Consider the following 57,671-nt stretch of genomic DNA (forward strand, 5'->3'; position numbering starts at 1 on the left):
GTTCTGTTTCATCAAAATCAGAATAATTATTATCATCAAAGTAATTATTAACTGGTTCAGTTTGACTATCATAATTTACTAAATTAGCATTATTATTACTATTCTCAATAGTATCATATTCGTTTATATCAGATATAGACGATTGATTAATATTGTCAAAAACTTCTTTTTCCGGTGTAGTATGATTAAAAATATTCATTAACATATTACCTAAAATCATACCTCCTGCTACACCTGTTGCTGTTTGTAATGCATTTTTAAGAAACCCACTATTTCTTGTAGTTACTGTTGAAGATGTCGGGATATTTGTATTACAGGATTCTAAAGTATTCTGATCTTTTTTCCATATCTTATTATCATAAGATTCAGATTGAGAAGCTGGATCTTTTTTTAAAAAATTTGATAAAAAACTTGGCTTTTTCTTCATTTGATCTGAATTTAAAAGTGATATTTGGTTTTTTAATTCTTCAATTTTTAAACTCATTTTTTTTATAGCTGTTTCTTGAATTAATATCGTTTGTACCATGTAGTAAGAAGAATACGGCTGTTTTTTTACCAAATTTTGAATCAAAGCATCCGCTGTATCATCGCGCTCAGAAGAATTCAGCTCAGTCTTTTTCAAACGATGAAATAAATTTTCTATTAAATTTTTTTCTTCATCTTTCATAAAGTATCTCGTTTTTAATTAAATTGAGAAAAATTATTATTTCTATAATTGAATACTTATTTGTATAAATTATTCTGATAAACCATTATTTTAATACTTTAATTTGAAATAAACAACATAAAAAATATTTTTTAATCATTTACAACATATTATTGTAAATAATTGTTTCATCATTTAGAATCGCTTCTTTCCATGCATCTAATACTTTAACTATGTTATAATTTTAAACTTAATATAATTCTATTAATAAACAAAAAAAAGAGAAAATAGATAATATGAAAGACCTCTCTCGAAAAATTGTACAAGTTGATATTGAAAAAGAATTAAAAAGTTCTTATTTAGACTATGCTATGTCTGTAATAGTAGGGCGAGCTTTACCAGATGTTCGAGATGGTTTAAAACCTGTCCATAGAAGAATACTTTTTGCAATGTATGTGTTAAATAATTATTGGAATAAAGCATATAAAAAATCTGCTAGAGTCGTAGGAGACGTTATAGGTAAATACCATCCACATGGAGATTCTGCTGTATATGATTCAATCGTGCGCATGGCACAAAATTTTTCATTACGCTATATGTTAATAGACGGTCAAGGAAATTTCGGTTCAATTGATGGAGATGCAGCAGCAGCGATGCGATATACAGAAGTTCGTATGTCTAAAATTTCTCATGAACTCTTAACTGACTTAGAAAAAAATACTGTAGAATTTATTCCAAATTATGATGGAACAGAATATATTCCAGAAATACTTCCATCTAAAATACCCAATCTTTTAATTAATGGATCGTCAGGCATAGCTGTAGGTATGGCAACAAACATTCCACCTCACAATTTAAATGAAGTAATTGATGGATGTTTGGCCTATATAAAAGATAATAATATTACATTACAAGAATTAATTAAGTATATTCCAGGACCAGATTTTCCAACTGCAGGAATTATTAATGGAAAAAAAGGAATTGAAGAAGCATATCGAACAGGAAAAGGAAAGATTTATATTCGTGCTCGTAATAAAATTGAAAAAAACAAAAAAAACAAAAAAGAATCTATTATTTTTTATGAAATTCCTTATCAAGTTAACAAATCACGTTTAATTGAAAAAATAGCAGAACTAGTAAAAGATAAAAGAATTGATGGAATAACGGCTTTACGTGATGAATCTGACAAAGATGGAATGAGAATTGTAGTTGAAATTAAAAAAGAGTCTATATCAGAAATAATTCTGAATCAATTATATTCTCTTACTCAACTACAAATTTCTTTTGGTATAAACATGGTTGCGTTATGCCAAGGACAACCAAAAACCTTATCTCTAAAAGAGATATTAAAATATTTTTTATCACATCGAGAAGAAATAGTTACGCGGCGAAGTATTTTTGAATTAGATAAAACATGTAAAAGAACTCATATCCTTGAAGGATTAAGTGTAGCTTTAATTAATATTAATTATATTATTGATTTAATAAAAAAATCTAAAAGTTTATTAGAAGCAAAAGAACTAATAATCAAACAAAAATGGATTTATAAAAATATTAAAAATATAAATCAAAATTTAGAAAAAAAAATACAAGAAACAAAAAAAACAAATCAAAATAATAATAATTATTATTATTTTACTGAAGAACAAGTACAAGCTATTTTAGATTTACGATTACATAAATTAACAGGTTTAGAACAAAATAAAATTATTTTAGAATACAGTTATTTAACCCAAAGAATTAAAGAATTAAAAGAAATTTTAAAAAATCCTGATCGTATGAGAGAAGTAATTAGAGATGAATTGATATCAATAAAAAATAATTTTGGAGATCAAAGACGAACAGAAATTACAGAAAATAATGCTGATATTAATATTGAAGATTTAATTAATCAAGAAGATGTAGTAGTAACATTATCTCATTCTGGATACGTTAAATATCAACCTCTTTCTGATTACAATGCTCAAAAAAGAGGAGGAAAAGGAAAATCAGCAGCCAAAATTAAAGAAGAAGATTTCATAGAAAGTTTAGTTGTAGCTAATACACACGATACAATACTCTGTTTTTCTAGTCGAGGTATATTATATTGGATGAAAGTTTATCAATTACCCGAATCTAGCAGACATGCAAGAGGTAGACCTATAGTAAATCTGTTACCACTAAGTAAAAAAGAACGAATTACTGCAATACTCCCTGTTCATGAATTTAGAGACAATCTAAATATTTTTATGGCCACTGCACAAGGTATAGTTAAAAAAAGTTCTCTAAAAGAATTTAAAAAACCTAGAATTGCAGGAATTATAGCAATTAATTTACGAGCTAATGATGAATTAATCGGAGTTGCGTTAACGAATGGAAACAATAACATTATGTTATTTACACAAAACGGGAAAGTAGTACAATTTTTAGAAAATAGTGTTAGAACAATGGGAAGAACAGCTTCTGGAGTAAGAGGAATTAAAGTTTCAAAAACTGATAGAGTAGTATCTCTAATTGTTCCGCATAAAAAAGAGAGTATTTTGATCGCAACAAATAACGGTTATGGAAAACGTACAAAAATAACTGATTTTCCAATTAAATCACGTGCAACACAAGGTGTAATTTCAATAAAAATTACCAAAAAAAACGGAAAAATTATTGGTGCTATACAAGTAGTAGAAAAAGATCAAATTATGATGATTACCAATGCAGGAACACTAGTTAGAATTAGAGCTTCAGAAATAGGTGTTTTAAAAAGAAACACACAAGGTGTCATATTAATAAGGACATCAAAAAATGAAAAAGTTGTTGCTTTACAAAGAATAGTAGAACCTATATAAAAATATTTTAATAAAAAACTATTTATACTAAAAAAATCATTATACTAAATTTCAAAAAAAATATTTATAATATATTTTTTAAAATAGGTTAATTTAATATGGAAAATAGCTTGTTTGTCACGAAACGAAATGGAAAAAGAGAAAAAATAAATTTAGATAAAATTCATAAAGTTTTGAATTGGGCGGCAAAAGGATTAGAAAATGTATCTGTTTCTCAAGTTGAATTACGTTCACGTATTCAGTTTTATAATAACATAAAAACTGTGAATATACATGAGACAATTATTAAAGCTGCAGCAGACTTAATTTCTGAAGATACACCTGATTATCAATATATGGCTGCGAGACTTGCAATTTTTCATCTTAGGAAAAAAGCTTACGGTCAATTTGAACCACCTATTCTTTATCATCATGTAAAAAAAATGGTCAGTTTAGGAAAATATGACGAAAAATTATTAAAAAATTATTCTTTTAAAGAATATGCGGAAATGAATTCATTTATCGATCATTGGCGTGACATGAACTTTTCTTATGCAGCAGTAAAACAATTAGAAGGAAAGTATTTATTACAAAATCGTGTTACTGGGAAAATATATGAAAGTGCACAATTTTTATATATTTTAATATCTGCATGCTTATTTTCTAAATACGAAAAAAATGTTCGTATGAATTATATTCAGCGTTTTTATAATGCAATTTCTACTTTCAAAATATCTCTACCTACACCGATCATGTCAGGAGTAAGAACACCAACTCGTCAATTTAGTTCTTGTGTATTAATTGAATGTGCAGATAATTTAAATTCTATTAATGCTACAACTAGTGCCATTGTAAAATATGTTTCTCAACGAGCAGGAATAGGTATTAACGCCGGTCAAATTCGAGCTTTAGGAAGTCCTATCAGAAATGGAGAAGCATTTCATACCGGATGCATTCCTTTCTACAAACACTTCCAAAGCGCAGTAAAATCTTGTTCTCAAGGTGGAGTTAGAGGGGGGGCAGCAACTGTTTTTTATCCAATATGGCATCTAGAAATTGAAAATTTATTAGTTTTAAAAAATAATAGAGGAATTGAAGAAAATAGAGTACGTCATCTTGATTATGCTGTACAAATTAACAAATTAATGTATCAAAGAATGCTATTAGGAAAAAAAATCACATTATTTAGTCCTTCTGATGTTCCTAACTTATATAAGTTTTTTTTCTCTGATCAAAAAAAATTTAAGGAAAATTATATTAAATATGAAAAAAATAGCAATATAAGAAAAAAAAGTATTAATGCAATTGATTTGTTCTGTTTAATTATGCGGGAAAGAGCATCAACTGGACGTATCTATATACAACATGTAGATCATTGTAATTCACATAGTCCATTTAATTCTAAATTAGCAACAATAAGACAATCTAACTTGTGTTTAGAAGTTACATTACCTACAAAACCACTAAATAACATTGATGACAAAAACGGAGAAATTGCACTTTGTACTCTATCAGCCCTGAATCTAGGTTTAATTAATAATTTAAATGATCTGAAGGAATTGTCTATACTGTCTGTACGAGCTTTAGATGAAATATTAGAATATCAAAACTATCCAGTATTATGTGCAAAAAAATCTGCTGTTTCAAGACGTTCTTTAGGAATTGGTGTAATTAATTTTGCATATTATTTGGCTAAAAACAAAGTACGCTATTCAGATGGCAGTGCAAAAAATTTAACACATAAAACCTTTGAAGCAATACAGTATTATTTACTAAGAGCTTCTTGTGAATTAGCTAAGGAAAAGGGATCTTGTTCATTGTTTAATCAAACTAACTATTATTTAGGTAAGCTTCCAATTGATACATATAAAAAAGATGTAGATTCAATATGTAATGAACCATTACATTTAAATTGGAATTCATTACGAAAAAAAATTAAAAAATATGGATTAAGAAATTCCACTTTATCCGCTTTAATGCCTTCAGAAACTTCTTCTCAAATATCTAATGCTACTAATGGTATTGAACCTCCAAGAGGTTTTATTAGTATAAAAGCTTCAAAAGATGGAATGCTGCGACAAGTGGTTCCAGAATATAAAAAATTGAAATATGAATATGAATTACTTTGGGACATACCAAATAATACAGGATACTTAGAACTTGTAGCAATTATGCAGAAGTTTATTGATCAATCTATTTCAGTTAACACTAATTATGATCCAAAACGATTTTTGAATGAAAAAATACCTATAAAACAACTTATATATGATTTACTTACAGCATATAAACTGGGAATAAAAACTCTTTATTATCAAAATACTCGTGATGGTGCTGAAGATAATCAAAATTTTAATAAATCTACTGAAAACACAAGAGAAGATAATTGTACAAGTGGTGCTTGTGCGATATAATAAAACAAGTTAAACATTTTCAGGTGTAATGTAAGTGTCTTATACAACTTTTTCAAAAAAGAAAAACAATCAACTTAAAGAACCTATGTTTTTTGGACAATCTGTAAACATAGCTCGATATGACCAACAAAAATATAATATTTTTGAAAAACTAATTGAAAAACAACTTTCATTTTTTTGGAGACCAGAGGAAATAGATTTATCTAAAGATAGAATAGATTTTCAAAATTTACCTTCTAACGAAAAACACATTTTTATAAGTAATTTAAAATATCAAACTTTACTTGATTCTATTCAAGGAAGAAGTCCTAATATTGCTTTTTTACCTATAGTTTCTATCCCTGAATTAGAAACATGGATTGAAACATGGTCTTTTTCAGAAACAATTCATTCACGTTCATATACACACATAATTAGAAATATTATTAATCATCCATCTATCGTATTTGATGATATCATTTCTAATAAAAATATTAATGATCGCGCAGAAGACATTTCTGTTCATTATGATAAATTAATTAAAATAACAGCTTATTGGCATTTACTTGGAGAAGGATATCACAAAATTAATGGGAAAAAAATTGAAATCAATTTAAACTTATTAAAAAAAAGACTATATCTTTGTTTAATTAGTGTAAATGTACTAGAAGCTATTAGATTTTACGTTAGTTTTGCTTGCTCATTTGCATTTGCTGAAAGAGAAATAATGGAAGGAAATGCTAAAATTATCCGATTAATAGCACGAGATGAAGCATTACACTTAACTGGAACTCAACATATTTTAAATATTTTAAATAACGAAAAAAATAACGAAAATATGAAAAATACTATTTTAGAATGCAGAGAAGAGGCAATTAAAATATTTATATCTGCTTCAGAACAAGAAAAAAAATGGGCTAAATATTTATTTCAAGATGGTTCGATGTTAGGATTAAATCAAGACATATTATGTCAATATATAGAATATATTACTAACATTCGTATGCATGCAATAGGTTTTAAAATGCCTTTTGAAAAAAAATCAAACCCAATTCCTTGGATTAATTCTTGGTTAAATTCTGATTGTATACAAACGGCTCCTCAAGAAACAGAAATCAGTTCATATTTAATAGGCCAAATCGAATCAGAAGTATCTACTCAAGAATTCAAAAAATTTAAACTATAAAATGAATAATTTTACTATTAAAATACTAAATAAAAAAACAATAATTTATAAAAAAAAACTTCTTTATTATCAATTTTAGAAAAAAACAATGTAAGAATTGAATATCAATGCAAATCTGGCTACTGTGGATCATGTCGTATTCAGATATTAAAAGGTAGTGTATCCTATTCAATAAAACAGCCTATGGCTGCTCTATTTAAAAAGAGAGAGATTTTTCCATGCTGTTGTGAACCTAATGGGAATATTATAATAAAAATATAAAAAAAATTTATAAAGATTGAATTGATGTCAATGCAATTGTATAAATGATATCTTCAATTGACGCACCTCTTGATAAGTCATTTACTGGTTTTTTTAATCCTTGTAGCATTGGTCCAATACAAATCAGATCTGTTGAACGTTGAACAGCCTTATAAGTTATGTTACCAGAATTTAAATCTGGAAAAATAAAAATATTAGCCGATCCTAAAATAGATGAATAAGGAGTTTTTAACTTAGCAACTTCTTTTGAAATCGCCGCATCATACTGAATTGGACCATCAATAATTAAATTAGGTCTTTTTCTCTTTACGATAGAAGTAGCATCCCTAACTTTTTCTACTTGCCATCCAGATCCAGAAAAACCAGTAGAATAAGATAACATTGCTACACGTGGTTCTATACCGAATATTTTTGCTGAATCAGCAGATTGAATTGCAATTTCAGCTAATTCTTCTGCATTTGGTTCTATATTAATGGCACAATCGCCATAAATTAAAACCTCATTTGGTAACAACATAAAAAATATAGATGAAACTAAAGAATAAATAGAATCAGTTTTAATGATTTGCAATGCTGGACGTATAGTATTAGCAGTTGTATTAACTGCTCCAGAAACTAATCCGTCAACTTCACCAGATTCTAATATCAATGTTGCTAAAACAACGTTATCTTTTAATTGTTTTTTTGCAAAAACTTCATCTATGTTTTTATTTTTACGAATTTCTAATAAACGTGAAATATATTTATCTCTTATTAAAAAAGGATTTATTATTTCAATGTTTTTATTTAAAAAAATTCCATTTTGATTTGCAATACTATGTATTTTTTTTGGGTCACCTAATAATATACATTCTGCTATACCTAAACGATGACATATCTCAGTTGCTTTTAAAATACGTATTTCATATGATTCAGGAAGTATAATACGTTTAGATTTTATTTTAGATAATTTTTTTAATCGATAACAAAAATTTTTAGGTGAATACATTTTTTTATAATCAATAGTAGTTTTATTCTTTCCACTGATTAAATAGATTTTATCAAAAAAACTAGAAATATATTCTAATAAATTTTTAATAAAAACTTTGTTTTTAAAATTAATATTAAAATCAAACTTTTGTAATTGAGATAATATTTCTATTGTATTTTGTTTCGTAAAAAATACAGGAACACCTTGATTTATCAAAAATTTTAATGATTTAATAAAATTTTCATTTAGTTTTAATACTCCTGTTAATAAAATTGCACCTATTTCTTTTGGTTTTAATAATAAACGCAATGTTTTAAAAAATGTTTCTATTCGACTCGAAGCAACTAATACCAATGTATTAGTATATTTTTTTTTCAAAATTATTGAACAATCTTCATCAAATATTTCTATTTTTTTTATAAAAGTATTTTTTATGCTTATTGTATTTACAAGATTTGCATTTAAAAATTTAAAAATATTTGTTACAGATGATTGAAGTAAATTTTTATTCCAAGGAATAAAGGCTATAACAGTAAAAAAACCATTAAAAGAAAATTTTTTTTGAATTTCATTAATGCATATACTTTGTTTTATATTTTGCAAAATTATTAATTTATCAATAAAATTATATTTCATTTCAATAAAAGGAGAATTAATTTCATTAAAAATTACACCTAAAAAATTTTTATATTTTTTTTGCTGTAAAAAAAAACGGATTTTTTCTTCTTTTTTTCGAAAATATTTTAAGGATAATTCTTTTAAATTGTCTATTAATATTACTTCTGCATCTATATTTTGTGCAATATCAAAATTGATTTGATCCGCATCATAATGCTCTCTTTTATTAATCCCCTTGATTAAAATTAATTCATTCGTCTTCTCTCTATTAAAACATTCTTTAATAATTTTATTTACAAGAGAAGAATATTTGCAAGAATTAAAAATTTCTTTAGAAAAATTTATATCATCTATTATATTTATACTTTTTAAAAAATATTTTCTGATAAAGTTTGTATTATCTGATTTTATAAGAGAAAAATAAGAAAAAGATTTAAAATAATTTTTTTGTTCTTCTTTGTTAAAAAAATAAAGTAAACTTAAACTAATTGTAGTTAAACTAACGTTTTTATCTAAAGGTACTAACATTATAATGCGTGACATAATTTTTTTTTATTTTAATTTAATATAAAAAATACTATAAAATAATTATGATTTTTAACTAATTATCTTCATAGTCTCCTGAGCTATTGCTAATTCTTCATCTGTTGGAATAACAAATGCTGGACGCGATTTATCTGTAGTAATTAATCCATGTTTTCCATTTTTCATGATAAAATTGCGTTTTATATCAACTTCAAAACCTATTAAAAATAACTTTGATAAAGTGATTTCTCTAATTAATGGAACATTTTCACCAATGCCTCCAGTAAATACTATAGCATCCAAACGATTTTCCATTAAAGCCATATAAGAAGCAATGTACTTAGATAAACGATGACAGAATATATCTACAGATAATTTTGCATTTTTTTCAAATTTATAATTTTTTTCAAAATAACGAAAATCACTACTTATTCCACTTAAACCTAATAAACCAGACTTTTTTGTGAGTATTGTATGAATTTTATCAATACTCATACCAAGTTTTTGGTGCATAAAAAAAATAATTGAAGGATCTATATCACCACTACGAGTACCCATTACTAATCCTTCTAAAGGTGTTAGTCCCATAGAAGTATCTACACATATTCCATTACAAATTGCAGAAACAGAAGCTCCATTACCTAAATGACATGTAATAATATTAAGTGAATTGAAACTTTTATTCAAAATAATAGCAGCTTCAGAAGCAACATAGTGATGGCTTGTACCATGAGCTCCATATCGTCGAATACGGTGTTTCTTATAAAGAAAATAGGGGATGGCATATAAAAAAGAAGTTTCTGGCATACTTTGATAAAAGGATGTATCGAAAACAGCTACATTTTTTTTTGAAAAAGTAGGAAATTTTTCTATAGCTATTTTAATACCTACTAAATTTACTGGATTATGTAATGGAGCAAATGGAATGGCATTTTGAATCAATTGAATAATATTATCATCTACTAAAACAGATGATTTTATTTTATTTCCTCCATGAACTACTCTATGACCTATACCTACAATATTATTAAATATATTTTTTTTTTCCAAAAGAAATTCATCAAAAATAAAGTTTAAAGCATCTTTATGAGATAAATTAGAGCCTATACATTTTTTGTGTTCTATTCCTAAATATTTCCATTTAATATAAGTTTCTGATAAAAATAAACATTCTACTAAACCAGACAAATATTTTTTTTTATTATTAGGATTTAATATTGCAAATTTTATAGAAGAACTACCACAATTCAATACAAAAATTAAATTATTCAACATTTTTTACCATTTTTTATTTGTGAAAATAATTATATTTTAATGTAAACTTTCGAAATTATTATTTTTAATATATAATAATTAGCTTTATTAACAAAGTTAATATTTAAAAAAAACGATAATAAAAAAAATGACATTACAAAAAAAAATTATCAAATTATTAGGTGTTAAACCTCTAATTATACCAAAGAAAGAAATAGAAAATCGTATTCAAATATTAAAAACGTATTTAATTAAAAACACTCATTTAAAATCGTTAATAGTAGCTATTAGCGGAGGACAAGATTCAACTTTAACTGGAAAGTTATGTCAATTATCAATTCAGGAATTGCGAAAAGAAAGAAAAGAAAAATCTTATCAATTTATTGCATTACGGTTACCATATGGTACACAATTAGACGAAAAAGATTGCAGAGATGCAATTGATTTTATAAATCCAGATCAACTTTTTACAATTAACATAAAAAACGCAGTGTTAAACAGTGAAACATCGTTAAAAAATCAAGGAATAAAAATATCAGACTATATCAAAGGAAACGAAAAAGCAAGAGAAAGAATGAAAGTACAGTATAGTATTGCAGCTGTAAAAAATGGACTAGTTGTTGGAACAGGAAACGCAGCAGAAACCATTACTGGATTCTTTACAAAACATGGAGATAATGGAACAGATGTTAACTTAATTTCTAAATTAAACAAAAGACAAGGAAAATTATTATTAAAAGAATTAAAATGTCCTGATCATTTATATTTAAAAAAACCAACTGCTGACCTTGAAGATGAACATCCACAAAAAGAAGATGAACTAGCTTTAGGTATAACATATAATGAAATTGATGATTATTTAGAGGGAAAAAAAATAAACACTTTAAACAAAAAAATAATTGAAAAATTATATTTAGCAACAGAACATAAACGTAAAATAATTAACTTAGGATAAAATATTTAAATAATATCCTAATACATCTAATGTAATACCATTTTTTTCTGCTCGATAGCATGAATTTGTACTTTAATTATTTCACTAATAGGATCTTCAGGGCAATTTTCAACAAAATAAATTAAATCTGTTAAAGCAACATGATTACATTCTAAGTTTGCATATATTAATCCTCTATCACGGATTTCATATGGATCATTCGGATTTATTTGTAACAATAAATTGCTCACATTTAATGCTAATTCCATTTTTTTTTCTTCCATTAATGCTGATTTTAATGTATCTAACATTTTACGAACAACAGTAATAGATTCAGATTTGTATAAATCGTTTTCATATAGTTCTGCAGTAGGACTAATATTACCTTTTAACCATACTTCTAAGGTATGCTGATCTAAAATTTCTCCATTAAAGGGATTAATCAACCATTTTTTTTTATTTATCCAGTCTGCTCTTAAAATTAGTTGTGTAGGAAAGACTACAGGATGTAACGGTAATTTTAATTCTTGTGCAATATGTAAAAAAAGAACACCTAGAGAAACAGCAGTACCTCGACGAGTTTTTAAAACATTATCAATCCATAGCATATCTGAAAGTTTATATATCCCGCTTGCAGAACCAAAATTCCAATTTTTATAAAAAAGTGTCAGTAATTTTTTCAATTTTAAATTCGGTTCAATTTCAGATGAAATATAAGATTTTGCTTCTTTTACCTTGTTATATAAATCAGAAACTACAGATTTTGTAGGAAAATCTTCTCTAATAACCTGAGAAGTTGCAATAATAGAATCGAAAAGTGATAATTTAGAAAAATCAATATTGGGAAAAGATTTCATATTATTAGTTATAGCAACGTTTTTTAGATAAAAAAATTTAAAATTTATAAGTAGATATATATTAATATATATTTTATGATAATGTAAAATTATATTTTTGATATTTTCACATATAAACAATACTGAATCATTTCATTAAAAAAAATATTTTAATAAATTTATTATTTTTTTCGACCAATAGTAACTCGATCATTACCTCCATAATCTTTAAAAGATTCTATGTAAAAAAAATTATGTTTTTTAAATAAATATTGTACCTTCAATTTTTGTTTCCATCCGTGTTCGATTAACAACCAACCTTTATCTAACAGATATTGACTGGCTTTTTGTATAATTAATTCAATGTCTAACAATCCATCTTTTTTTGATATTAATGCATTAAATGGTTCATAAAAAATATCTTTTTTAAGTAACTTTATTTCTTTTATGCTAATATATGGAGGATTGCTAACAATAACATGAAATTTTTTATTTATATGTGAAAACCAATCACTATAAAAAAATTTTACATTTTTTAAATTAAATTTTAATGCATTCATATTGGCTATTTTAAGAGCTTCATTTGAATTATCAACACCAGTAATATCCCAATTAGAACAAATACTAGCTAAAGCTAAAGCAATCGCTCCACAACCAGTCCCTAAATCAAGGATATATTTTGAACTTTTGTCAATTTTAGACAATACTTTTTCTACTAAAATTTCAGTGTCTGATCTAGGAATAAGCGTTGTATATGAAACACATAAAGATAAAGACCAAAAATCTTTTTTTCCTATTATATAAGCTATAGGTTCACCTAGAGATCTTCGATAAACAAAATTATTTAATTTTTTATATTGTGCTTTACTTAACGTAATTGTATCATCAATTATAATTGAAATACGTGTACGTTTTAAAATATAACTCAACAAAATCTCAGCTTCGTATCGAGGATTATCAAAATGAGATAATGTTCTAATTGCTTTTTTTAACCAGTAGTTTATATTCATAATTTAAACTGAGATAAAGAAGCAAGCATATCTGCTTGATACTCTCGCATTATTGGATTGATAAGTAAATCTAGTTTTCCTTGCAAAACTTCATCTAGTTTATATATAGTAAGATTAATTCTATGATCTGTAATTCTATTTTGAGCAAAATTATATGTTCTATTTCTATCTGATCTCTCACCGGTTCCCAATAAAATTCGTCTCATAGATGAATTTTCTTTTTGACTTTTTTCTAATTTATCAGCGTACACGCGAGCAGATAAAATAGATAAAGCTTTAGCTTTGTTTTTATGTTGTGATCTTTCATCTTGGCATTCTACTACATGTCCAGTAGGAATATGAGTGATTCGAATAGCAGAATCAGTAGTATTCACATGTTGACCACCAGCACCAGAAGAACGAAAAGTATCAATTTTTAAATCAGAAGACTTAATTTCTTCTTTTTCAGTCTTAGGCCTAACAGGCATAATTGCTACAGTACAGGTTGATGTATGAGTTCTTCCTTGAGATTCTGTTTCAGGAACTCTTTGCACACGATGTCCTCCAGACTCAAATTTTAAACGACCACATGCACCTTTTCCTGTAATTTTGGCTATTATTTCTTTAAATCCTCCTCTCTCGTTCTCACTTAAGCTCATTATTTCTGTTTTCCACATGCAATTTTCAGCATAACGTGTGTACATTCTAAATAATTCTCCGGCGAAAATTGAAGACTCGTCTCCTCCTGTTGCTGCTCTAATTTCAATAAAACAACTATGCTGATCATTAGGATCTATAGGTAATAACAATATTTTGATATCATCTTCTAATTTTTTTTTTTGTTTTTTAACTATAAAAAGTTCTTCTTCAGCCACATCATGCATTTCTATATCATTACATAACAAATTAATATTTTTAATATCATTTTCTAATTTTTCCCATTTAATAAAATTTTTAACAATCTCAGAAATTTTTAAATATTCTTTAGATAAATTCTTAAACTTTTCTTGATTTGATATAGTATCTTTTTGAGAAAGCATAATTTCAATTTCTTCGTAACGATTTCTCAAAGATTTTAATTTATTAAAAATAGATGAATTCATAAAATATTATCCTGTTTATAATCTATCTTATAAATAATTTTATTTATTGAAAACAAAAAAATACGAAATATTAATTATACATATTGAAAATAGAGAAATTATGTACGTTTAACATAATTTTTAATAAATAACTATTTTTTTAAAAAAAATATATCAGAATAATTTTAAATTAAATATCTTAGTAAAAAAGAGATGTTTTTAATATAATTTCAAAGAAAATAAAAATAAAATGTTTTCAATTAAAATGATTATATCATTTTTAACATTTTTCAGTATAATTTTAACTAACATTAATATAAAAATAATTATTTTAAGATATAAATATTAAAATGATATATACATGGCCATCTCCTGCAAAAATTAATTTATTTCTTTACGTAACTGGTATTCGTTCAGATGGATATCATTATATACAAAGTTTGTTTCAATTTCTCAATTATGGTGATACGTTAAAAATTATACCAAATAAAAAAGGTACTATTGAACTATTTACCAGAAACAATTCCCTTTTAAATATAAAAAACAGCATAATTACTGCAGCTGAATTACTAAAAGAAAAAGCGTTATATTATGGAAGAAGAAAAAATTCTAATTTTGGAGCAAAAATTTTTTTGAATAAAAAAATACCCATTGGAAGTGGATTAGGAGGTGGTTCATCTAATGCTGCAACCACATTAATTGTACTAAATAGTTTGTGGAAAATAAAATTTACTTTAAAAGAACTAGCCACATTAAGTTTAAAAATAGGTTCAGATATACCGGCTTTTATCATGGGAAATACAACAATTGTTGAAGGAATAGGCGAAATTTTACATCCTATTAATAGAAAAGAGAAATGGTACTTAATTGTTTATCCTAATATCCCAATATTAACAAAAGATATATTTTCTAGCTATTCTGTTAAAAAAAACACAACAAAAAAACCAATTAATTTTTTATTAAAATCACAGTTCCACAACGATTTTGAAAACATAGTTAAAAAAAATAAGAAAATAAAAAAATTAATTTCTATGTTATCTCTTTATGCACCTTCACGTATTACTGGAACAGGATCCTGTATTTTTGCTGAATTTAACGACGAAAAATCTGCACAAAAAATATATTCTCTACTTCCTTGTAACGTTCAAGGATTTATTACAAAAAGTGTTAATGTTTCACCATTGCATCGTGCTTTTTACAAAAAAAATATGCAGTTTTTTTAATTAAAAAAAACTAGATTATCTTAATATTTAAATAATTCAAAAAATAAACTTTTAAATAAAAAAAACAAGGTTTTTTATGCCAGATATGAAATTATTTGCTGGAAACTCCATTCCAAAATTAGCAAAATTTATTGCACGTCGACTTTATATGAATTTAGGAAATGCAGCTGTAGGTAGATTTAGCGATGGTGAAATTAGTGTTCAAATAAACGAAAATGTTAGAGGCAGTGATGTTTTTATAATTCAATCTACTTGCTCACCTACTAATGATAATATTATGGAATTAGTTGTTATGGTAGATGCATTAAGAAGAGCATCGGCTGGTAGAATTACAGCCGTTATTCCTTATTTTGGATATTCTCGTCAAGATCGTCGTGTAAGATCAGCACGTGTTCCAATTACAGCCAAAGTAGTAGCTGATTTTTTATCTAGCATTGGAGTTGATCGAGTGTTAACAGTAGATCTTCATGCGGAACAAATACAAGGTTTTTTTGATGTACCTGTAGACAATGTTTTTGGTAGTTTGATTCTTTTAGAAGATATGTTGCAAAGAGAACTAAAAAATCCAATTGTTGTTTCACCAGATATCGGCGGAGTAGTAAGAGCTCGAGCTATTGCTAAACTTCTTTATGATACCGATATGGCTATTATAGATAAAAGAAGACCTCGTCCTAACATTTCTCAAATCATGCATATCATTGGCGATGTGGCAAATAGAGATTGTATTTTAGTTGACGATATAATTGACACAGGAGGAACACTTTGCAAAGCAGCTGAAGCACTTAAAGAAAGAGGAGCTAAAAGAGTCTTTGCATATGCGACACATCCTATTTTTTCTGGAAAAGCGTCAGAAAATTTAAAAAAATCTGTTATTGATGAAGTAGTTGTATGTGATACTATTCCTTTACAGGAAAAAATTAGATTATTGCCAAATGTAAGAACTTTAACGTTAGCAGGTATGCTAGCAGAAGCTATAAGACGAATTAGTAATGAAGAATCTATTTCTGCTATGTTTGAACATTAAAATTTTTTTAAAACTAACTCTAATAATTCTAAGCACACTATATTTTTTATTAATGTGCTTAGTATTTTAAAAAATTATAAAAATTAGCAGAAATTCAAAAAAAATAATCTTTTATATGCAATAAAAATTTAATTAATAAAGAATGCTTTAAATAATCTAAAGAAATTAAATCTTTAAAATAAAAAACAAAAAAAAGCATAAAAGAAACTAATATGATTCCCCGAAATAAACCAAATATACCTCCTAAAATAATGTTTAAATATGAAAATCCAATTTTTATAAATACTTTTTTTAAAAAAAAATTTAAAATAATGTTTAAGATATAAAATATAAAAAAAATTATAATAATAAAAAAAAATTGTTTTTAATAAAAAACTTTGATTTTTTTAAATAAAAAGAACTAAAATAATAATAATTACTAAAAAAATAAATACTAAAAAGTAAAATAAAAAAAGAAATTAATTCTTGAACAAAACCACGAAACAGTCCAAAAGAAACAGAAATAAAAATAATAAAAAGAATAATATAGTCTATAAAAATCATGATTTTTTCCAAAATTATATTCTTATATATAATATTAATTTTTATCTTTTCATAGACATAAATTCAGAAACAGTAAAAAAAGAACCAAAAACTAAAACAACATCTTTTTTAGTTACAACCTTTTTGAGAGCTAACCAAGCATCATTAATATTTTTAAAAAAAAATGCATTGTGCAGAGGTAATCTTGTTTTTAAATAATTTATACTAGCACTACGATTTGTTTTTAAATTTAAAGCATACCAATAGTCAATTTTTTTTTGTAAAACTTGAATAACTCCTGTAACATCTTTATCTTTTAAAATTCCAAAAATAGCATATATTTCCCCTTTTATATCTATTTCATCAATTTTTTCTGAAAGATATAAAGCAGCATTAACATTATGAGCAACATCAAGAATAATTCGGGGACAACTAGAAATCGTTTGAAATCTACCAGATAATTGAACTTTAGGAATAGTAGTTCTTAATATGTTTAAATTAACTTTTAATCCAGAATAGAATAAAGACGATAGAGCAATAGCTGTATTAGATAATGGTATCTGAGAAATAGGAAGATTATACAATTTAATATTTGAATGAATAAAATCCCATGAATCAATATTTTTTTTTCTCCAAAACCAATCTACATCAATTTTTTTTAAAATTGTTTTTTTTTCTCTAGCTATCTGATTAACAGAGTTTGGAATATTTTTTTCTCCAATAACTGCGATTTTTCCTTCTCTAAAAATACCAGATTTTTCACGACCAATACTTAAACGATCTGTTCCTAAAAAAGAAGTGTGATCGATTCCTATATTAGTAATAATAGATAAATCTGAATCTATAATATTAGTAGCGTCTAAACGTCCTCCTAAACCTACTTCTAATATTATAACATCTAAAGAATATTGACTAAATAAAAATAAAGCTGAAAGAGTAATAAATTCAAAATAAGTTAAAGAAATATTACCTTTTTTAGAATCTATAACTAAAAAAGAAAAGATATGATCTTTTTCACTGAGATATGATCCATTAACTCTAATTCTCTCAGAATAATTTATAAGATGTGGAGAAGTATATAATCCTACTCTATAACCTGAATCTAAAAGTACTCTTTCTAACATTGAGCAGGTTGTTCCTTTTCCGTTAGTTCCACCAACAGTAAAAAAGAAAGATTTTAAATTCAATAAACCTAATTTTTTTGCAATCAATCTTAATTCAAAAAGATTTTTTCTATTTTTTCTATTAAATTTTTCTAAATATTTAATCCACATAGAAAAAGTATACTTTTTTTTATACATTTTTTTTACTTATTAAAAAAATTTTTGTTTTTTTTCTAAAAACAGCAAAAAATATAAAAATTATATTTTTAACTACTATAAAAAATAAACAAAACTTTATGTTTTTTAAAAAAATTGTCAATATTTTTTAAAATTAAAAATGAGACTTATTAAAAACATAACAATGAATATTACCAGTATAGTAGCTAAGGTTAAAAAAATTGAAATAGGAAAAAATTTTTCAATTAATATTTTTAATCCGATAAACATTAAAATTAGTGATAAAGCATATTTCATTATAGGAAAAACTTTTAAAAAATTTGCTGTAAATAAATACATAGATCTTAAGCTCAAAACAGCAAAAAAATTTGAAGAAAAAATAATAAATAAATCGTTAGTAACAGAAAAAGAAGCAGGAATACTATCTACTGAAAATACAATATCACTCAATTCTATAAAAATAAGAGATATGAATAAAGGTGTTATATATATTTTCTTTTTCACCTTTAAAAAAAACTTTTCTCTATTAATATTTTCAGAAACTCTGAAAAATTTATAAATCCATAATTTTTTTATATTTTTTTCTTTATTATCAAATTCTGTATTAGAAAAAAAAATACATTTAAAACTAGTTAATATAAATAATGTCCCAAACAAATATAAAATCCAATTGCATTGAGAAAATAAAACACTTCCAGAAAAAACAAAAATAGAACGTAAAATTAAAGCACCTAAAGAACCATATAACAAAACTTTTTTTTGATAAATTAGTGGTATTTTAAAAGATTTAAAAATAAGAAACCATGCAAAAACGTTATCAACTGAAAGTAAGATTTCTAAAAAATAACTGGTTAAAAAACAAATAATTTTTTCATTAGCTACTTTAGTTCCTTTATCACTATAAATCATAAACCAAAATGTAAAAATAAATAATAAAAATAGAAAAAAATAAGAAAAAAAGCAATTTTTTAAAAAAAAACTTGTTTTTTTTACATCTTTAAAAATATGTTTACTGAACATTAATATAATTAAAATCAAGAAAAAAAATGGTAAGATAAAAAAGAAAATCATTAAAAATATTCTTATTATATTTTTTAATAAAAATTATCATTTTTATATAAAAAAACTAAATTTTTAAATCATTGAGCTAGATTTATTAAATTAATTAATAGATTAGGATATATTCCTAATACCAACAATATTATTCCAGAAATAAATATTAAAATCCCGGAAGGAGTATATAACCAAAAACGAGATATTTTGATATTGTTAAAAAATAATTCTTCTGACGGATTTAAATACATATTAATAATTAATCTTAAATAACCGTATAAACCTAATACTGTACCAATTAAGAAAGAAAAACTTAGAGCCCAAAAATGATTTTTTATAACAATAGAAAAAATACAAAATTTACCAAAAAAACCTAAAGTTATAGGAATTCCCGCTAAAGAAAGCAATATAATTGTAACTATAGTAGCTAAAAGAGGTTGTGACCAAAATAAACCTTTGTATAAATGAATTGAATCCATATCATGATTATAAGCACTAGAAAATAAGTTAATAACACCAAAGTATGCTATGTTAGCGAACAAATAATTAAATAAAAAAATTCCACTTGTTTGCAAAGAAAAAAAATACTCATTTTTTGATAGAAGTAATGTTATTAATAAATAACCTAATTGTGATATAGATGAATAACCAAAAAATCTTTTAATATTATTTTGAAATATAGCCATTAAATTACCAAATAATATCGAAAAAAAACTAATCAATGACAATATTAAAAATATTATTTTGTGATCCAAAATTGAAAAATATGAAAAAAAATAAAGTAAAAGACTAAAAATTGCAATTTTTCCAGAAACAGAAAAAAAAGATAAAACAGATGCAGGAGTTCCTTGATAAATATCAGCTATCCATAAATGAAAAGGAACCAGAGATAACTTAAAGAAAAAAGACATTAATATCATTATGATACCAAATAAAACCATTATTTTTTCACTATTTGATAAATCAGAAAAAATTTGATTTATACATAAAAGACTAAGATCTCCGGAGATAGCATATACCCATGAAATACCTAATAATAAAAAAGAGGAAGAAACACCAGATAAAATAAGATATTTTAAAGATGCTTCTAAAGAATACTTTTGAATATTAGAATAAGCAATTAAACCAAAGATTGGTAAAGACATTAATTCGATATTAATAAATACAGATGACATATGATTAGAAACAGTTAAAAAAATTGCACCTAATGTTGAAAGAAGAGTTAATAAATAAAATTCTTCTTTATTAAAAGCGTATTTCAACAACCAAGGATAAGCAAAAACACATGTGGCAATACTAGAAATTATAATCATACTTATATATAAAATAGAACGTCTGGTAATATGAAATAAACTAGTTATATTAATAGGTACTATAGAAATTAAAAAATATAATGAAAACAGACTTACTATTAAACTAAATACACTTAAAAAAGCAACAAAAAAATGATTTCGATTATAAGAAATAGATATAATAACTATTACTACAGCTAGTAGTAAAACTAAAAATGGTAAAAGTGCTATTAATTCTTGTAGATTAATTATCATTATTAATCATAACCTTATCTTTAAAATAGAATTAGTACATTCTTTTTGAAAAATTATATATGAAATGTATAGATTCAAATGAAATATTTAATATTTTTTGAGGAATGAAACCTAAAAAAATTAATGCAAAAATTAATACTATTGATATCCAAAATTCTTTTATATTCAAAAAAAACGTTGGAAAACTTTTTTTAGATACACCATAATAAATTTTTCGAATCATATTTAAAGAATAAATAGATGAAAAAACAATACTTATCGTTGCAACTATAGATATCAACGGATGTTTTTTAAATATGCCAAATAATATCAAAAATTCACCAATAAAATTTCCTGTTCCTGGAATACCTAAATTTGATAACGCAAAAAATAAAGAAAAACCTGGAATCCAATAAACATTTGTCCATAATCCCCCCATTTTACTTATGTCTTGTGTCTTTAGATATTTATAAATTTGACCTGACAAAATAAATAAAGCAGAAGTAGATATACTATTAGATAACATTTGAATAATTAAACCTTGAAAAGATATTTCGTTACCACCATAAATAGCAATTAACATTAATCCCATATGAGAAATAGATGAGTAAGCAATTAAACGTTTAATATTAACTTGAGAAAAAGCAATCCAAGCTCCATAAAACATACTAAAAAGACCTAAAAAAATTGCTATAGGTGCAAATTGTTCTGTTGCATGAGGAAAAAACATTTTATTATAACGCAAAAGACCATATGGAGCAGTTTTTAATAAAGTACCAATTATATCTATAGCACCGCAATAAGGGGATTTTTCATGAAAATCCATTAACCATCCATGAAAAGGAACAATTGGCATCTTAATTATAAACGCCAAAAAAAATCCTAACATAATAATATATTCTATATTCTGATCAACTGGTTTCAGAAGTAACAAATCATAATTAAAAGTTAAAATATTATTATTTTTATAATAATTTAGTACTAATAATAAAATTGATGCTAACATTATCAAACCTGACGTTTGAGCATATATAAAAAACTTGTTAGCAATATTTATACAAATTTTTTTATTTTCTTTTTCTTGACCCCATAATGAAATTAAAAAATACATTGGAATAAGTATAATTTCCCAAAAAAAGAAAAATAAAAATAAATCAAAAGCAATAAAAATACCGATTGTACCAGTTAAAACAAGCATAATGTTTAAATAAAAAAATCCTTCATTTTTTTTAATTTCATTCCATGAACACAAAATAGCTATTATCCCTAAAAATGAAGTTAAAAAAAGCATAACAATTGAAAAACCATCAACAGAGATATGAAATTCAATTCCAAGACTTGAGATCCAAGGAAATATTAATTGATAGCTTGAATGAGGATAACTTTGCATTTGATAAGTACAAGAATCTTCAAAAAACCATATTTTAAAAACAGTTAATAATGTTAATCCCATTCCTATTAATGCAATCCAACGAGGAATGTTTTTTTGAAATCTAAAAGAAAAAAATGAAAAAATACCACTAAAAAATGGAATTATAACTAATAGAGAAAGCAACATCAGACGTAGATTCCTATTATTTACTATATCTATATAATCAAAAAAAAGAGGTTTTTAAAATTTATAAAAAAATAATTAAAAGATATTTCATGATAAAAAAGAGCATAAAACTAAGATAAAAAACAAGTTAATACCAATCAACATTGTTGATATATAACATTTCACATTACCATTAACACTTTTTAATAAAATTAAATTAATTTTTTTAATAAACTTAACAAAAAATATAGGAAAAAAATTAAATGATTCATAAGATAAAATTTTAGATATAAACAAATAAGATTTAATAAATAAAATTTTATAAAAAAAATCAAAACACCATCCGTTTAGCAAAAAATTGTGAATTAATCTGATTATTTTCAATTGAAAAAATTGAAAAGTCCAATTTGGGTTTTTAATCCAAATATAATAAGCTATAAATATACCAAAAAATGATATAAAACTAGATATAATTTCATATAAAAATTTACCATTTTCTGAATTTTGAGAAATAGGAAAAACATAAAACAAAGGTAGTTTTATTATAAAAAAACCAAAAAAAGTAGAAAAAAATAATAAAATTAATAATGGTAAATTATGTGCTAATCTTTTATTAGAAAAAATAAAAGAAATATTACTCCTATGAAAAATAACAAAAATCATTCTAAACGTATAAATAGATGTTAATAAAGAACAAAACAAACCAACTAAAAAGAAATTAATATGACCATTTTGTAAAACACTAAATAAAATATTTCCCTTACTGTAAAAACCTGCTGTAATTAAAGGAAAAGAAATTAAAGATGCACCGCCAACTAAAAAAGACATGTATAAAAGAGGACATTTTAAACCCAAATTACTCATCTTAAATATATTTTTTTCATTATTACAAGATAAAATTAAAGAACCTGAAGATAAAAATAATAATGCTTTAAAAATAGCATGAATAATTAAATGTAAAATTGCTGCAGTCCATGCTTGTACACCTAAAGCCAAAAACATATAACCTATTTGACTCATGGTAGAATATGCAAGAATACGTTTTATATCTGTCTGAACTAAAGCGGAAAAACTAGAAATAAATATTGTTATTATACCAATAAAACTTACAAGGTATAATATTTTAGGAGTTAACAAAAATAAAAAATGTGTTCTTGCTATTAAATAAACACCTGCTGTTACCATAGTAGCTGCGTGTATTAGGGCAGAAACAGGAGTAGGACCGACCATAGCATCAGACAACCAAGTATGTAATGGTAATTGCGCGGATTTTCCAATTACTCCTATTAACAAGCATAATGTAAGAAAACTTAAATCAGAACAATCTTGTATATTTAAAAATTTTGATAAAAATTTAATTTCTTGAAAATTAAAGGTACCATATTTCTTATATATTAAAAAAATTGAAACTATTAAAAATACATCTGAAATTCTAGTTAAAATAAATGCTTTAAGAGCACAGGAATTATTGTTAGAAGTTTTATAATAAAAACCAATTAATAAATAAGAACATACACTTACAATTTCCCATCCTAAATACATAAATACAAAATTATCTGCTAAAACTAGTAAAGACATACTTGCTATAAACAAATTAGTATATGCAAAAAATCGTGAATAACCTTCTTTACCTTCCATATACCAACTAGAAAAAATATGTATTAATAATCCTATTCCTATAATCATCGACAACATACTTAAAGACAATCCATCTAAAATTAAACTAAAATCTATACTTAATTCGTTAACAGAAATCCAACTGCATAATTTTTGAGTAAAGATTTGAGATGAATGGTTTACAAAATTTGTCATATAAGAACAAGTAATAACAAATGAAATCAATATTGTAGATATACCTATAATAGCTGTATTTCTTTCAGAAATAGTTCCTTGTATAAGAGATAAAAATAAAAAACCTATTAATGGAAATAAAATTATCAAAAAAATAATATTCATCCACTCATCTCACTTAAAACATTGATGTTTAATGTTTTTTGACGTCTATAAAGTTGCAATAATAGAGCTAATCCTACACTAGCTTCAGATGCAGCTAATGTGATAGCAAGTATATACATTATTTGACCATCAGATTGTTTCCAATAACTTCCTACTACTACTAATGCCAATGCAGCAGCGTTCATCATTATCTCTAAACTAATTAACATAAACAGTACATTTCGACGAACTATAAGAGATGTCAAACCTAAAGTAAATAATATTAATGATAAAAACAAACCATGAAACAAAGAAATCATAAAATATTACCTTTTTAATAATTAAAATGATTGTTTTTAATTCATTTTTTTTCTGTTCCAATATGGAAAACTACAACTAAAGCAGATAATAAAAGTAAAGAAGAAAGTTCTACTAACAACAAATATGGACCAAATAAATTAATACCTACATCTTTTGCATCAATTAAAGTAAAATATATTTGTTTGTTTTCAACGAAAAAAATAGCATATGTCATTGTTAAAAATAATATTAATGATAAAAAACTTGGGCCAATCCAAAAAATAGGATTTAAATATTTTTTTTCCTGAAGATTATATTTTTCACCAAGATTAAGCATCATAATTACAAAAACAAAAAGAACAATAATTGCTCCTGCGTAAACGATAACTTCTAAAGCACCAGCAAAAAAAGCTCCGAATATAAAAAAAATACCAGATATTGATAAAAGTGAAATTATTAAATATAATAAAGAATACACTGCATTTTTTTGAATAATAACCAATAAAGTAGAAACAACTGCTATCAGAGAACACGTGTAAAAAACAAACTCCATTAAACTATTCCTCCTTATGGTAGTAAATCTTTTACATTAACAGGTTTTAATTCACTTGACAATTCACCTACTTTTTTATCTTTAATAACTACGCCAGAAAAATTATAAAAGTCATAATCTGGATATTTTCCTGGTCCTGAAATCAGTAAATCTTCTTTTTCATACACTAAATTTTGTCTTTTAAAATCTGATAATTCAAAATCAGGCATTAATTGAATAGCAGCTGTAGGACACGCTTCTTCGCATAAACCACAAAAAATACAACGAGAAAAATTAATTCTAAAAAATTTTGGATACCAACGACCATTTTTTTTTTCAGATTTTTGAAGAGAAATACAATCAACTGGACAAGCTACAGCACATAGATTACAAGCTACGCAACGTTCTTCTCCATTTATATTACGTGTTAAAATAACTCGACCTCGATATCGAGGAGATAAATATAATTTTTCTTCTGGATACATTTTAGTTTCAGATTTAGAAAATATGTTTTTAAAAACCATCCAAATACTTCTTATTTGTACTAAAAATCCAATAATAATTTCTTTTAAAATCATACAATTTATCTCTTAATACAATTTATATTAATACAAAAAAAGCTGTGATAATTAAATTTAATAACGTTAATGGTAAGCAAATTTTCCATCCAAAAGACATTATTTGATCATATCTAGGTCTTGGTAAAGAAGCTCGAATTAAAATAAAAACTAAAATAAAAAAAACTGTTTTTAAAAATAACCAAATAAAACTCGGTCCCCAAAAACCAAAATATCCTCCAAAGAATACTGTCGATATTAATGCTGAGATTGTAATAATAGAAATATATTCACCAATAAAAAACAAACCAAATTTCATACCAGAATATTCGATATGATAACCATCAGCTAACTCTTGTTCGGATTCAGGCTGATCAAAAGGATGTCTATGACAAACAGCTACACCAGCTATAAAAAAACACAAGAAACCAAAGAATTGAGGTATAAAATTCCAAATTTCTTTTTGACTATTAATAATATCTATTATATTAAAAGATCCTGATCGAGCTACTACACCCATTAATGATAAACCTAAAAAAACTTCATAACTTAAAGTTTGAGCAGAAGCACGAACAGCACCTAATAAAGCATATTTATTATTGCTTGACCAACCAGCAAACAATACTGCATAAACTGATAAAGCCGCCATCATTAAAAAAAATAAAATTCCAATATTTAAATTAATTATCAAAAAATTAGGTGTAAGTGGAATTATGGGAATAACTAATAACAAAGAAATAAAAGCTATAATTGGAGATAAGATAAAAATTGATTTTTCACTAAATAGTGGTACCCAATCTTCTTTAAATAAAATTTTAATCATATCTGCACATAATTGCAGGCTTCCAAACCAACCAACTCGATTAGGACCATGTCTATTTTGAAAAAATGCTAAAAATCTACGTTCAACAATACTTAAAGTTGCTGAAAAAAATATAATAAAAATTAAAATTAATGTTATTTGTAAAATTTTAAATAATATTTCATAAGCATTTATTCCTAAACAGTTCATCTAATAAATTCCCGTAAACATTTAATTTTTTCACCAATAAGAGAGATAGGAAATCCTTTTCTTCCTATAGGTAAACCTATTTGTTTCTGAGTTAAATATTTTGATAGTCGTATTGTTAAACGAAAATCTTGATTTAAACAATTAAATTCCACTATGGAGTTTTTTTTAAAACCTAATTCCAATCCATCTATCTCGCTTATTAATACATATTCTAAAGGTATATTTTTTTTTATAACAGATGAATATTGAGTTAATTCTTCATTTCCAAAAATATGATAATACGGAATAACATACCAGTATTTTTCTTTAATAAAATTTTTAGGAAAAAAATTAAAATAAACATCTAAAACTTTCTTATTATCTTTAAATAAATGAATACCAGAATCACCTGATATTAATTTTCTTCCTATTTCTTTTTGAAATTTATTCAATGCCTGTGGTGAATTCCATCCAGGAAACCAAACGAATGGAATATGTGATATAGATTCATTTGGCTGATTATATCCTTCCATAGAAAATGAAAACATTGTATCAATATCCTTTGGCTGAGAAGGTTCATGTACATTAATATTGGCTCGTAAAGCTGTTCTACCACTTGACCGATGTGGAGAACGAGCAATCTTTTGACCATTGATACGAAATGAAGAACTAGGACCTACTGTTTTTATTTTTTTAAAAATTGGATATTTATTTGAATATTCAGAAATAACATCGTCTAAGTTTAGCCAAGATATTTCTTTTTTGTCAATTTTACTTTTAATAAAATGTAACCATTTCCAACTTACATAAAGACAATTTTTTTTATTGTAAAACATAGGATCATATACTTGAAAAAAACGTTGTGCTCTACCTTCAAAATTTACTATCGTACCTGAACTTTCGGTAAAATTCAAAGAAGGTAAACTTAATCCAGAATTTTTATATGTTTTAGTATATTGATGATCTATAGCGATAATATTATTATTTTTTTTAAAAAAAGAATCACAATCATGTTTAGATATATAACGATATAAATCGTATTCCATAAATATTATGGCATCTGCTTCTTTTTTTTTTAATTTTTTTAATGCAGTTTCTATAGAAAAACCACCAATCAGTGCTAATCCTAAAGTGTTTGAAGAAGAAGTTAAAAAAGTCAATCCAACATGATTAATATTTTTTCGATTAATTGATATAGCTATATTTATAGAAGCTTTAATAATAGACTCACTAAAAGAATGTGAACCGGAAATAATTAATACCTTCTTTGAAAGCATTATTTCTTTTGCAATTATAGATGCTTTTTCAATTAAATTAGAATCTAAACATGAAATATGAGGTAAAGTATTATCTAATTCATGAGCAATAGCAGATGCAAAATTTACTTGTTGATCAATGGAAGAAAAATAACACCAATCAGCAATATCATCTAATTTAGTTTCATGAGTGTTAATAATATAAAGAGAGTTTTTATAATTTTCTGCTATTTGAGATAAAGCAGAAGCATTCCATTGTGGAATTCCATGCAATTGAGCTAAATATTTGGATTTATTCTTCATAGCCTGACGTACTGCTAATGCAACACGAGGAGATGTTTGTGTTAAATCTTCACCTAAAATTAAAATAGTATCGTAACTTTCAATTTCTTTTAAAGAAGGAATATATAATTGATTGTTCTTTAAAGTATTTAAAATTAATTTAACACAAGACTCTTCTTTGTCTAACATTCCACTAGAGAAATTTTCTTTGCCGACTAATTCTTGTAAAGCAAAATTATTTTCTATACTAGAACGAACAGAACCAACTCCAATTACATTTTTATAACGTTGAAAAAAATTTATTCCAAATTCTATTGATTGATTAAAACTTAATATATTTAGATTATTTTTTATCGTAGATAAAACAGGTTTTTTGGGTCTATTTCTCAAATTAGTATGAGAATATCCAAAACGTCCAAGATCACAAATTAGATAATGGTTTATATTTTCATGATATCTATTTTCTATACGGCGTATTTCACCATAACGCTCGCCAATACTAATATTACAACCGACACTACAATTTTGACAGATTCCCGGAGCATACTGCATATCCCATTTACGATTATATTTTTCAGAATGTGTTTTATCTGTAAAAACTCCAGTAGGACATATTTCTATCAAATTACCTGAATGCTCGTTTTCTAATACACCATCTTCCATACGACCAAAATAGATATTATTATTAGAACCATAGACGTCTAAATCAGTACCATCCGCATAATCTTTATAGTATCTAACACAACGATAACATCCAATACATCGATTCATTTCATGTTTAATAAATGATCCTAAATATTGATTTTTATGTGTTCTTTTAGAAAATCTATAATTTCTAAAATTATGACCAGTCATTACAGTCATATCTTGTAAATGACAATTACCACCTTCTTCACATACTGGACAATCGTGAGGATGATTTATTAATAAAAGTTCTATAATACTCCTTCTAAATTGTTTTGATGTATCATCGTTAATAGAAATAATAGTTCCGTCTACTACAGGTGTCATACAGGACATAATTAACCTTCCTTGATTATCTGAAGTACTATTATATTGTGTAACAGCACATTGTCGACATGCTCCCAAACTTCCTAATATAGGATGCCAACAAAAATAAGGAATATTTAAACCAAATGATAAACATGCTTGTAATAAGTTATCTGATTCACTCATACAATATGCTTTTCCATCTACATAAATTCTAGCCATAATAGAATAGTTCCAAAAAAAACTTTTATTTTTATAAATAAATATCTTTATATATGGAGATTATTTATATCAAAAATTAAATTTTTGAAGTAAAATTATTTGATTGAATTCCAAGAATATTTAAATTTAATTCTAATTTTTTCACGCTAATACCATCTTCAAACTCTGAACGAAAATATTTTATAGCACTTTGTAAGGGTTCTATTGCACCTGGTGCATGAGCACAAAACGTTTTTCCTGGACTTAAATTTACACACAACTTTTCTAAGGTTTCTATATCATTTTTCTGACCTTCTTTTTTCTCTAAACTTTCTAATATTTTTACAATCCAAGGTAATCCTTCTCTACATGGTGTACATAAACCACATGACTCACGAGAAAAAAATTTTTCTATATTACAAACTAGAGATACCATATTAGTTTTATTGTCTACAGCCATAGCAATAGCTGTTCCTAAACGACTGCCTGCTTTTGAAATACTGGTAAAATCCATCGGTAAATCTAAATGTTTTTCAATAAGAAAATCGGTTCCTGCTCCACCAGGTTGCCAGGATTTTAAAGATAAATCTGATTTCATTCCACATGCATAATCTTCTAAAATTTCACGTGCGGTAATTCCAAAAGGCAATTCCCAAAGACCAGGATTGTTTACTTTTCCTGAAAATCCCATTAACTTAGTACCAGGAGTATCAATACTTTTAGATAATTTTTTATACCAATTAACACCGTTTAATATAATAGACGGAACATTAGATAATGTTTCAACGTTATTGATACAAGTAGGTTTTCCCCATAATCCAAATACTGCAGGAAACGGTGGTTTAGATCTTGGATTAGCTCTTCGTCCTTCTAATGAATTAATTAAAGCGGTTTCTTCACCACAAATGTAACGACCAGCACCAGTATGTAAAAATAGTTCAAAATTAAAACCACTATTTAAAATATTAGAACCAATAAAACCAAAATTGATTGCTTCTTGTATAGATTTTTTTAAAATATGCTCAGCTGTAATATATTCTCCTCGTAAAAAAATATAACCACGAGAAACATTTAAAGCAAAAGCGGACAAGAGTATTCCTTCAATTAATTGATGAGGTATCTTTTCCATTAAAAACCTATCTTTATAGGTTCCAGGTTCCATTTCATCAGCATTACAAAGTAAATAACGTACTTTAGAACTTTTATTTTTAGACATTAAACTCCATTTTAAACCTGTAGAAAAACCAGCTCCACCTCTTCCTTTTAAACCAGATTCTTTTATTAAATGTATAACATCTTCTGGAGACATAGTCTTTAATGCTTTTTTTAAACTAAAATAACCATTTTTCTTACAATATTCTTTAATCCAAACAGTTTTTTGATCATTTCTCAGTCTCCATGTTAATGGATGTGTCTCCTCAGTACGTATAATATTGTTCATTTATATAATTCCAGTAAGTTTGATATTAAATCTGGATTTAGGTAAGAATGTAAATCTTCGTTAATCATTATGGTAGGACCTTTGTCACAATTTCCTAAACAACAAACTGGTAATAGAGTAAATCTACCATCTAAAGTAGTATTACCTACTTTAATTAGTAAATATTCTTCTAAAGATTTTTTTATTTTTTCATAACCAGTTAAATAACAAACTACACTATCACAATATCGAATAATATGACGTCCTACGGGTTGACGATAAATTTGACTATAAAAAGTAGCTACACTTTCTATTTCACTTGGATTAAGATTAAGTATTTTTGCAATTTCTATAATAGCTAAATCAGAAATCCACCCTCGTTTTTTTTGAACAATTTTTAATGCTTCTATTGAAACTGATCTCGAACTTTCATAATGTTTTTTTTGCTTTTCTATTTCATTAATTTCAAAAGAAGTCAAAGTAAATGTTGTAGAAATTTCTTTTAATTTTCTTTTTTTTTATGCATAATTATCTATCCACGTCTGACATAACGAAATCTATACTGCCCAAATATACAATTAAATCTGATATTAAACTTCCACGAATCACTGAAGGTATTTGCTGTAAATGTGGAAAACTAGGTGTTCGTATTCTTGTTCGATAACTCATCGTACCTCCATCACTTATTAAATAATAACTATTAATACCTTTAGTCGCTTCAATCATTTGAAAGCTTTCATTTGCTGAAATAACAGGACCCCAAGAAACTTGTAAAAAATGAGTAATCATTGTATCTATATCTTTTAGAACACGTTCTTTAGGAGGAGGAGTAGTCAAAGGATGATCTGATTTAAAAGGACCATCTGGCATATTTTTCAAACATTGTTTTAAAATAACCAAACTTTGATATATTTCTTCTACTTTAATCATTACTCTTGAATAACAATCGCTTATACCTGAACCTATAGGGATTTCAAAAGTATAATTTTGATATCCAGAATAAGGACGCCATTTTCTTATATCTAAATCCAATCCTGTAGAACGTAAACCTGCCCCTGTCACACCCCATTGTAATGCTTCTTTCTGATTATACCCAGCAATTCCTTTAGAACGATTTATTAAAATAGGGTTTTTTAAAGCTAATTGTACATAATATTTTAATCTTTTTGGCATCCATTCAAGAAATTCTTTTAATAAAATATTCCATCCCTTAGGAAGATCGTGGGCTACTCCACCAATCCTAAACCAAGCAGGATGCATACGAGCACCAGTAATTGCTTCAATCAAATCATAAATTTTTTGACGATCAGTGAAAGCAAAAAAAACAGGAGTCATACATCCTACATCCTGAATGAACGTAGAAATATATAAAAGATGACTATTTATTCGAAATAATTCAGATAACATTACTCGGATTACTTCTACTTTTTCTGGGACAGAAATATTAGCTAATTTTTCTACTGCTAAAACATAAGGCATTTCATTAACACAACCACCAAGATATTCAATACGATCAGTATATGGAATATAACTATGCCATGACTGTCTTTCTGCCATTTTTTCTGCACCGCGATGGTGATAACCAATATCAGGGACACAATCTACAATATTTTCACCATCTAATTGCAAAACAATTCTGAATGCACCATGAGCAGAAGGATGATTAGGTCCTAAATTTAAGAACATAAAATCTACATTTTCGTTTTTTCTTTTCATACCCCATAACTCAGGTTTAAACCTTAAATTTTCCATTTCTAAATCTTCTTTCTGTTCATCTAAAAAAAAAGACTCGTGCTCAGTTGCCCTAGCTGGATAATCTTTTCTTAAAGGAAATCCTTTCCATTCATTCGGCATAATAATATGAGTTAAATTAGGATGTTGATCAAAAACAATACCAAACATTTCCCATGTTTCGCGTTCATACCAATTGGCATTAGGAAACAAACTAGTAAAAGTTGATACACTTAAATCGTCTTTTAATAAAGGAACCTTAATCAGAATATCACTATTTCGTTCAATAGATATTAAATGATAAAAAACTGAAAAATCTGCTTTAGGTAAATTTACTCGATTTGATCGAAAACGTTCATCTACCCCATGCAAATCAAAAAGCATGTTGTAAGGTTTAGATGAATTAGATAAAAATTCACCAACTTTCAACAATAAAGATTTGTTTATCCATATTATTGGAAAATCTATACAGGTAACCTGAAAAACACAAAAATCTTCACCAAAAAAATGCAATAAGTCTTCAATAATCGATTTTTCTTCATAGTTATTATTAGTTAAAACAGTATTTTTTTTTTTGTTTTCATCTATCATAGATTTCTCATTTTTTTTACTAATCTAAAAAATTTTAACATTAATAATATATTCAAAAAAATTATTGATCTAGTAGTATGAAAAATTTTTACTTCTTATAGTAAAAATTAGATCTTTTCTGATGTTGGAAGATTGACAACAGAAATTTTTCTTTTTCTGTTTTTAACTTTTTCTGATAACATTTTTTTACGATATATACCTTGTTCGCCAATTGTCCAAGATAAAGGTCTTCTTTCTTCATTGATCGTTTTTTGAAGTAATGTCAAAGCATGTATATATGCTTCTGGTCTAGGTGGACAACCGGGAATATAAACATCTACTGGTAAAAATTTATCTACTCCTTGTACAACAGAATAAATATCGTACATACCACCAGAATTAGCGCATGCACCCATAGAAATAACCCATTTCGGTTCCAGCATTTGATCATATAATCTTTGAATAATAGGAGCCATTTTAATAAAAGGTGTACCTGCAATTACCATAACATCTGCCTGTCTTGGAGAAGCTCTTAATACTTCAGAACCAAAACGAGCAATATCATGTACAGAAGTAAACGCTGTAACCATCTCCACATAACAACAAGATAAACCAAAATTATAAGGCCAAAGAGAATTTTTTCGACCCCAATTCACTACTTTATGAAGTAATTCACTGATTTTTCCCATAAAAACATTTTTTTTTAAATATTCTTCTATCGGATCTATAACAGATTGAGTTGTTTGATTTGGATAAGGTCTCTTATTTTTCTCATCTGCTCTAGTTAAGGTATAATTCATTTTTTCTTTCATCTAATTACATCCTAAATATAATCAATGTCAATATTTTTGATATTATCATGATGAAATCCAATTTAAAGCTTTAATTCGGATTAAATAAAATAATGACAAAAGAAGAAATAATATAAATACAGTTGCTTCAAAAAATCCTGTCCATCCTGTTTCAACTATACTAACAGACCATGCATATAGATAAAGTGCTTCAACATCAAAAATCACAAAAAACATTGCAATTAAATAAAATTTTACAGAAAAATGCAGATGTGTATTACCTACTGGAACAATACCTGATTCAAAAGGAGTATTTTTATATCTTGATAATGATCTCCCCCCCAAAAACCAACTTGCAAATAGCATAAAAAAACAAAAAAATAAAGAAAAAAAAATAAAGTAAAAAAAGGATAAATATTCAGTAATTTCTAATTTATTTTGTAGCATTTTATATTCCTATAAAACATCAAAATATTTTTACAATAATTACACTTCAACAGTGTATTGTATATTAATAAAAAAATATAATTTATTTTAAAATAAAATATACATTAAAAATATAAAATAATAAATTGTGTTTATTAAAAGTAATAAAAAATTTTTAATTTAAAAAAAGCATTTTTTTTATACTTAGACCTTGATGACTAGAAAAAAGACCCCATCTAATAATCATTCAACAATATATGTAAAAATGAAAAATACAATCCTATGTAGCTAATTAAAAAGCCAAAAAAATGGCCGCATAAAGGTTGAACACCCAATTTATCAAGAGATTATAAAATAGGAGAATTTCAATGGGCAAAATTATTGGTATTGACTTGGGAACAACCAACTCTTGTGTTGCCATTATGGATGGCAACAAACCGCGTGTTTTAGAAAATTCTGAAGGTGATCGTACAACACCTTCAATTATTGCGTATACTCAAAAAGGAGAAGTTTTAGTAGGACAACCTGCTAAACGTCAAGCAATAACTAATCCCAAGAATACATTATTTGCTATAAAAAGACTCATTGGTAGAAAGTTTAAAGATGATGAAGTTCAGCGTGATATAAAAATTATGCCATATTCTATTATTAATTCTGAAAATGGAGACGCATGGATTGATATTAAAAAACAAAAAATGGCACCTCCTCAAATTTCTGCAGAAGTGTTAAAAAAAATGAAAAAAACTGCAGAAGACTACTTAGGAGAATCAGTAAAAGAAGCAGTTATTACAGTTCCTGCCTATTTTAATGATGCTCAGAGACAAGCAACTAAAGATGCTGGTAGAATTGCAGGATTGGAAGTCAAAAGAATTATTAACGAACCTACAGCTGCAGCACTTGCTTATGGTTTAGATAAAGGAGAAGGAAATAGAACTATAGCAGTATACGATTTAGGTGGAGGTACTTTTGATATATCTATTATTGAAATCGATGATGTTGACAAAGAAAAAACATTTGAAGTTCTTGCTACTAATGGAGACACCCATCTTGGTGGAGAAGACTTCGATAGCAGGCTGATTAATTATTTAGTAAAAGAGTTTAAAAAAGAACAAGGTATTGATTTAAGAAATGATTCATTGGCTATGCAACGCTTAAAAGAATCTGCAGAAAAAGCAAAAATAGAATTATCATCAGCGCAACAAACTGACGTAAATCTACCGTATATTACAGCGGACTCTAATGGACCTAAACATTTAAATATTAAAGTTACCCGTTCAAAATTAGAATCTTTAGTAGAAGATTTGGTACTACGTTCTATTGAACCACTTAAAGTAGCGTTAAAAGATGCAGGACTATCTATTTCAGATATCAATGATGTAATATTAGTAGGCGGTCAAACAAGAATGCCTATGGTACAATCTAAAGTAGCAGATTTCTTTGGTAAGGAACCTAGAAAAGATGTTAATCCAGATGAAGCAGTCGCAGTTGGTGCTGCAGTTCAAGGAGGTGTACTTTCAGGAGATGTTAAAGATGTTTTATTGCTTGATGTAACTCCATTGTCATTAGGGATTGAGACTATGGGTGGTATAATGACTTCACTGATAAATAAAAACACAACTATTCCTACTAAACATAGTCAAGTTTTTTCAACAGCAGAAGATAATCAATCTGCTGTAACAATACATATTCTTCAAGGTGAAAGAAAAAGAGCACTAGATAACAAATCTTTAGGTCAATTTAATCTAGACGGAATTGAACCAGCACCAAGAGGAACAGCACAAATTGAAGTTACATTTGATATTGATTCCGATGGTATATTACATGTATCTGCAAAAGATAAAAAAACTGGAAAAGAACAAAAAATTACTATTAAAGCTTCTTCTGGTCTGAATGAAGACGAAATAAAAAAAATGATTAATGATGCTGAGGCTAATTCTGAAGCAGATCGAAAATTTGAAGAATTAATTCAAATAAGAAATCAAGGTGATCAATTAATACATAGTATTAAAAAACAATTAGATGAAAATAAAAATAAAATAGAAAATACAGAGCTAGAAAAAATCAAATCAGTTTTAGATGAATTAGAAACATCATTGAAGGGAGAAGATAAAACTAAAATTGAAAAAAACATTCAAAATCTCTTAAAAATTTCATCTAAACTAACAGAAATACATCAAAAAAAACCAGAAGAAAATTCAAAAAAAGAAAATAAATCACCTGAATCACAAAAAGACGAAAACGTTGTAGACGCAGAATTTGAAGAAATAAAAGATCCTAAAAAATAATAAACGTTAATCTAAAAAAATAGAAAAAGTTATAACAGTATTTAAACCAGCACGGGCGTAGAAAAAAATCTACGCCCGTGCACTTATTTTAAAAGCAGGAAGAAAGTAATATGGCAAAAAAAGATTACTATCAAATTTTAGGAATTCCAAAATCAGCTGAAGAACGAGAAATTAAAAAAGCTTATAAACGATTAGCAATGAAATACCATCCTGATCGCAATCAAGGAGACAAAAGTGCTGAAAATAAGTTTAAGGAAATAAAAGAAGCATATGAAATTTTAATTAATGAAGAAAAAAGAAGTGCATATGATCAATATGGACATGCTGCTTTTGAAAATGGTTACAATCAAAATAATACTTATAATACCTTTACTAGCTCTACAGATTTTGGAGATATCTTTGGTGATGTTTTTGGTGATATTTTCGGAGGCAGTAGAAATCAAAGAATGAAAAAAGGAGCTGATTTATGCTATAATATGGAAATTTCTTTAGAAGAAGCAGTAAAGGGAGTAACAAAAGAAATTCGTATTCCAACTTTTCAAAAATGTAAAACTTGTTACGGTACGGGAGCAAGTGCTGGCACCAAACCAAACGGATGCTCAACATGTCATGGAAAAGGTCAAATTCATCTTAGAAAAGGATTTTTCACTGTTCAACAATCATGTCCTAAATGTAATGGAAGGGGTACAGTAATTAAAAATCCATGCCACGTATGTCGAGGACAGGGAAGAATAAAAACAAATAAAATACTATCGGTAAAGATTCCATCTGGTATCGATACTAATGATAAAATTCGATTAAGTAATGAAGGCGAAGCCGGAACAAACGGTGCACCATCAGGCGATCTTTATGTACAGATGACAGTTAACAAACATCCTATTTTTGAAAGAGAAGATAATAACCTTTACTGCGAAGTACCAATCAATTTTACTATGGCCGCATTAGGTGGAGAAATAGAAGTACCTACTTTAGATGGTAGAGTTAAGTTAAAGATACCGTCTGAAACTCAATCAGGAAAACTTTTTCGCATTCGAGGAAAAGGCGTAAAATCAGTACAAAGTAGAAGTAAAGGCGATTTATTATGTCGTGTCGTAGTAGAAACTCCAGTCAATCTCAATGAACAACAAAAATATCTTTTAAATGAGCTAGGGAATAGTTTTAATGGATTTCGAGGAGATAAAAACAGTCCACGTTCAAAAAGATTTTTTGATGGTGTAAAAAGATTTTTTGATGATTTAACAAAATAAAAAAAACTATAAAGTATTGCTTCTTAAAAAATTAGAGGCAATACTTTTTTAAAAAATTAATTTGTATAAAAATTAATTTTTATGCAATTTTGCAATTTTTAACGATAAAATAGATTTATATCTTGCAGCTTTGTTTTTATGTATTAAACCTTTAGTTGCAAATTTATCAATAACAGGTTGCATGTTCTTGAAAGCATCATATGATTTTTCTTTATTTCCAGAAACAATGGCTAAACGAACTTTTTTTATAAAAGTACGAATTTTTGAACGTTGACTGGCATTTTTTTTACGACGTTCTTCTGATGTTATAGAATCTTTTTTAGCAGATTTAATATTTGCCAATTTTAACTCCCAAATATAAAAAATGAATTTTAAATAATTTTTTAAAAAATTAAAAATTAGTATATAAATGAAAGTAATATTATATATTATGAAAAATAATACATCAAAATTATTTGTAAAATAAACAAAATTTTTTAATATAAAATCATTTTATTTCATTAGGTTGATTTAATAATGAAGTTCATACGAGACATTTGTAATCTAAAAAAAATAAATTCTAATTCCGCTGTTAGTATTGGAAACTTTGATGGAATACATTTAGGACATCAAAAATTACTTTCTAATTTATATGAAATAGGAAAAAAAAATAATATACCAACTATAATTATTTTATTTGAACCACAACCATTAGAATTTTTAAATAATCAAAATCCTCCAAAAAGAATTACAATATTACAAAATAAAATTAAGTATATTAAATTATGGAAAATCGATATTGTTTTATGTATTAAATTTAATAAATATTTTTCCTCTTTAAGTGCAGAAAAATTTATAAAAAACGTTTTAATAAACAAATTGAATATAAAATTCATAATAATTGGAGATGATTTTAGATTTGGATCAAAAAGAAATGGAAATATATCTCTCTTAAAAAAAATTGGATGTCAATACAATTTTAAAGTGATAGAAATTAATGCCTTATTATATAAAAATAGAATTAAAATAAGCAGCACTAATATAAGAAAATATTTATTAGAAAATAAAATTGAACTAGTAAGAGAATTACTTGGTCGCCCATTTAGTATTTTAGGTCGTGTAATTCATGGAAATAAAATAGGACGAAAATTAGGATATCCAACAGCAAATATATTATTACATAAAAATATACCTATAAATAATGGAGTGTACGCTGTAAAGATTTCATGTTTCTCGAACAAGGATTTTATAGGGATATGCAACATTGGAACCAAACCAAGTTGTTTTCATTTGAAAAAAAATAGACTGCTCGAAGTTTATTTATTCAATTTCGATAAGAATTTATATCAAAAAAAAATAGAGGTTTTTTTATACAAAAAAATAAGAGATGAATGTTTTTTTTCTTCTATGGAAAAATTAAAAAAACAAATTTCTAAAGATGTTAAAATTGTTAAAAAATATTTTAACGTTAATTAAAATTAATATACAAATTAAAGAAAAAATTATGAATGATTATAAAAATACTTTAAATTTACCTAAAACGCAGTTTTCTATGCGTGCGAATCTATCGCAAAAAGAACCAGAAATATTAAAAAATTGGTATGAAAACAATCTTTATAAATTAATAAGACAAAAAAAAGAAGGCAAAAAAATTTTTTTTCTTCATGATGGACCTCCATATGCTAATGGAAATATTCATATTGGACATGCAGTAAACAAAATTTTAAAAGATATAATTGTAAAATCAAAAAATATGTCAGGTTTTGATGCTCCCTATATACCATCTTGGGATTGCCACGGATTACCTATTGAACAAAAAGTTGAAGAACAGATGGGTTTAAAAAGCAAAAATGTAATTACTTCAATATTTCAAAAAAAATGCAGACAATATGCAGAAAAACAAATAAAAAAGCAAAAAAAAGATTTTATTAGATTAGGTGTAATTGGAGATTGGGAAAAACCATATCTTACAATGGATTTTAAAAATGAAGCTAATATAATTAAAACACTGTCTAAAATTATTGAAGAAAAATACTTATATAGAGAATCTAAGCCTATACATTGGTGCTTAAAATGTCATTCATCTTTATCTGATGCAGAAATCGAACATTTTTATAAAGAATCAGATTCAATTTTTGTTGCCATGAAAATTAAAAATAATAAAATTTTTAAAAAAGCACTAAATCTTAACATATCAAATGAAAAAGATATATATCTACCCATTTGGACAACTACACCATGGACTCTTCCATCAAGTCAAGCTATTACAGTAAATCCAACTTTTAAATATCAACTGATAGAAACTAAAAAATACAATTTAATTTTAGCCAAAAAATTAGTTGAAAACGTAATGAAAATTTTAGAAATAAATAATTGGAATATTTTAATTTCTTTTCAAGGTAAAAATTTAGAAGGAACAAAATTTTTACATCCATTTTTAAAAAACATTTCTTTACCTGTAATATTAGGAGAACATGTTACTCTCGATTCAGGTACAGGAGCTGTTCATACAGCACCTGATCATGGACCAGATGATTATATCGTTAGCCAAAAATACAAAATAAAAACAATGAATTTAGTAGATTTTCAAGGTAATTATATAAACAACGTACACCCCAAATTAGATGGGATAAATATTTTTAAAGCTAATAACATAATTATAAGTTTATTAATCAAAGAAAAATGTTTATTGCATCATGAAGTTTTAAAACATAGTTATCCACATTGTTGGAGACATAAAACTCCTGTTATATTTAGAGCAACTGAACAATGGTTTATAAAAATAGATAAGAACAAACTACGTTATAAAACTATTGAAGAAATCAAAAAAGTATCATGGATACCTGAATGGGGAAAATCTAGAATAGAACAAATGATAAAAATAAGACCTGATTGGTGTATTTCAAGACAAAGAAAATGGGGTGTACCAATGTGTCTTTTTATACACAAAAAAACAGGAAATATTCATCCTGAAAATACTTTATTAATGAAAAAAATAATAAAAAAAGTAGAATTAGAAGGAATAGAGGCATGGTGGAAAATTGATTTAAAAGAAATATTAGGTAAAACATATAACATGTATAATCAAATATTTGATATATTAGACGTATGGTTTGAATCAGGAAATACTCATACTTTAATAAAATATAAAAATAAAAAATACAGTAAAAATTACGCAGATATGTTTTTAGAAGGCTCTGATCAACATAGAGGATGGTTTATGTCGTCATTAATTATTTCTATGTTAACAAAAAATCAATCACCATATTCTGAAGTTTTAACTCATGGTTTCGTGGTTGATAAAAATGGTCAAAAAATGTCTAAATCTATAGGAAATACAATTAGTCCTAATGAAATAGTAAAAACATTAGGGGGAGATATTTTAAGACTATGGGTGGCTTCTTCTAATTATTCTAATGATATTTCTATTTCTAATGAAATTCTAAAACGCTCTTCGGATATTTATCGAAGAATAAGAAATACAGCACGTTTTATGTTGGCAAACATAAATGATTTTGATCCTAAAAAAAATACTGTTTTAAAAGAAAATATGGTTCTTTTAGATCGTTGGGCTATAAGTCAAGCAAAAAAAGTACAAGAAGAAATTATTGAATTTTATGAAAAATACAACTTTCATGCAGTAATAAAACGTTTAATGTATTTTTGCTCTATTGAAATGGGTTCTTTCTACCTTGATATTATAAAAGATAGACAATATACTCTAAAAAAAAATAGTCAAGAACGAAGAAGTTGTCAAACAGCTATATACTACATAATTAATGCTCTTGTTCGTTGGATAGCACCAATATTATCATTTACTGCTGATGAAATTTGGAATTACTTACCTGGAAAACATAATAAATATGTATTCACAGAAGAATGGTTTAATAAATTATTTGATTTAGATGAAAATGATTTATTTAACTATGATTTTTGGAATAATCTAATAGAAATAAAAAATGAAATAAATAAATTTCTGGAAGAAGAAATAAAAAATAAAAAAATAAAAAGTTCACTAGAAGCTTCTTTAATATTATACGTAACCCCAGAAATAAAACAAAAATTAAATGTTTTAGGAGAAGAACTAAAATTTATATTTCTAACATCTAAAGTACAAATAAAATCATATAACAAAGCACCAAAAAATTCAAAAAAAAGTGAAAAAATTTCTGATTTTAAAGTGCTTTTAAAAAAAATAAAAGAAAAAAAATGTCCAAGATGTTGGCACTATAACATTGTGATTAAAAAAACTAATGATGAAATTTGTACACGTTGTCTTCTAAATACGAAAGGAAATGGTGAAAAGCGTATTTTTATATGAAGAAAAAAAACTATTTTAAAAAATACTATTGGATTTATATAACTATAATATTTCTTATCGTAATAATAGATTTTTATAGTAAAAAATGGATTTTAAATAATTTAAATATATATGAAAAACAAAAAATTTTTTTAATGTTAAATTTATTTCATGTACACAATTTTGGAGCAGCATTTAGTCTACTGTCAGATCAAAACGGATGGCAAAAATATTTTTTACTAATATTTAGTATAATTGTCATATTAGTAATAATAAAAATGATTATAAAATTTAAAAAAAAAGATAAAAACAAAATTCTTTCTTATTCTTTAATTCTTGCAGGAGCAATAGGAAACTTAATAGATCGTGTTAACTATGGATTTGTAGTAGATTTTATTGATTTACATATTAAAAATTGGCATTTTGCAACATTCAACATAGCTGATTTCAGTATATTTATTGGTATGATTATAATCATGAAAAATAATTATTATAATTCATAATTAATCTCCAATTGATTTTTAATCAAAAAAATTAAATTTTTTTATAATTAAATATATTTTGAGAAAATAGTGAATATTATATTAGCCAATCCAAGAGGTTTTTGCGCAGGCGTTAAAAGAGCTATCTTAATGGTTGAAAATGCTTTAAAAATTTATAAAAAAACTATTTATGTTCACCATGAACTAGTACATAATCAATATGTTATAGAACAACTACGTCAAAAAGGAGTTATCTTTGTTGAAGACATTGCAGATATTCCAAATAGTTCAATAGTAGTTTTTTCAGCACACGGAGTATCAAAAAAAATAAAAAAAAAAGCTATAAAAAAAAATTTAACAATATTAAACGCAACTTGTCCATTAGTTACAAAAGTACATTTAGAAGTTTCAAAATCAAGTAAAAACGGTATAGAAACAATTTTAATTGGCCATAAAGATCATCCTGAAGTTATTGGAACAATTGGTCAATATGATAATAAAAAAGGGAAAATACATCTTGTTGAATCAATAGAAGATGTAAATAGGTTATCGATTAAAATAGATAAAAAATTAAATTTTTTTACACAAACAACTTTATCTATTAAAAATACTCAATCTATCATTTTATCTTTAAAAAAGAAATTTTTAAATATATCTGGTCCTAAAAAAGAGGATATATGTTACGCAACAACAAATCGACAAAATGCAATTCTTAAATTATCAAAAATAACTGATATAATACTTGTAATCGGTTCTAAAAATTCTTCTAATTCTAGCCGTCTTGCAGAATTAGGAAAAGAAACAGGTGTATTTACAAAACAAATTGAATCATTTTCTGATATTAGGGAAGAATGGATTAAAAACAAAAAAAATATTGGTATTACAGCTGGTGCTTCCGCACCTGATATATTAGTAACAGAAGTAATTAAATATTTAAAAAAATTAGGTTTTAAAAATCCACCAAAAGAAATTTTGGGAGATAAAGAAAAAACAACTTTTAAGATACCTAAAAATTTAATATATATAAAAAATTAGAAAAATAAAATTATGAAAAAAAAAATAACTCGTATTGCAATTACTGGCGCTATGGGTCGCATGGGCCAGGTATTGATTAAAGAGATACAAAAGAATAAAAATACTGTTTTAACCACTGCATTAGTCAAAGAAAATCATCCATTAGTTGGTGAAGATATAGGAGAAAAAATAGGAATAGGTAAAATAGGCATACCTATTAATAATACTTTAAATATAGAAAAAAATAACTTTGATGTTTTAATTGATTTTACGACACCAAGCAGTACTTTGTATTTTTTAGAACAATGTCGTAAATTTAAAAAAAACATCATTATCGGTACAACTGGTTTTTCACATGAAGAAATTAAGAAAATACATACATATTCTGACAAAATTGCTTTGATGATCTCATCAAATTTTAGTATTGGAATAAATTTACTTTGTCAATTAGTTCAAAAAACTACTAAAATTTTAGGAAATACTTCAGATATTGATATCATAGAATTTCATCATAGAAATAAAATAGATATTCCTTCAGGAACAGCATTAACTATTGGAGAAACTATCTCACAAGTTATGAACTGGGAATTAAATAAACATTCTTTATATTATAAAAAAGGTATTACACAAAAAATTAGAGAAACAAAAAAAATTGGTTTTTCTAGCATAAGATCAGGAAATGTTATCGGAAAACACAGCGTTGTGTTTTCAAGCTCTGATGAAGAAATTAAAATAACTCACAGTGCTTTTAATCGAGATTGTTTTGCCAAAGGCGCCATTGAATCAGCAATATGGATTCACGAAAAAAATCAAGGATTATTTAACATGAACGATATACTAAAAGACAAATTTTAAATTATATTGATAAAATTTTAAAAATATAAATATTTATTACGATAATAGACAAAAATATTAATTTTAGTTAAAATAAAATACAATTTTTCATTATTTTTTAACAATCCTGCTTACATTCAAAATTTAATTAATATTCAAAATTTTTTTAATGGAGGACGCTTTGGGCCAATTAGCAGTGCTGGTTTTGGAAGATGGAACTAGATTTCATGGACGTTCTATTGGAGCTAAGGGGACAACTGTAGGCGAAGTTGTTTTTAATACATCAATCACTGGGTATCAAGAAATAATCACCGATCCTTCTTATTCACATCAAATTGTAACATTAACTCATCCCCATATTGGAAACATCGGAACTAATTATAACGACGAAGAATCCTCTAAAATTCATATAAGAGGACTGATTATTCGTGATATGTCACCAATATCAAGTAACTATCGTAGCGAAAAAGACTTCTCTTCTTATTTAAAAGAAAATAACATTGTTGCAATATCAGATATTGATACAAGAAAATTAACACGAATTTTACGTACGAAAGGTTCGCAAAATGGATGTATTATAGAAGATAAAAAAGAAAACTATAATATAGCATATAGAAAAGCAAAAAATTTTTTAAGTTTACAAGGATTGGATTTAGCTAAAAAAGTTAGTACTAAATTTATCTATAATTGGGAAAAAGGTAGCATTTTAATTAATGAAAAAAAAACTCATTTTGAAAAGAAAAAAAAATTTTTATTTCACATTGTCGTATATGATTTTGGGGTTAAAAGAAATATATTACGTATGCTTGTAGATAGAGGATGTTATCTAACTGTAGTGCCCGCTAAAACCGATCCTAAAACAGTCTTAAATTTGCGTCCTGATGGAATATTTCTATCTAATGGTCCAGGTGATCCTAGACCATGTGATTATGCTATTCATGCTATTCAATATTTCTTAAAAATGAACATCCCTATTTTTGGAATTTGTTTAGGACATCAGCTTCTTGCATTGGCTAGTGGAGCTAATATTATCAAAATGAAATTTGGTCATCACGGTGGAAATCATCCTGTCAAAGAAATTAAAACAAATCGAGTGATAATTACGTCACAAAATCATAGTTTCACTGTAGATGTAAAAAATATGCCAAATAATATTGCTATAACACACAGCTCACTCTTTGACGGAACATTACAAGGGCTATGTTTAACTGATAAATTAGCTTTTAGTTTTCAAGGACATCCAGAAGCTAGTCCTGGACCACATGATGCTTCATCTTTATTTGATCATTTTATTAAATTACTCAATCAAGCAAAACTCAGTAATTAATTAGAGAAAAAAGATGCCTAAATCTACTGATATAAAATCGATTTTAATTCTTGGTGCAGGTCCAATAGTTATCGGACAAGCATGTGAGTTTGATTATTCAGGTGCACAAGCATGCAAAGCACTAAAAGAAGAAGGTTATAAAATTATCCTGGTAAATTCAAATCCTGCAACTATTATGACTGATCCTTGTATGGCAGACGCTACATATATTGAACCTATTCACTGGAAAATAGTTGAAAAAATTATAAAAAAAGAAAAACCCGATGCCCTATTGCCTACTATGGGCGGTCAAACTGCATTAAATTGTGCTTTAGAATTAGATCGAAGAGGAATACTAAAAAAATTTAATGTAAAAATAATAGGCGCTACTATTAATGCTATTAATAAAGCAGAAGATAGAAAATTATTTGAAGATTCAATGAAAAAACTGAATCTCAAAACTGCAAAATGCGGAATTGCACATAATATTCAAGAAGCATTATCTGTTTTAAAAAATGTAGGTTTTCCATGTATTATTCGCCCTTCATTTACTATGGGTGGACATGGTGGAGGAATTGCTTATAATCAAGAAGAATTTGAAGATATTTGCGAAAGAGGATTAAAATTATCTCCGACTACTGAACTCTTAATTGATGAATCGCTTATTGGTTGGAAAGAATATGAAATGGAAGTTGTAAGAGATAAAAATAATAATTGCATTATTGTATGTTCAATTGAAAATTTAGATCCTATGGGTATTCATACTGGCGATTCAATTACCATAGCACCAGCTCAAACTTTAAGCGATAAAGAATATCAAATTATGAGAAACGCTTCTATGTCTATTTTAAGAGAAATAGGTGTAGAAACAGGAGGTTCCAATGTACAATTTGCAATTAATCCAAAAAACGGTCGTATGATTGTAATTGAAATGAATCCTCGAGTTTCTCGTTCTTCTGCTCTGGCTTCTAAAGCAACAGGTTTCCCAATCGCAAAAATAGCAGCCAAATTAGCTGTAGGATATACATTAGATGAACTTGCTAATGATATAACAGGAATTAACACTACAGCATCTTTTGAACCATCAATAGATTATATAGTGACTAAAATTCCTAGATTTAATTTTGAAAAATTTTTAGGATGTAACGACAGACTTACTACTCAAATGAAATCTGTCGGAGAAGTGATGGCAATAGGACGAACTTTTCAAGAATCTATACAAAAAGCTATTTGTGGATTAGAAATTGGAGCAAGTGGTTTCGATTCTAAAATATCGTTTTCAGATAACAAACAACATCTAATAAAAATAAGACACGAATTAAAAGATGCCGGAGCTGAAAGAATTTGGTATATAGGTGATGCATTTCGTTCCGGAATGTCGGTAAATGACGTATTTGAGTTAACATCTATTGACCCTTGGTTTCTTGTTCAAATTCAAGAAATTATTTTCTTAGAGGAAAAAATTATAAAAAATGGATTTATTGGACTAGATTACAATTTCTTTTATTTTATTAAAAGAAAAGGTTTTTCAGACTTACGGGTAGCAATTTTAACTAATAAAAAAGAAGAAGAAATTCGTCAACTTCGATATGAACTAAATTTACATCCTGTTTATAAACGAATTGATACTTGTTCAGCTGAATTTTCTACTGAAACGGCATATATGTATTCAACATGGGAAGATGAATGTGAATCCTATGCAACAAAAAACACCGAGAAAATTATTGTTATAGGTGGAGGTCCTAATAGAATAGGACAAGGAATAGAATTTGACTATTGCTGTGTACATGCAGCTCAAGCTTTAAGAGAAGATGGTTTCGAGGCAATTATGATAAATTGCAATCCAGAAACTGTTTCTACAGATTATGATATTTCCGATCGACTTTATTTTGAACCGATTACATTAGAAAATGTTTTAGAAATAGTAAGAATTGAAAATCCCAAAGGAGTGATTATTCAATATGGAGGACAAACACCATTAAAATTAGCACGTCAATTTGAAAAAGAAGGCATACCAATTATTGGAACTAGTCCTGATGCAATCGATAAAGCAGAAGATCGTAATCGTTTTCAAAAGATTGTAACTAAATTGAAATTAAAACAACCTTTAAATGCAACTGTCCTAACTCTAGAAGAAGCACATCAAAAAGCTATAGAAATTGGTTATCCTATTATGGTTCGTCCATCTTATGTATTAGGTGGTAGGGCAATGGAAATCGTTTATGAACCATGTGATCTAGATAACTATTTTAAAAAAATTTTAAAAAATAAAGATATTACTCCAATTTTATTGGATCAATATTTAAACTATGCTATAGAAGTAGATGTAGATGCAATATGTGATGGGAAAATGGTATTAATTGGAGGAATAATGGAACACATTGAACAAGCTGGAGTGCATTCTGGAGACTCTGCATGTTCTTTACCAGCATATACATTAACACACAAAATTCAAAATGAGATTAGAGAACAAGTTAAAAAATTAGCTTTTGCATTATCAGTCAAGGGGTTAATGAACGTACAATTTGCTATAAAAAACAATGAAATATATATTATCGAAGTCAATCCTAGAGCAGCTCGAACAGTTCCATTTGTATCAAAAGCAACAGGTCTAGCACTTGCAAAAATCTCTGTTCGTGTAATGTATGGTAAAACGCTATCAGAACAAGGATTTTGTAAAGAAATCATACCATCATACTTTTCAGTAAAAGAAGCAGTTCTTCCTTTTGATAAGTTTCAAGGGGTAGACCCTATATTGGGTCCTGAAATGCGTTCTACAGGTGAAGTTATGGGAATAGGAAAAAATTTCTCAGAAGCGTTTTCTAAAGCCATGCTGGGTGCTCACACAAATATGAAAAAATCTGGTCGAGTTCTTCTTTCAGTAAGAGATGATGATAAAAATAGCATTGTGAATTTAGCAGTTAAACTTCAAAAATTTGGTTTTAAAATAGATGCCACCAAAGGTACTTCTATGGCATTAAAAAAATCTGGTATTATATCTCGATTAGTAAATAAAGTACATGAAGGTAGACCCCATATACAAGATCGTTTAAAAAATGGAGAATATTCGTACATTGTAAATACAACATCTTGTCATCAAGGTATGAAAGATTCTAAATTAATATGTCGTAGTGCTTTACAATATAAAGTCCATTATGACACTACTGTTAACGGCGCCTTTGCAACTGTTATGGCATTAAACGAAGAGCCAACAGAAAATATTATATCTTTACAAGAAATTCACAAAAAAATAAATTTAATTTATTAAAAAAATTAAGTTTATAATTCTTTATAAATATGTTGTAAAACATATTTATAATTTTAAATTTTAAAAAATTGTAAATAAATATGAAAATTAGTTTAATTGCAGCAATTTCAAATAATTTAGTTATTGGAAATAATAATAAAATACCTTGGTATCTTCCAGAAGATCTTAAATGGTTTAAAAAAAATACAATACATAAAAATGTTATTATGGGAAGACTTACATGGGAATCTATTTTAAATAATCCCCTACCAATGCGAAGAAACATTGTTGTTAGTCGTAAAAAAATCGTAAAAAAAGGCATTATATGGGTAAATTCAATCTCTAAAGCATTACTTGTTAGTAAATATGACAAAGAAATTATGGTTATCGGGGGAGCGAAAATCTATAAACAAATGTTGTTCTATGCAAATAAATTATATTTAACGCATGTGGATTTTAATGGAATCGGTGATACTTATTTTCCTCAGTACAAATTGTATAAATCTTGGAAAACAATATTTAAAAAACAATATTTTAAAGATAAAAATAATCCTTATAATTTTTGTTTTGAAATTTTATCAAGATAAAAAATACATGAATTAAATAGTTCAAAAAATTTTTTATTTCATTTCAATTAGTATTTTTTTGAAAAGATTGAGAAAAATATTTTTTATCTTCCCATCGAAACATAATTAATTTTCCTCCCCAACAACAACCATTGTCTAATGGGAAAAATGGTTGAGGTATTTTTATTCCTTTTAAAGAAGACCAGTGTCCAAAAAAAACTGAATATTCTTTTGGAAAATTATATGGCATTTTAAACCATGGTATTAGGGGATACTGAACTAAATTAGGAGATTCTTTACAAAAAAGGTTTAATCTACCATCAGGATAACAATATCGCATACGTGTGAAAACATTAATACTATATCTTAATCGGTCTAATGTATTTAAATTTAAGTTCCAATAATTAATTTTATTATTAAAAACAAATTTTAAAAACGAAGGATAATTTTTACCTGATAAACATTTTTCAATTTCTAATGCGCATTTTTTTGCTGTATCAATATCCCATTTAGGGCTAATACCAGCATGTGACATAATAATTTTTCGTTTTTCATCAATTTTTAAAAAAGATTGACATCGCAACCAATTAATTAATTCTAGACTATCTTTTGCAGATAAAAACTCATCAAAAAAATTTTCTTTTTTGTTTTCTCTAACACCAGAATATACTGCAATTAGATTTAAATCATGATTTCCAAGTATTATTTTCACTCTTTTTTTTAAAGAATACAAATATCTAATTACTTTAAGAGAACTTGGTCCTCTAGATACTAAATCACCTGCAATCCATAAAAAATCTTTTTTATCATCAAAACAAGATTTTTTTAAAAGTAATTTAAATTCTTTATAACAACCATGAATATCACTGATAAAATAAACGCTCATATATTTTTTCACTTTTTGAAAGAAAAATAATTAAGTAAAAATTTTTATTTTTTAAAAATATTATTTTCAATTATATAATTAGATAATTCGCAATACTGCAATATAGAAAGATTTTCTGCTCTTAATTTCGGATTGATATTTAATCTTAAAAAAATTTTTTCAGAAAATATTTCTCCTAAACTATGACGTAACATTTTTCTTCTTTTTTGAAAAGCTAAATTTGTTATATAACTAAGAATTTTAACATCATGAGTAAAATAAGGAGATTTTTTATATGGGATTAAATTAACAAACGTAGAATCAACTTTAGGAATAGGTCGAAAATTTTTAGATGAAACGTTAAATATTATTTTAATATTACAATAATATTGAGCTATAATACTTAAACGACCGTACGATTTACTTCCTGGAGAAGCAACTAAACGTTCAGCAACCTCTTTTTGCAGCATAAAATTCATGTCTTGAATTATTTTGTTTTTTTCAAATAAACAAAGAAGCAAAGAGGTAGCAACGTTATATGGTAAATTTCCAAAAATACGAATTAATCGATTATTTTCATAAAAAACATTATAGTAATCAAAAATTAAAGCATCTTGACAAAACACTATTAGCTTTGAATAAAAAGAACATTTTTTTAAAAAATTTAATAAATTTGAATCAATTTCAACGACGATTAATTCATCTATTATATTGCATACAGGTTTAGTTAATGCACCTAAACCTGGACCAATTTCAATTAGTGTTTGTTGTAATTGAGGGTCTATAAATTTAATTATTTTTTTAATTAAATTTTGATTTATAAGAAAATTTTGACCAAATCTTTTAAGAGGAAAATGTTTTTTTATTGTTTTATTCATTAGAATATACTAATTATTTGTTATAAAATCAAAAATTTTTATTAAAAAATTGATTTTAAATTTAATTAATTTTTAAAAAATCTTAACATAAGATGATTTTTTTAGTTCTCTTATCCAATTAGATCTTTCTTTTTTTATCTTTTTTTCTAATAAAATACGATAAGCTAAATCTTTGTCTATTTTATCGTTTTTATCTACTTGACGAATATCTAATAATTTAATTATATGCCATCCAAAATTAGATTTAATGGGCGTACTAATTTCACTTTTTTTCAAATTCCTTAAAAAATTGTTAAAATCATTGTTAAAAAAATCAGTTGAAATCCATCCTAAATCACCTTTTTTATTAGACGAATAAACATCATGAGATAATTTTTTAACAGCATAATCAAAACTATATTTTTTATTTTTAATATTATTATATATATAAAAAATCTCTTTTTTTGCTTGTTTGTCATTTAAAATAACAGAAGGACGTATTAAACAATGTTGTATATGAAATTCAGTGATAAAGTTTTCTTTACTATTTTTTTTAATTTTGTTAACTTTTAAAATATAAAAACCTTTTAGTCCTAATATAGGACCTAAAATTTGATTTTTTTTTACAATTTCTAGTTTATTGAAGAATATTTTTTTTAAATGTTTCAAAGATTGTAATTGTATTTTTTGTGATAAAAACATATTATTATTTTTTTTAAAATATTCATAATAATAATCAAAAGAAGAATTATTTTTTATTTTTTTCATAAAATGATCTGCTAAACGTTTTGTATTTTTAATTAAAATTTTATTTTTTTCTTTTATAAAAGGTAAAAAAATACAATTAAGATCTATTTTTTTTAATTCGTTTTTATCATTTATTAATTTTTTTAAAAATAAATCTACTTCTTTTTCTGAAATATGAATACGATTATTTAAAACATAATTTTGCATTATTTTAATTTTTAATGATCTTTTAATATTTTCAACATAGTCATTATAATCAAAAGCAGTGTTAATGCTATTCATTACAATATTTTTTTTCAATTGTTCAACAGTAATATTTTGCTTTAAAGCATACTTTATAAGTATATTATTTACTTGATCAGCAGTTACTACAATATCAAATTTTTTTGCTTCTTCTAAAATTAAAGTTTCTATAATTAATTTTTCAATTATTTTATCCCTTAAAAAATTAATTTTTAAAGGTATTTGAACTTTTTGATCTTCTTTTTTAAAAGAAAAAAGAACTTGATTTACATCACTATTTAATATAATTTGATTATTTACAATAGCAACAATTTTATCAATTTCCAATTCTTTAGAAGAAATAATAGAAAAAAAACTCGAAAAAACATATAAAATTAAAAAAAAATATACTTTCATTATTATTCTTCTTTCTTTTAAATTTTCTTGATTTTTTTAAAAAAATATCTAAATTTTTTAAAAATATTAATTTTTAACTATTTTTTTATAATTTTAAGATTAATTCTTTATTTAAATTTTTTTTGGAGGTTGTATTAAAAATACATATAACAAACAATATTCAATATATATCAAAAAAAAATAACTAAAAAAATTAAATAATCTTTAAATATATTTTTATAAATTATTTTATATATTTTATAATAAAAAAAACTTAAAAAATTAATGAGTATTTATGGAATCTTGGTTAACATCTTTAATAACACAATCTTTAACATATTCAATATTTATAGTAGGAATCGTATCTTTTTTAGAATCACTTGCTTTAGTAGGATTACTATTACCTGGAATAGTATTCATGGCAACATTGGGTACATTTATAGGTAATGGCAAACTACTTTTTTATCCTTCTTGGATAGCAGGTATAATAGGATGTTTGCTAGGAGATTGGTGCTCATACTATATTGGTTTATATTTCAAAAATTGGTTGCATAATTTAAAATTCTTAAAAAGAAATTTTTATTTACTTGATAAAACTAAATCTCTATTAGATAAACACAGTGTAGTAACAATACTTATAGGTCGTTTTATAGGACCAACCAGACCTCTTATACCAATGGTTGCTGGAATGCTAAAATTGCCTTTAAAAAAGTTTATTTTTCCTAGTTTATTAGGGTGTATTTTATGGCCTCCAATATATTTTTTCCCAGGAATTATTACGGGAATAGCTATAAATATACCTCCAAATCCACAAAATGACTATTTTAAATGGTTCTTATTAATTATTGCAATTTTAATATGGTTTGGAATATGGTTAATATCGAAATGGTGGAAAATTAAAAAAACAAAAAATAAAAACAACATGCATTTTATTAAGAGAAAAATTGGATGGATAGCATTAATTGTACTATCATCTGGCATTATAGGATTAGTATTAATACAATTTCATCCTACAATGATAATTTTCAGAAAAGTTTTTTCGACTATACTTTAAAAGTATTGGTATCAATATAATTGATATCAATATAATTACTAAAATATTAAATTTTTGCATAAATAAAATCAATATGTAATATCTTCATTTTGAATGAATGACGTTGTATAGCTTGAACTTTAACTATATATTTTTGTTCTTTAATTAATAAACATAAATTTTCTTTATAAAATTCTTCTTTTTTTTGTAAGTTAAAAATTAGATTATGATCCATCATGATGGATATAGAAGAATTATTAGAACCATATAAAATCCCTGGAAATTTATTTTTTATACGTAATTGTCTATTAAAACTTTTACCTTTTTTATCTTTTATTTCTGCTTTAACTATAAACATAGTGTACTCTCTCTAATGAATCTAATAAAAAACATAATTTTATTAAAAAAATTAATTTGATTTCTATTTTAATGATCTCAACCAATTAATTTCTTTTTCCCATATTTTTGGATTAATTGTTTCTAATATCATTGGAATGTTATAAAAATCTTTATTTTTTATAATCCATTGAAAAACTGATGTTCCAATTTCACCTAAACCTAAGCTTTCATGCCTATCTACACGACTATTAAATTTTTTTTTAGAATCATTTAAATGAAAACCTTTTAAATATTTTAATTCTATTAAGTCAAAGAATTTATTAAATGTACTTTCGTAATCTATTTTCGTTCTTAAATCATAGCCTGATGCAAATAAATGACAAGTATCGATACAAACTCCAATTCTAGATTTATCATCAATTTTTTTAATAATTTCATATAAATGTTCAAATCTATAACCCATATTAGTACCTTGTCCCGCAGTATTTTCTATTACAGCAACTACATTCTTTGTTTTTTCTAAAGCAATATTAATAGATTCAGCAATTCTTGATAAACAAGTAATCTCAGAAATTTTATTTAAATGACTACCAGGATGAAAATTTAAAAAACGTAAACCAAGTTGATCACAACGCATTATTTCATCAATAAAAGCAGCACGCGATTTTTCTAAAAAAACATCAATAGGATGACCTAAATTAATCAAATAACTACTATGGGGTAAAATTTTTTCAGGCAAAAAATTGTACTTAATACAAGCCTCTTTAAAATCATCTATATTTTTTTTTTGTAAAGGAAGAGAAATCCATTGACGTTGATTTTTAGTAAAAAATGAAAAAGTTGTTGCTTTTATTTGAAAAGCGCGAAGAACTGCTTTTTCTACACCACCAGAAGAACTAACATGTGCACCAATATAGTTCATATTTTTCTTTTCCATAAAAATTTTTAGGTTTCTCTAGTAAAATAGAAAAAAATGTTTTTTAATACTAAAGTTAGTTTTTTAAAAAAATATTTTAATTAAAAATTATATCATACTGAGAAAATTTGTTTTAATCAATAAAATAGATGTACTTATTTTTTTATTTTTTAAAAAATTCTTCTCGAATACTTTTATCAGATTTAAATAAACCCTCTAAACATGAAGTAACAGTGCTGCTTTTATTATCACGTACTCCACGAGCTTTAACACAAAAGTGATCCATATGAATAACAATTGCAACGTTTTTAGTTTGCAATAAAACTTGAAGAACCAGTAATATTTGTTTTGTTAAACGTTCTTGAATTTGAGGTCTTTTTGCATAAAACTGTGCAATTCTATTTATTTTTGATAAACCAATAATTTTATTCTCAGGGATATACGCAATAGTAGCCTGTCCATTAATAGTTATAAAATGATGTTCACAAGTACTTATTAAGAGGATATCACGTACTATAATCATTTCATTAAATTTTATTTTATTATCCATTAACATAATTTTTGGAAAATTTGTATAATCTAAACCAGAAAAAAGTTCATTAATATACATTTTTGATATTCGAATAGGCGTATCTTTTAAACTTTCATTTTTTAGATCTAAATTTAGTAAAGACATAATTTTATATAAATGTTTGGCAATTAATAATTCTCTTTCTTTTTCTTTTATATCATTGTATTCTTTTAAAATAGGATTTTCTAAACCTTTTAATAATAAAACATCACGTGCCATATTAGCTTCTTTAGTAATTTTTTTGATCATAATTTTTTCCTTAAATTAAACATCATATACTTTTTATTTTCACATATTTAACTTATTTAAGTTAATCTATATAAACTAAAAAATTTACACGCAAAAACATAACTATTAATTATATATAATATATACAATAAAAATATAAAATATATCTACTATTGCTTCTTTTGGATATAAAAAATGAAAAATAATCATAATAATTTTTCTAATCTAATTAAAATTTTACAAGAATATTGGACAGAACAAGAATGTACTATTTTTCAACCATTGGATTTACCAATAGGAGCAGGTACATTTCATAATACAACATTCTTTGGAACCATTGGTCCAGAACCTATCAAAGCAGCTTATATACAATCTTGTCGACGTCCTACTGATGGAAGATATGGAAAAAATCCAAATCGCTTACAACATTATTATCAATTTCAAGTAATCATAAAACCTCCTTTAAAAAACATTCAAAACATTTATTTAAAGTCATTAAATTTATTAAAAATAAATGAAAAAAATAATGATATACGTTTCGTAGAAGATAATTGGGAAAATCCTACATTAGGCGCTTGGGGGATTGGTTGGGAAGTTTGGTTGAATGGAATGGAAATTACTCAATTTACTTATTTTCAACAAGTAGGTGGACTAGAATGCAATCCTGTAACGGTAGAAATAACTTATGGATTAGAAAGAATAGCCATGCATATGCAAAATCAATCGAATGTATATGATCTTGTTTGGAATGAGAATAAATTTAAAAAAATTACTTATGGAGATATTTTCCAACAAAATGAAATAGAACAATCAAAATATAATTTTGAATACTCTAATATTGATTTATTATTTGAATATTTTCAAAAATACATATTTGAAGCAAAAAATTTAATAGAATTACAAAAACCATTATTATTGGTATCTTACGAAAAAATACTTCAAGCAAATCATATTTTCAATTTACTAGATGCTAGAAAAGCAATATCTTCTAGCGAACGCCAAAATTATATTCTAAAAATTAGAAAATTAACTAAAAAAATTGCACAAAAGTATTTATATTCAAGAAAAAAATAAAAATTCTATTGTATCCTTAAAAAGAGAAAAAAAATGATAAAAAAAACATTTTTAATAGAAATAGGAACTGAAGAACTACCTTCTAAAATCCTTAAAAATATAATTTTAATATTTTACAAAAATTTTGTAAATGAATTAAATTCTAACAATATTTTATATAAAAAAATCAATTATTTTTCTACTCCAAGAAGATTAGCTTTACAAATTATAGAACTCGACACTTCAGAAAAAATAAATGAAAAGATAAAAAAAGGTCCAGCAATAAAACATGCTTTTGATAAAAATGGTAATCCAACACAAGCAGCTTATTATTGGGCAAAAAATTGTAAAATTAATTTAAATCAAGCTCATCGATTAAAAACTCAAAAAGGTGAATGGATTATACATCGTATACAAGAAAAACAAGAAAAAATTGAATTATTAATTCCTAAAATAATAGAAAAAACACTTAGAAACATTAGTATAAAAAACACTATGAGATGGGAAACTGATAATCTTAGATTTATTCGTCCTATTCGTAATATTGT

At 25.7% G+C, this 57,671-nt stretch carries 49 protein-coding genes and 1 pseudogene (2 of these 50 cut by a window edge); 20 read left to right on the forward strand and 30 right to left on the reverse strand.

What is annotated here, in order from left to right; genetic code table 11:
- Window positions 1–667, reverse strand: the 5' portion of a protein-coding gene (locus tag QZ401_RS02550) for a DUF2076 domain-containing protein (protein ID WP_295164667.1). The gene continues 41 nt to the left of window position 1, outside the view; the window shows 667 of its 708 coding nt (coding positions 1–667); its start codon is at window positions 665–667; the stop codon falls past the left edge of the window.
- 275 nt (window positions 668–942) lie between these two features.
- On the opposite strand from QZ401_RS02550, the gene gyrA reads away from it, so the two are divergent.
- The 4 genes and pseudogenes from gyrA to yfaE all read left to right on the forward strand — a co-directional run bounded on the left by gyrA (window position 943) and on the right by yfaE (window position 7,281).
- Complete coding sequence (gene gyrA, locus QZ401_RS02555; protein WP_295164670.1) at window positions 943–3,465, forward strand: DNA topoisomerase (ATP-hydrolyzing) subunit A; 2,523 nt, start codon at window positions 943–945, stop codon at window positions 3,463–3,465.
- A gap of 98 nt (window positions 3,466–3,563) precedes the next feature.
- Window positions 3,564–5,855: a class 1a ribonucleoside-diphosphate reductase subunit alpha gene (gene nrdA / locus QZ401_RS02560; protein WP_295164673.1), complete on the forward strand. Its 2,292-nt coding sequence runs from the start codon at window positions 3,564–3,566 to the stop codon at window positions 5,853–5,855.
- 34 nt (window positions 5,856–5,889) lie between these two features.
- Window positions 5,890–7,020 (forward strand): class Ia ribonucleoside-diphosphate reductase subunit beta, encoded by a 1,131-nt coding sequence (gene nrdB, locus QZ401_RS02565; protein ID WP_295164675.1) that lies wholly within the window; start codon window positions 5,890–5,892, stop codon window positions 7,018–7,020.
- A gap of 1 nt (window position 7,021) precedes the next feature.
- Window positions 7,022–7,281: pseudogene (gene yfaE, locus QZ401_RS02570) on the forward strand (class I ribonucleotide reductase maintenance protein YfaE).
- Window positions 7,282–7,288: 7 nt separating this feature from the next.
- Here the strand turns inward: yfaE and pta are convergent.
- Together pta and QZ401_RS02580 are read right to left on the reverse strand one after the other, a co-directional pair.
- Window positions 7,289–9,412, reverse strand: coding sequence for a phosphate acetyltransferase (pta, locus tag QZ401_RS02575; protein ID WP_295164677.1), 2,124 nt, complete (start codon window positions 9,410–9,412; stop codon window positions 7,289–7,291).
- A 54-nt stretch (window positions 9,413–9,466) separates the two neighbouring features.
- Complete coding sequence (locus QZ401_RS02580) at window positions 9,467–10,669, reverse strand: acetate kinase (protein WP_295164679.1); 1,203 nt, start codon at window positions 10,667–10,669, stop codon at window positions 9,467–9,469.
- A 127-nt stretch (window positions 10,670–10,796) separates the two neighbouring features.
- Here QZ401_RS02580 and nadE point away from each other — a divergent pair, with 127 nt between their 5' ends.
- Window positions 10,797–11,603 carry an ammonia-dependent NAD(+) synthetase gene (nadE, locus tag QZ401_RS02585; protein WP_295164682.1) on the forward strand — a complete coding sequence of 269 codons (807 nt, stop codon included), beginning with the start codon at window positions 10,797–10,799 and terminating at the stop codon, window positions 11,601–11,603.
- A gap of 26 nt (window positions 11,604–11,629) precedes the next feature.
- Here nadE and sirB1 read toward each other — a convergent pair whose 3' ends face one another.
- The 3 genes from sirB1 to prfA form a co-directional block, all read right to left on the reverse strand.
- The gene (gene sirB1 / locus QZ401_RS02590; RefSeq protein WP_295164684.1) at window positions 11,630–12,439 is read right to left on the reverse strand and encodes an invasion regulator SirB1; all 810 of its coding nucleotides are present in this window, start codon (window positions 12,437–12,439) and stop codon (window positions 11,630–11,632) included.
- Window positions 12,440–12,600: 161 nt separating this feature from the next.
- Window positions 12,601–13,428, reverse strand: coding sequence for a peptide chain release factor N(5)-glutamine methyltransferase (prmC, locus tag QZ401_RS02595; RefSeq protein ID WP_295164686.1), 828 nt, complete (start codon window positions 13,426–13,428; stop codon window positions 12,601–12,603).
- Window positions 13,425–14,510: a peptide chain release factor 1 gene (prfA, locus tag QZ401_RS02600; RefSeq protein WP_295164688.1), complete on the reverse strand. Its 1,086-nt coding sequence runs from the start codon at window positions 14,508–14,510 to the stop codon at window positions 13,425–13,427. The genes prmC and prfA overlap by 4 nt, the downstream gene beginning before the upstream one ends.
- A 329-nt stretch (window positions 14,511–14,839) precedes the next feature.
- On the opposite strand from prfA, the gene ispE reads away from it, so the two are divergent.
- On the forward strand, window positions 14,840–15,712 hold the full coding sequence (gene ispE, locus QZ401_RS02605) for a 4-(cytidine 5'-diphospho)-2-C-methyl-D-erythritol kinase (RefSeq protein WP_295164690.1): 873 nt from the start codon (window positions 14,840–14,842) through the stop codon (window positions 15,710–15,712).
- 76 nt (window positions 15,713–15,788) lie between these two features.
- On the forward strand, window positions 15,789–16,736 hold the full coding sequence (locus QZ401_RS02610; RefSeq protein WP_295164693.1) for a ribose-phosphate pyrophosphokinase: 948 nt from the start codon (window positions 15,789–15,791) through the stop codon (window positions 16,734–16,736).
- Window positions 16,737–16,830: 94 nt separating this feature from the next.
- On the opposite strand, the gene QZ401_RS02615 is transcribed toward QZ401_RS02610, so the two are convergent.
- The 17 genes from QZ401_RS02615 to ndhC all read right to left on the reverse strand — a co-directional run bounded on the left by QZ401_RS02615 (window position 16,831) and on the right by ndhC (window position 34,657).
- Complete coding sequence (locus tag QZ401_RS02615; protein ID WP_366664894.1) at window positions 16,831–17,085, reverse strand: CvpA family protein; 255 nt, start codon at window positions 17,083–17,085, stop codon at window positions 16,831–16,833.
- Window positions 17,076–17,279, reverse strand: a complete 204-nt coding sequence (locus QZ401_RS03165) for a CvpA family protein (protein ID WP_366664887.1) — start codon at window positions 17,277–17,279, stop codon at window positions 17,076–17,078. The genes QZ401_RS02615 and QZ401_RS03165 overlap by 10 nt, the downstream gene beginning before the upstream one ends.
- Window positions 17,280–17,320: 41 nt before the next feature.
- Window positions 17,321–18,559 (reverse strand): bifunctional tetrahydrofolate synthase/dihydrofolate synthase, encoded by a 1,239-nt coding sequence (gene folC / locus QZ401_RS02620; RefSeq protein ID WP_295164694.1) that lies wholly within the window; start codon window positions 18,557–18,559, stop codon window positions 17,321–17,323.
- Between the two features lie 117 nt (window positions 18,560–18,676).
- Window positions 18,677–19,447 carry a hypothetical protein gene (locus QZ401_RS02625; protein ID WP_295164695.1) on the reverse strand — a complete coding sequence of 257 codons (771 nt, stop codon included), beginning with the start codon at window positions 19,445–19,447 and terminating at the stop codon, window positions 18,677–18,679.
- Window positions 19,448–19,677: 230 nt separating this feature from the next.
- Complete coding sequence (locus tag QZ401_RS02630) at window positions 19,678–21,138, reverse strand: NADH-quinone oxidoreductase subunit N (RefSeq protein ID WP_295164696.1); 1,461 nt, start codon at window positions 21,136–21,138, stop codon at window positions 19,678–19,680.
- A 31-nt stretch (window positions 21,139–21,169) separates the two neighbouring features.
- Window positions 21,170–22,675, reverse strand: a complete 1,506-nt coding sequence (gene nuoM / locus QZ401_RS02635; protein ID WP_295164698.1) for an NADH-quinone oxidoreductase subunit M — start codon at window positions 22,673–22,675, stop codon at window positions 21,170–21,172.
- A gap of 87 nt (window positions 22,676–22,762) precedes the next feature.
- The gene (nuoL, locus tag QZ401_RS02640; protein ID WP_295164699.1) at window positions 22,763–24,610 is read right to left on the reverse strand and encodes an NADH-quinone oxidoreductase subunit L; all 1,848 of its coding nucleotides are present in this window, start codon (window positions 24,608–24,610) and stop codon (window positions 22,763–22,765) included.
- Window positions 24,607–24,909, reverse strand: a complete 303-nt coding sequence (gene nuoK, locus QZ401_RS02645; RefSeq protein ID WP_158336960.1) for an NADH-quinone oxidoreductase subunit NuoK — start codon at window positions 24,907–24,909, stop codon at window positions 24,607–24,609. Before nuoK ends, nuoL begins: the two co-directional genes overlap by 4 nt.
- Before the next feature lie 41 nt (window positions 24,910–24,950).
- On the reverse strand, window positions 24,951–25,442 hold the full coding sequence (gene nuoJ / locus QZ401_RS02650) for an NADH-quinone oxidoreductase subunit J (protein ID WP_295164700.1): 492 nt from the start codon (window positions 25,440–25,442) through the stop codon (window positions 24,951–24,953).
- Window positions 25,443–25,456: 14 nt separating this feature from the next.
- Window positions 25,457–25,999: an NADH-quinone oxidoreductase subunit NuoI gene (nuoI, locus tag QZ401_RS02655; protein WP_295164702.1), complete on the reverse strand. Its 543-nt coding sequence runs from the start codon at window positions 25,997–25,999 to the stop codon at window positions 25,457–25,459.
- A 22-nt stretch (window positions 26,000–26,021) separates the two neighbouring features.
- Window positions 26,022–26,990, reverse strand: a complete 969-nt coding sequence (gene nuoH / locus QZ401_RS02660; RefSeq protein WP_295164704.1) for an NADH-quinone oxidoreductase subunit NuoH — start codon at window positions 26,988–26,990, stop codon at window positions 26,022–26,024.
- On the reverse strand, window positions 26,987–29,719 hold the full coding sequence (nuoG, locus tag QZ401_RS02665; RefSeq protein ID WP_295164706.1) for an NADH-quinone oxidoreductase subunit NuoG: 2,733 nt from the start codon (window positions 29,717–29,719) through the stop codon (window positions 26,987–26,989). The genes nuoH and nuoG overlap by 4 nt, the downstream gene beginning before the upstream one ends.
- Before the next feature lie 76 nt (window positions 29,720–29,795).
- Window positions 29,796–31,139, reverse strand: a complete 1,344-nt coding sequence (gene nuoF / locus QZ401_RS02670; protein ID WP_295164708.1) for an NADH-quinone oxidoreductase subunit NuoF — start codon at window positions 31,137–31,139, stop codon at window positions 29,796–29,798.
- Complete coding sequence (gene nuoE, locus QZ401_RS02675) at window positions 31,136–31,615, reverse strand: NADH-quinone oxidoreductase subunit NuoE (protein WP_295164879.1); 480 nt, start codon at window positions 31,613–31,615, stop codon at window positions 31,136–31,138. Before nuoE ends, nuoF begins: the two co-directional genes overlap by 4 nt.
- 31 nt (window positions 31,616–31,646) lie before the next feature.
- Window positions 31,647–33,440 carry an NADH-quinone oxidoreductase subunit C/D gene (gene nuoC / locus QZ401_RS02680; RefSeq protein WP_295164710.1) on the reverse strand — a complete coding sequence of 598 codons (1,794 nt, stop codon included), beginning with the start codon at window positions 33,438–33,440 and terminating at the stop codon, window positions 31,647–31,649.
- A 107-nt stretch (window positions 33,441–33,547) separates the two neighbouring features.
- Window positions 33,548–34,219: an NADH-quinone oxidoreductase subunit B family protein gene (locus QZ401_RS02685; RefSeq protein WP_295164880.1), complete on the reverse strand. Its 672-nt coding sequence runs from the start codon at window positions 34,217–34,219 to the stop codon at window positions 33,548–33,550.
- 57 nt (window positions 34,220–34,276) lie between these two features.
- Window positions 34,277–34,657 (reverse strand): NADH-quinone oxidoreductase subunit A, encoded by a 381-nt coding sequence (ndhC, locus tag QZ401_RS02690; RefSeq protein ID WP_295164711.1) that lies wholly within the window; start codon window positions 34,655–34,657, stop codon window positions 34,277–34,279.
- A gap of 347 nt (window positions 34,658–35,004) precedes the next feature.
- Here ndhC and dnaK point away from each other — a divergent pair, with 347 nt between their 5' ends.
- Window positions 35,005–36,921 carry a molecular chaperone DnaK gene (gene dnaK / locus QZ401_RS02695; RefSeq protein WP_295164712.1) on the forward strand — a complete coding sequence of 639 codons (1,917 nt, stop codon included), beginning with the start codon at window positions 35,005–35,007 and terminating at the stop codon, window positions 36,919–36,921.
- A gap of 110 nt (window positions 36,922–37,031) precedes the next feature.
- A complete protein-coding gene (gene dnaJ / locus QZ401_RS02700; RefSeq protein ID WP_295164714.1) occupies window positions 37,032–38,168 on the forward strand; it encodes a molecular chaperone DnaJ in 1,137 nt (378 codons plus the stop codon).
- A 72-nt stretch (window positions 38,169–38,240) separates the two neighbouring features.
- On the opposite strand, the gene rpsT is transcribed toward dnaJ, so the two are convergent.
- Window positions 38,241–38,510, reverse strand: a complete 270-nt coding sequence (rpsT, locus tag QZ401_RS02705; RefSeq protein ID WP_295164717.1) for a 30S ribosomal protein S20 — start codon at window positions 38,508–38,510, stop codon at window positions 38,241–38,243.
- A gap of 174 nt (window positions 38,511–38,684) precedes the next feature.
- Between rpsT and ribF the strand changes: the two genes are divergently transcribed.
- The 8 genes from ribF (at window position 38,685) to folA (ending at window position 49,917) form a co-directional block, all read left to right on the forward strand.
- On the forward strand, window positions 38,685–39,623 hold the full coding sequence (ribF, locus tag QZ401_RS02710) for a bifunctional riboflavin kinase/FAD synthetase (RefSeq protein WP_295164720.1): 939 nt from the start codon (window positions 38,685–38,687) through the stop codon (window positions 39,621–39,623).
- Window positions 39,624–39,651: 28 nt separating this feature from the next.
- Window positions 39,652–42,468, forward strand: coding sequence for an isoleucine--tRNA ligase (gene ileS, locus QZ401_RS02715; RefSeq protein WP_295164722.1), 2,817 nt, complete (start codon window positions 39,652–39,654; stop codon window positions 42,466–42,468).
- Window positions 42,465–42,950, forward strand: coding sequence for a signal peptidase II (gene lspA, locus QZ401_RS02720; RefSeq protein ID WP_295164724.1), 486 nt, complete (start codon window positions 42,465–42,467; stop codon window positions 42,948–42,950). Before ileS ends, lspA begins: the two co-directional genes overlap by 4 nt.
- A 69-nt stretch (window positions 42,951–43,019) precedes the next feature.
- Window positions 43,020–43,964, forward strand: coding sequence for a 4-hydroxy-3-methylbut-2-enyl diphosphate reductase (gene ispH / locus QZ401_RS02725; protein ID WP_295164725.1), 945 nt, complete (start codon window positions 43,020–43,022; stop codon window positions 43,962–43,964).
- A 12-nt stretch (window positions 43,965–43,976) separates the two neighbouring features.
- The gene (dapB, locus tag QZ401_RS02730) at window positions 43,977–44,798 is read left to right on the forward strand and encodes a 4-hydroxy-tetrahydrodipicolinate reductase (protein WP_295164727.1); all 822 of its coding nucleotides are present in this window, start codon (window positions 43,977–43,979) and stop codon (window positions 44,796–44,798) included.
- 160 nt (window positions 44,799–44,958) lie between these two features.
- Window positions 44,959–46,104, forward strand: a complete 1,146-nt coding sequence (carA, locus tag QZ401_RS02735) for a glutamine-hydrolyzing carbamoyl-phosphate synthase small subunit (RefSeq protein WP_295164728.1) — start codon at window positions 44,959–44,961, stop codon at window positions 46,102–46,104.
- Between the two features lie 13 nt (window positions 46,105–46,117).
- On the forward strand, window positions 46,118–49,351 hold the full coding sequence (carB, locus tag QZ401_RS02740; protein WP_295164731.1) for a carbamoyl-phosphate synthase large subunit: 3,234 nt from the start codon (window positions 46,118–46,120) through the stop codon (window positions 49,349–49,351).
- 80 nt (window positions 49,352–49,431) lie between these two features.
- On the forward strand, window positions 49,432–49,917 hold the full coding sequence (gene folA, locus QZ401_RS02745; RefSeq protein ID WP_295164733.1) for a type 3 dihydrofolate reductase: 486 nt from the start codon (window positions 49,432–49,434) through the stop codon (window positions 49,915–49,917).
- A 43-nt stretch (window positions 49,918–49,960) separates the two neighbouring features.
- Here folA and QZ401_RS02750 read toward each other — a convergent pair whose 3' ends face one another.
- The 3 genes from QZ401_RS02750 to QZ401_RS02760 form a co-directional block, all read right to left on the reverse strand.
- A complete protein-coding gene (locus QZ401_RS02750) occupies window positions 49,961–50,782 on the reverse strand; it encodes a symmetrical bis(5'-nucleosyl)-tetraphosphatase (protein ID WP_295164734.1) in 822 nt (273 codons plus the stop codon).
- A 44-nt stretch (window positions 50,783–50,826) separates the two neighbouring features.
- Window positions 50,827–51,639, reverse strand: coding sequence for a 16S rRNA (adenine(1518)-N(6)/adenine(1519)-N(6))-dimethyltransferase RsmA (gene rsmA, locus QZ401_RS02755; RefSeq protein ID WP_295164736.1), 813 nt, complete (start codon window positions 51,637–51,639; stop codon window positions 50,827–50,829).
- Between the two features lie 72 nt (window positions 51,640–51,711).
- On the reverse strand, window positions 51,712–53,010 hold the full coding sequence (locus tag QZ401_RS02760; protein ID WP_366664895.1) for a peptidylprolyl isomerase: 1,299 nt from the start codon (window positions 53,008–53,010) through the stop codon (window positions 51,712–51,714).
- Between the two features lie 268 nt (window positions 53,011–53,278).
- Between QZ401_RS02760 and QZ401_RS02765 the strand changes: the two genes are divergently transcribed.
- A complete protein-coding gene (locus tag QZ401_RS02765) occupies window positions 53,279–54,037 on the forward strand; it encodes a DedA family protein (protein ID WP_295164737.1) in 759 nt (252 codons plus the stop codon).
- 46 nt (window positions 54,038–54,083) lie between these two features.
- Here QZ401_RS02765 and rplY read toward each other — a convergent pair whose 3' ends face one another.
- The 3 genes from rplY to folE form a co-directional block, all read right to left on the reverse strand.
- Entirely contained in the window at window positions 54,084–54,374 is a 291-nt protein-coding gene (rplY, locus tag QZ401_RS02770; protein ID WP_295164739.1) for a 50S ribosomal protein L25, read from the reverse strand.
- Between the two features lie 63 nt (window positions 54,375–54,437).
- Window positions 54,438–55,277: a deoxyribonuclease IV gene (gene nfo, locus QZ401_RS02775; protein ID WP_295164742.1), complete on the reverse strand. Its 840-nt coding sequence runs from the start codon at window positions 55,275–55,277 to the stop codon at window positions 54,438–54,440.
- A gap of 157 nt (window positions 55,278–55,434) precedes the next feature.
- Window positions 55,435–56,088 (reverse strand): GTP cyclohydrolase I FolE, encoded by a 654-nt coding sequence (gene folE, locus QZ401_RS02780; RefSeq protein ID WP_295164883.1) that lies wholly within the window; start codon window positions 56,086–56,088, stop codon window positions 55,435–55,437.
- Between the two features lie 177 nt (window positions 56,089–56,265).
- Here folE and glyQ point away from each other — a divergent pair, with 177 nt between their 5' ends.
- On the forward strand, window positions 56,266–57,144 hold the full coding sequence (glyQ, locus tag QZ401_RS02785) for a glycine--tRNA ligase subunit alpha (RefSeq protein ID WP_295164745.1): 879 nt from the start codon (window positions 56,266–56,268) through the stop codon (window positions 57,142–57,144).
- 33 nt (window positions 57,145–57,177) lie between these two features.
- A protein-coding gene (glyS, locus tag QZ401_RS02790; protein ID WP_295164747.1) for a glycine--tRNA ligase subunit beta crosses the window boundary here: on the forward strand, window positions 57,178–57,671 show its 5' portion. Its footprint extends 1,582 nt past the window's final position; 494 of the gene's 2,076 nt are visible here — the first part of the coding sequence; its start codon is at window positions 57,178–57,180; its stop codon lies beyond the right edge, outside the window.

It is taken from the genome of uncultured Buchnera sp. (assembly GCF_913776765.1).
Classification (GTDB): Bacteria; Pseudomonadota; Gammaproteobacteria; order Enterobacterales; family Enterobacteriaceae; genus Buchnera; species Buchnera aphidicola_AO.

Coding starts and splice junctions, on each gene's coding strand:
- sirB1 (WP_295164684.1), bottom strand. CDS start 12,439: ATGAAATCTTTTCCCAATATTGATTTTTCTAAATTATCACTTTTCGAT.
- nuoL (WP_295164699.1), bottom strand. CDS start 24,610: ATGAATATTATTTTTTTGATAATTTTATTTCCATTAATAGGTTTTTTA.
- nuoJ (WP_295164700.1), bottom strand. CDS start 25,442: ATGGAGTTTGTTTTTTACACGTGTTCTCTGATAGCAGTTGTTTCTACT.
- glyQ (WP_295164745.1), top strand. CDS start 56,266: ATGAAAAATAATCATAATAATTTTTCTAATCTAATTAAAATTTTACAA.
- QZ401_RS02625 (WP_295164695.1), bottom strand. CDS start 19,447: ATGATTTATAGTGATAAAGGAACTAAAGTAGCTAATGAAAAAATTATT.
- dnaJ (WP_295164714.1), top strand. CDS start 37,032: ATGGCAAAAAAAGATTACTATCAAATTTTAGGAATTCCAAAATCAGCT.
- prmC (WP_295164686.1), bottom strand. CDS start 13,428: ATGAATATAAACTACTGGTTAAAAAAAGCAATTAGAACATTATCTCAT.
- prfA (WP_295164688.1), bottom strand. CDS start 14,510: ATGAATTCATCTATTTTTAATAAATTAAAATCTTTGAGAAATCGTTAC.
- ribF (WP_295164720.1), top strand. CDS start 38,685: ATGAAGTTCATACGAGACATTTGTAATCTAAAAAAAATAAATTCTAAT.
- dnaK (WP_295164712.1), top strand. CDS start 35,005: ATGGGCAAAATTATTGGTATTGACTTGGGAACAACCAACTCTTGTGTT.
- dapB (WP_295164727.1), top strand. CDS start 43,977: ATGAAAAAAAAAATAACTCGTATTGCAATTACTGGCGCTATGGGTCGC.
- nadE (WP_295164682.1), top strand. CDS start 10,797: ATGACATTACAAAAAAAAATTATCAAATTATTAGGTGTTAAACCTCTA.
- nfo (WP_295164742.1), bottom strand. CDS start 55,277: ATGAACTATATTGGTGCACATGTTAGTTCTTCTGGTGGTGTAGAAAAA.
- rplY (WP_295164739.1), bottom strand. CDS start 54,374: ATGTTTATAGTTAAAGCAGAAATAAAAGATAAAAAAGGTAAAAGTTTT.
- nuoF (WP_295164708.1), bottom strand. CDS start 31,139: ATGAACAATATTATACGTACTGAGGAGACACATCCATTAACATGGAGA.
- nuoH (WP_295164704.1), bottom strand. CDS start 26,990: ATGAACTGTTTAGGAATAAATGCTTATGAAATATTATTTAAAATTTTA.
- nuoI (WP_295164702.1), bottom strand. CDS start 25,999: ATGATTTTAAAAGAAATTATTATTGGATTTTTAGTACAAATAAGAAGT.
- ileS (WP_295164722.1), top strand. CDS start 39,652: ATGAATGATTATAAAAATACTTTAAATTTACCTAAAACGCAGTTTTCT.
- folA (WP_295164733.1), top strand. CDS start 49,432: ATGAAAATTAGTTTAATTGCAGCAATTTCAAATAATTTAGTTATTGGA.
- QZ401_RS02750 (WP_295164734.1), bottom strand. CDS start 50,782: ATGAGCGTTTATTTTATCAGTGATATTCATGGTTGTTATAAAGAATTT.
- nuoC (WP_295164710.1), bottom strand. CDS start 33,440: ATGATAGATGAAAACAAAAAAAAAAATACTGTTTTAACTAATAATAAC.
- QZ401_RS02610 (WP_295164693.1), top strand. CDS start 15,789: ATGCCAGATATGAAATTATTTGCTGGAAACTCCATTCCAAAATTAGCA.
- QZ401_RS02765 (WP_295164737.1), top strand. CDS start 53,279: ATGGAATCTTGGTTAACATCTTTAATAACACAATCTTTAACATATTCA.
- QZ401_RS02580 (WP_295164679.1), bottom strand. CDS start 10,669: ATGTTGAATAATTTAATTTTTGTATTGAATTGTGGTAGTTCTTCTATA.
- lspA (WP_295164724.1), top strand. CDS start 42,465: ATGAAGAAAAAAAACTATTTTAAAAAATACTATTGGATTTATATAACT.
- ispE (WP_295164690.1), top strand. CDS start 14,840: ATGATATATACATGGCCATCTCCTGCAAAAATTAATTTATTTCTTTAC.
- nuoM (WP_295164698.1), bottom strand. CDS start 22,675: ATGTTGCTTTCTCTATTAGTTATAATTCCATTTTTTAGTGGTATTTTT.
- gyrA (WP_295164670.1), top strand. CDS start 943: ATGAAAGACCTCTCTCGAAAAATTGTACAAGTTGATATTGAAAAAGAA.
- nuoG (WP_295164706.1), bottom strand. CDS start 29,719: ATGGCTAGAATTTATGTAGATGGAAAAGCATATTGTATGAGTGAATCA.
- ndhC (WP_295164711.1), bottom strand. CDS start 34,657: ATGCTACAAAATAAATTAGAAATTACTGAATATTTATCCTTTTTTTAC.
- QZ401_RS03165 (WP_366664887.1), bottom strand. CDS start 17,279: ATGATTTTTATAGACTATATTATTCTTTTTATTATTTTTATTTCTGTT.
- rsmA (WP_295164736.1), bottom strand. CDS start 51,639: ATGAATAAAACAATAAAAAAACATTTTCCTCTTAAAAGATTTGGTCAA.
- QZ401_RS02630 (WP_295164696.1), bottom strand. CDS start 21,138: ATGATAATTAATCTACAAGAATTAATAGCACTTTTACCATTTTTAGTT.
- nrdA (WP_295164673.1), top strand. CDS start 3,564: ATGGAAAATAGCTTGTTTGTCACGAAACGAAATGGAAAAAGAGAAAAA.
- nuoK (WP_158336960.1), bottom strand. CDS start 24,909: ATGATTTCTTTGTTTCATGGTTTGTTTTTATCATTAATATTATTTACT.
- QZ401_RS02685 (WP_295164880.1), bottom strand. CDS start 34,219: ATGAATTATACCTTAACTAGAGCAGATGAGAAAAATAAGAGACCTTAT.
- folC (WP_295164694.1), bottom strand. CDS start 18,559: ATGTATAAAAAAAAGTATACTTTTTCTATGTGGATTAAATATTTAGAA.
- carB (WP_295164731.1), top strand. CDS start 46,118: ATGCCTAAATCTACTGATATAAAATCGATTTTAATTCTTGGTGCAGGT.
- pta (WP_295164677.1), bottom strand. CDS start 9,412: ATGTCACGCATTATAATGTTAGTACCTTTAGATAAAAACGTTAGTTTA.